Raw genomic sequence first — 50,388 nt, 5'->3', positions numbered from 1 at the left:
AAAAAACAAAGATAGAACGGATAGCCCGACCCAAAGGGACACGCCATAAAAAAAAATATATATTATTGAAATATTCATAGTGAATATTTGTTCAATAATTATTGTATTAAAAAAATATTTATTGCAATTTTGTATATATATCTATGAAATGAAAAAAAAGTATTTATTTTTAACATTGTTTTTTTTATGCTATAATGTTTATTCACAAGGTGAAGCAAATACTTGGTATTTTGGTTATAATGCAGGTTTAGATTTTACAACAGGAAACCCTATAGTATTAAATAATAGCCAGCAACAAACAGTTGAAGGAAGTGCTACAATTTCTGATGCAGGGGGACAATTGTTGTTTTATACTGATGGGAATTTTGTGTGGAATAAAAATCATGAGATTATGTCAAATGGTACTGGATTATTAGGAAATCCATCAAGTACACAATCAGCGGTTATAATTCCAAAGCCTAATTCTATTTCAATTTATTATATTATTACCGTGACTTTATTAGGAGGAGATAATGGAGTGAGGTATACTGAAGTTGATATGAATTTGAATGGAGGTTTAGGAGATGTCACTTCAAATAAAAATATTCTTTTATTAACACCAGCTACAGAAAAGATTTCAGCTGTAAAAAAGAATAATTGTGAGGATTTTTGGGTTGTAGTTCATAAATATGGAAACAATAGCTTTTATGCTTATTCAATAACATCGTTAGGTATTAATTTGACTCCAGTAATAAGTAATGTTGGGACAACTGTTTCTAATATTCCAAATAGAACTATTGGTTATTTAAAATTTTCTCCAGATGGAAAAAAACTTATTAGCTCAAATTATCAGCAAAATGTAGAACTTTTTGATTTTGATAATTCAACTGGAATAATAAGTAGCCCAAAAATAATAAGTACAAAATTCGCAAATTATGGAGTGGAATTTTCGCCATTAGGTAACGTTGCATATATTACAACAGGTGAATTTTTTCCATTAGAGTTATATCAGTATGATTTAACTTCTCCAAATATAATAAGTACTGAAACACTTATTCACTCTTCTACTGATGTAAATCATTTTTTTGGGGCATTACAATTGGCTACAAATGGTAAAATTTATCTTTCAATTGATGATTTGAATACATTGAGTGTTATAAATAATCCTGAGACTTTAGGATTAGGTTGTAATTTAGGATTACATACTGTTTCTATTGGATCGGGTCTTAGTAAATTAGGTTTACCGCAATTTATTCAGTCTTATTTTAGTGTAGGTATTAATATTAATAATATATGCTTAGGAAACACCTCTTCTTTTTCTTATACGAGTAATCAAGCAGTTAACAGCATTACTTGGGATTTTGGTGATGGTACTAATTCAAATATTGACAATCCTTCACATACATACTCTGTTGCAGGAACTTATACTGTTGTAGCAACAATTGTAACTAACTCTGGTACTGTTATAAAGTGCAAACAACTTATTGTTTCTACCATCCCAGTAGCTAATACTATTAATAATCAAAATATTTGCGACAACGTAAACATAAACTATGACTTAACTTTTAATGATGCTGTAATTTTAGGAAGTCAATCTCCAAGCTTATTTGGAGTGTCATATTTTCTGACTTTAAATGATGCAATTAATCATATCAATATCTTACCGGAAACGTATCAATTGCCTTTAGGAACTACAACTTTTTATGCTAAATTATATAGCCAATCAAATAAAAACTGCAATGATATTAAAAACTTTACAGTAAATTTAATTCAAAAACCTATAGCTAATAAGCCATCGGATATTGTTAGCTGTGAAAGTATACCTTATGATGGTATTGAAAATTTTACATTATTTAATCAAAACAGTACAATACTTAATGGATTAAATTCTTCAAATTATACAATTACTTATCATTTAAGTCAAGCTGAAGCGAATAGTAATTTGAATCCATTACCTAATAATTATCAAAATATTACACAATCACAAGAAATATTTGTTAGATTGGAAAGTAATTCTAATACTGCTTGTTATGATACTACTAGTTTTTTTATCAAAGTTTTTAAAAAACCTATAATTAATCCAGTAACTAATATCAGTATATGTGATGATTCTAGTAATGATGGTTTAGGAGTTTTTGATTTTTCAAATCAAGTAATTATGATTTTAGGTTCTCAATCATCATCTGAATTCACAATTACGTTTCATTTATCATTAACAGATGCTCAACAAGGGTTAAATGAAATTCAAATTAATTATACTAATATTTCTAACCCTCAAACAATTTTTATAAGGATTGAAAATAATTTATACCCAGAGTGTAATGAGATTTCTGATTTTAATCTATTTGTTAAAAATAAACCAGAATTAAACTTAAATGACATTTATGCCATTTGTGTTGGTTCAAGTATAACAATTAATGCTCCAGTTGGATATTCAAGTTATTTATGGTCTAATGGTTCAACATCATATACAACAACAATTAATCAAGAAGGAAGTTATTCATTGACAGTTTCTAATGATTATGGAGACATTATATGTCAAAACACAAAAGATTTTGTAGTGAATAATTCAAATATTGCAACTATAACAAATGTAGAAATTGAAGATTTAAATAATAATGGCAATTCTGTTTTTGTTTCGGTAACTGGACAAGGAGATTATGAGTATTCCTTAGATGGTTATAATTATCAAGAATCGCCTAATTTTTTCAATGTGCCTGGTGGAGAATATACGGTTTATGTAAGAGATAAAAAAGGGTGTGGGGTTGCTTATGAAAGTGTTTTTTTAATGATGTATCCAAAATTTTTCACACCAAATAATGATGGTTTTAATGATTATTGGAGAATAAGGTTTTCAAATTTAGAACCAAAAATTAAAACTTCTATTTATGATAGATATGGAAAATTAATAAAATTACTATATGGAAATCAAGATAGTTGGGATGGTACTTTTAATGGAAAAACATTGCCAGCTACTGATTACTGGTTTAAGGTTGAATTAGAAAATGGAAATGAATATAAAGGACACTTTTCTTTAAAAAGATAAATTAAAACTCTAAAATTTTATCATAGTGTTTGTGGTGACTTTTGAATTCATTAACTCCTTCTTTAAAAGTAAGATATTTTGCTCCTTTTTTATTGTTTTCTTTACTTATTAAATACATGTAGTGAAAATGTCTAGTTAGTTCTTTCCAACCATATAATAAGGAATGTTTTGGGTCGTACATGTGTGTTGGTTCACTTATAGCTCCGTTTATTTCTACTATTTGAAAGTTTTTTCCTTGTTCTAAATCGGCATAGTTAGTATACATTATATCCATTCTTCCAAAATGGAAACCTTCTATTTTTGAGCAGATTTCGTTGAAAGATTCAGTCATTTTTGGTGTTATTTCATGACTTGCATCTACGAATTTTGTTCCTCTGCAATGATTTCCATAAGGCACTAAGTTTATCGTTTTATTTTCATCTAGAATAGTATCTATAATTTCTGAAAATTCTTTTTCTAAAACTGGAATTTGTAATTCAAATCGTGGGTCTTTTTTAAGAAGTTCTCTTATTGTGTTTTTACCATTTCCTTTTAAAATTAAAAATTCCTTTGAAACAATTCCGGTTAATAATCCTTTTTCTGAGTTTGGTAATTTAACATAGAATAATCCAATTTCATTTTCATGTTGAATTAAATCTTGAATTAGAAAATTAAAATTGGCTTGATTTATATATTTTTCTAACTCATTTAAATTATCAATTTTTTTGACAGCTGTTCCTCTTAAACCAATGTCAGGTTTAGCAATTAAAGGAAATTTTATTCCTGTTTCTATTAAACGCTTGTTAACTATTTTTATATCTTCTTTGGCTTTAAATAAAAGTGTTTTTGGATAATATTCTTGAGGGATTAAATCATAAATTTCTTTTTTAGATTCCATAAAAAAGCCTCCATTTTTAATAGTAGGATTTGAGGCATTAAAAAAGAAGAATGACCTTGTTCTAACAACATAGTATAAATATTGGAAATAAACAGGTGTATAAAGCACTTGATAAGGCCAATATTCCCAATTTGTTAGTTTATGTAAAAATAATTTAGTGCTTTTCATTAGTCTAATAAATCGATGTAATTAAATGTAATATCATTTTTAGAAATAATACATTGGGTAATGCTAATAGTTTTTAAAATATTGTTTCTATTAATTTGAAGCCCGAAATTTTTATTTTTGCTTTCAGTAAATTGATGAAAGTTTAATAGTTTTTGACTATCAATATTATTTTCTGATTTAATAAATTCTTTGAACCAAATAGCTCTTCTTTCTCTAATTTCTTTTTCATATAAAGTTGATGAAGACCAAATATGGTTTTGATTTGCATCTAATTCAACGCTTTCTTTTTCAATCCCATCCCATTGTAGTTGAAATAATTTTTCTTCAGAAAATAATACAATAGTAAAAGGTTCGATATTGTCTAAGTCGATAGATTCCCATTCTTTAGTTGGATTTATAGAAGAAATTAAGTCTAAAACGATTAGTCCTCTACTTTTTCTGTAATCTGTTTTATGAATATGTTTTTCTTTAGCACCATTAAGTAGAACAATTGAACTTTTATTATTATGAGCAATCCATGTTCCTCCAGCCTTTGGGTCTTTAGGAAAATAAATTTCTTTATTATTGATTAAATATTTTGTTGGAGGAATTGCTTTTTCTCTTAAAATACTTTCATCTCTATTTGATGTTATGCAATAACTATCTTTTAGTGGAACAAAACTTACTGTACACATTGATTTCTATATTCTATTGTAGATTTTGCAACTCCAAAATTTTCACATAATTGAATAGATGGATGTTTTAAAACAGCCACTTTTATTAACGCTTGATGATGAATACTGTGTTCTAAATTGTAAAGTAACTCTCTTTCGTAATTTGTTGAAATACTGTATTTTAATTTTTCAAGACCTTGTTCTAGAATTAATTCTTTATTTGGTTTGTCAATTCCTGACAGTATTTCATTTATGCAATTAATTGCATATTCGATATCGGTTTGAATGCTTAAATTCCTTTCTCGTTTATCATAATTTATATTTCCATTTTCATAGTTTTTTAACAATGATTGATACATTTCAATAATATGTCTAGTGTGCTCACCAATTGTTGCGTTGCTTAATTCTTGATGGCAAACAGTATATTGATGACTTTCTAAATTAGACAAAAGACTAATTATTTCATTGAAATTTTCCTTAATAGAAGCTATGAGCATGTTTTGAATTTTGATTCTTAAAATTAATAAATTTATTTAAAATGAGAAACTATATATTTCTACTCCGCTTCTTTTCCTTCTGGTACAAATTTTACGGAAACTGAATTGGTACAAAAACGTTTTCCAGTGGTTTCTTTTGGACCATCATCAAAAACATGACCTAAATGACCATCACATTTGGCACAAACAACTTCTGTCCTTGCCATTCCAAAACTAAAATCTTCATTATATTTTACAGAACCTTTTACAGCTTTATCGAAAGAAGGCCAACCACAGTCTGATTCAAATTTCATTTCTGATGAAAATAAAACATTGTTACAAGCCGCACAAACATAATTTCCTTTTTCGAAATGATCCCAATATTCTCCAGTAAATGCTCTTTCGGTACCTTTTTCTCTAAGGACTTGATATTGTTCTGGCGTTAATTGTGCTTTCCATTCCGCTTCGGTTTTAACAATTGTTGGTTTCATTTCTTCTTTTTTTTGAGAGTAACAAGATTGTAATGTTACTAATACTATTAATGCAATAATCTTTTTCATAGCTTATTTATTTTAGTCAAAATTACTTTTTTACAAATTAAATGGATGTTAGATTAATTACATCAACTTAATTAAGTGTTTATATTTAAATCTTTAATATAATCTTCATGTTCAAAGAAGAACCGTTCAAAAGCATCCATTTTTTCACTAAAAAAATCAAAAACTTCTGGCCAAGTGTTTCTATTATTACTGCTTACATTTAGTTTCTCTACCCAAATTCGGCTAATTGCTTTTCCATTTTGTAAATATAAATCACGTTCAAAAACGGCATCAGGTAAATATTCGTCTAATAATATAGTTTTTAGCGATTCAATCTTCTCATAATATAGTATACGATTTTTTTCGTCTTTTGGTTCTATTTCGAGTAAAACTTGTGCTTTCTTGTTATCTATATAGAATTTAAACGCAACATCTTTTATTTTGGTGTTGTATAATATCCATTTTCTTGGGTGTTCTTCGGCAAAAGTTACCCAAAACTCTCTTTTTATGCGTTGTGCTTCTTCTTTACTAAACATTTTTATAGGAAATTTGTGTTGAAATTAAAATTTCGATTATCTTTAAACTTGCAATTAAAAATAAAAGTATGCTTTTTATTGATTTTATCAAATATATTCCAAAAATACAGAAAGAAAAACTTCTTTCCTCAGATGCTCATGCAAAAATGGCACCTTTGGAACGAATTTCTTTTTTAAAGGAAACTAATTACCTTGATAAAAAACCAAAAAAAGCAGCAGTTTTAATGTTGTTTTACCCTAAAGATGGCGTAACACATTTGGCTTTAATAGTTAGAAATACCTATCCTGGTGTTCATTCTTCGCAAATAGGTTTTCCAGGTGGGAAAGTTGAATTAGAAGATATAGATTTAGAACAAACAGCTTTACGAGAAACACACGAAGAAGTAGGAATTCATCCTGAAAAAATACAAGTTATAAAACCATTTAGTGAGATTTATATTCCTCCAAGTAACTTTTTGGTTTATCCATATATGGGAATTTCTCACGAAGAATTGCAATTTATTCCAGATTTAGATGAAGTAAAACGTGTTTTAGAATTTCCTTTATCGATGTTTATTGATGATAATACAATTACTCAAGTAAAAATGACAACTTCGTATGCAACTGATATTGAAGTACCTGCATTTATGGTAGAGAAATATATAGTTTGGGGAGCTACGGCTATGATGATGAGCGAATTAAAGGAAAACATTAAAAGTGCATTAATTTAATTGATTTTGCTACATTTGTAACCTTGTTAAAAAAATTAAAATTATGGGATTATTTAAAAGAAATCCTTTTGGTCATATATTGTTTTTGAAAAAATGGTTAATTAGAATCTTTGGAGCTTTAACACACAGAAGATACAGGGGATTTAATGAAATGCATATTGAAGGTTCGGAAATTATTAAAAATTTGCCTGATACAAATGTACTTTTCATTTCTAATCATCAAACTTATTTTGCAGATGTTGTTGCTATGTTTCATGTATTTAATGCTAGTTTAAAAGGAAGAGGTGATAACATTAAAAACGTAACCTATCTTTGGAACCCGAAAATGAATATATACTATGTTGCTGCAAAAGAAACAATGGAGTCTGGAATTTTGCCAAAAATATTATCTTATGTTGGAGCAATAACTGTCGAAAGAACATGGAGAGCTGAAGGAAAAGATGTAAAGAGAGAAGTTAATCCAAATGATACAGAAAACATTAAAATCGCTTTAGATGATGGCTGGGTTATAACTTTTCCACAAGGAACTACTCGTTCATTTAAACCTGTTAGAAAAGGTACAGCTCATATTATATTACAGCACAGACCAATAGTTGTTCCAGTTGTAATTGATGGTTTTAGACGTTCTTTTGATAGAAAAGGACTGAGAATTAAAAAGAAAGGTATTCTGCAATCTATGGTAATCAAAGAGCCTTTGCAAATTGATTATGACAACGATACAGTTGATGATGTTGTTGAAAAAATGGAATATGCAATTGAACAACACGAATCATTCTTAAAAGTAATTCCTGCAGAAGTTTTAGATGAAGAAGCAAAACTTAATAAAGATAGACTTTGGAAATATTAAAAAAAATCCCATCAAATTAATGATGGGATTTTTTTACTTTACGGCTTCAACTTTATAACCGCGTTTGCGTAAAAGTTTAATAACACCTTTTTCTCCAGCTAAATGTCCAGCACCAACGCCATAGAATGTAGGTTTCTCTTTAGAAACTTTTTCTATAATTGGAATCCAATTTGCGTTTCTATCATTTAATAAAATGTCATTAAAATCAGAAGCTATTTTGTTCTCAGATTCATCCATAATTTCTAACATAGCTTCAATATCTTCATCATCATAAATGTCTAACATTTTTTTCATTTCGATTTTATCTTTTACCATGTTGTCTTTTGCTGTTTTGACTAATTCCTCAACTTGAGTTTTATACGGAATTTTATCAAAAACAGTTAATTGGTCTAAAATTGTTTCTAAACCATAAACTTCTTCTTTTTGTTCTTTCGAAATTTTCACCAATTCAGTTTCAATGGTTTGCATTGGACATTCTAAAAGTTTTGGTATAAACATTGCGCTAATCATAAAAGGCTTAAATCTATCAACCATTTTAATAGAAACACTCACGTTTTCTTTTAAGAAAGCATCTACTATTTTCACTTCATCTTCAGTCATTAAAGAAGACATTGTTATGCCATCTTTCATCATCATTCCTTTCATCATGGTTGCTTGTAAAGTTGGATCATCCATGTCAATTTCAAGATACATTTGTGAAGTTTCATCTAATGCTTTTTTAATAGCATCGTCAAAATTTATTTCACAAACAGCATGCATTGTTCCAAAAAGATATGAAGGCTTTTCTAATCCATTTCCAGAAATCTTCCAGAGTAAACTCTTTTCTAGTTGTTGTGCGTTAGCGATATATCCAAATAAAATCGAAGTTAAAACAAAAATAAATCGCGTCATATTTTCTTTTTTTATAATTCTAGTTTTTTTAACTCTTGATAATTATTGTGTAATCGTTTTAATAATATTCCATATAATAATTTATATAAACCCCAGAAAAACAATACAATAAAAAGAACAGTTGCAATACTTCCTAAAATAAATATGGAAGGAAATTTTTCATAAAGTTCATTGATTTCTTTATTATATTTAAAAAATGAATTCAGCACAAAAAATGTAGTAATGCTTATTAAAATAAGATTATACCAAATATAATATTTTACTATTTTTCTTGTTTTTAAAATATCCGACATTAATTTTTTAATAGAAGAAGCGGCACTTATTTTTTTAAAATTTTTATAGAAATAAATAATAAATCCAGAGAAAACTATTAAGTTAAAAATAGTTAATACCAAACTGAAGTTATACAAATGATTCTTTTCCATCATTTTAACACTAGATTTATCAAAAAAGCTTGAAATATCTAGTATTCTCAAAATTAAAAACTCACAAATACTTATAATTAAAATCCACTTCACAATGGAAGAAGATCTTTTATGAAGCATTCCATAAATTTCCTTTTCGGTTATTTGATTAAAAGAATGGTCTTTCTTCTTCCAATCTTTTTTTAGTATATCTAATTCATCCATTTTTACGGATTTAATATTTTTTTTAATTTTCCTTTTACACGATTCATTTTTACTCTTGCATTTACTTCACTAATTCCTAAAGTTTCTGATATTTCAGCATAATCTTTGTCTTCTATATATAAAAAAACTAATGCTTTCTCAATGTCATTTAGCTGATTAACAGCGCTATAAAGTAATTTTAATTGTTCCTCTTCTTCAAAATTATAATCTTCTTGTTTTACTCTATGATATGTGTTATCAAACTCAATAGTATCAATTGTTCGCTTCTTTTTTCTATAAAGTGTAATTGCTGTGTTTAATCCAACACGATAAGCCCAAGTAGTAAATTTAGAATCACCTCTAAATTTTGGAAATGCTTTCCATAACTGAATTGTTATTTCCTGAAACAAGTCCTTGTGCGAGTCATCATCAGAAGTATATAACCTACAAATTTTGTGGATTATATTCTGATTTTCTTGTAATTGCTTTACAAAAAGTTCTTCTGATTCTGGATTCATATCTATAAGTATACCAAAAGTGAATGTTGTTACAAGTATACTGCTTTTTTTAGCACGTTTAATCGATAAATAGTAGTTCGATGAATGATTTAATAAATCTTATAAAAAATTTGACTAACAATTGTATATTTGTTTTTACTATAAAATCATTAAATATAATGAACATATCTCGTTCCAGTTTTCCTAGATTAGTAATAATAGGTGGTGGTTTTGCCGGAATAGCATTAGCCAAAAAACTTCGTAATAAAAATATACAAGTTGTTTTATTAGATAAACATAATTATCACAACTTTCAACCTTTAATGTATCAAGTAGCAACAGGTGGATTAGAGCCAGATTCTATTGCTTATCCTATTAGAAAAGTACTTCAGGAAAAAAATGATTTTTATTTTCGTCTAGCTGATGTTAAAGAAATTGATACCAAAAACAACAAAGTTATTGCTGATATAGGGGAATTAAAATACGATTTCTTAGTTTTAGCAACAGGTTCCAAAACCAATTTTTTTGGTAATCAAGAAATGGAGCGTAATTGTATGGCCATGAAAACCATTCCTCAATCCTTAAATATAAGAAGTCTAATTCTAGAAAATTTTGAACAAGCTTTACTAACCAATGATATTGCAGAACGTTACAGTTTAATGAATTTTGTTTTAGTAGGTGGTGGACCAACTGGAGTTGAGTTAGCTGGAGCTTTGGCCGAAATGAAAAGAGCTATTCTTCCTAAAGATTATCCTGATTTAGATGTTAGAAAAATGGAAATTAATCTAATTCAAAGTGGTGATAGAATTCTGAATACTATGAGCGAACACGCTTCAAAAAAAGCAGAAGAATTTTTAATAAAATTAGGTGTTAGTGTTTGGAAAAACGTACGTGTAACGGGTTATGATGGAAGAATTGTCACTACAAATTCGGACTTAACTTTTGATAGTGCTACAGTTGTTTGGACAGCTGGTGTTCAAGGAGCATTAGTAAATGGTTTATCCGCAGAAAGTTTAGTTGCAAGAGTTGACAGAATTAAAGTCAATGAATTTAATCAAGTGGTTGGTTATGAAAATATTTTTGCTATTGGTGATATTGCTTCCATGATTTCCGAAGATTTTCCTCAAGGACATCCCATGATGGCTCAACCAGCTATGCAACAAGGAGCACAATTATCGGATAATATTGTAAGATTGCTAGAAAAAAAACCAATGAAACCTTTTGAATATAAAGACAAAGGTTCAATGGCAACAATAGGAAGAAACAAAGCTGTTGTAGATTTGCCAAACTATAAGTTTAGTGGTGTTTTTGCTTGGTTTGTTTGGATGTTTGTGCATTTGTTTTCGTTAATTGGTTTCAAAAATAAAGCCGTTGTTTTCCTAAATTGGGTTTATAATTATATTCGTTTTGATAGAGAAGCACGTTTAATTATTCGACCTTATAAAAAGAAGCAAGCCGTTAGTTTTACTAGCGATGAAATATAATATTATTGTTAATTCAAAATTACTAATACTTATGAAGCATTTTTTGATTGTTATTTTATCGATTTTATTTTTTAGCTGTAATTCATTAAAAGATAAAGACATTAAGTCTAATGATTCAGGGAAAATTAGTGTTTTAAATTTTGGTTCAGCACATTTAACACATACTTCAGATGCAAATACCGCTGTTAGAGATTTAAAAGATTTACAAGTAAAAAAAGATATAAATAAAATTGTAAAATCTTTAGTGGCATACAAGCCTACAGTAATTTGTATTGAAATGCAACCCGACAATAACTCTTTTGTAAATGAAGTTTTTCAAAAATATATAATAGATCAATCCAATCGGTTGAATTACTCAGAAGAATTAAATGCTATTGCTTTTGAAACAGCTAGATTAAGTGATGTGAAATACATTTATGGAATAGATGACCAAATGGGTTTTGATTATCCTAGTTTAATTGATTTAGCAAACAGAAACACATCTGATAGTTTATTTGTGATGAATCAAATGAATTCCTATAAAGAGGTAAATAACCTGCCTTTATTGGAACAATTCCATAAAATAAATACGAAAGAATATAAAATGGAAACGTTTAATTTTTATAATTTTTTAGCAACGATGCATACCAATGAAAAATATGAAGGTGCTGATATTATTGCTGATTTTTATAAACGAAACATAAGAATGTATTCTAATTTTTGTGATATTCCATTGACTAAAAACGATAGAGTTTTAATTATTTTGGGAGCTACTCATACAGCTTATTTCGATGTTTTTTTAGAAAATAATCCAAAATATAAAGTAGAAAACACATTGGATCATTTATCTAAGAACTAATTTTCTCATAACCAATCAATAACCCAATAAACTTACTATAACTTTCTAAACCATCTTTTTGTTGGTTCGCTTTTAGGAAATTATCGTAGAAGTATTCAAAAAAAGTGTTGATTGGAGTTTCATATTCTTTCCAAAAGACTTCATTTTCATTGAAATTTTTCAAAACACCTTTGTTTAATTTTTCTAGATATATTTTACTTTTCCCTTCTTCGATTTCTTCTAAGTTTCTAAGGCAATATCTAATTGCAGTTGTGTAAGCAGCATATTGAAAATAATCATCTGAATTATTTATTGCAGCTAAATAGCCAATAAAATTACACTCACTTTCCGAACCAATTCCGGTTTGATGAGCCATTTCGTGACAAGTAGTAAAAGGTGTTGAATATTTTGGTTTCAAATAATTGACTTGAGCTTCATTGGTAAATGGATTCAAATAACCACCAAAACCCATATAACTCAAAGGTATACTAAATAAGGATTGTTTAATACTTTTAGTATGATAATCAAATTCTTTTAAATCTTTTGGTAACTTGTGATAACCATTTTGAGCCATTTCAAAAATTTCTTTTTCAGTGTAGGGATTTATTACAGCAACTGAATCATTTGAAGTAATTCTTAATTGTAATTGATTTGATTTTTCAATCATTTTTTCAGTCAAAGCTTCTAAATCGTTTAATTCATATTCTTTGTTAATGCTTAATTTTTCATGTAACGGAATTCTATAATAATTCATTCCCCATAATAAATGAAAGAAAAAGTAAAATATAGAAAGAATACTTAGAACCTTCAAACCATTTGCTTTCCAATTTCTAAAAAAACCTTTTCTGTTTTTTAAAATCCATTTGATTAATAAGAAAATTAAAACACCATAAATAACATCTCCAAACGAAAAAGAAAGCGAACCAAAAGTAAGTCTCAATCCTTTTGAAAGAATAGGATAGAAGCCTTTACTATAAAACACTTCAATAGTTTCAGGAAAAAAAGCTATTGTCTTTACAATAATGATTTGGACAACTAATACTAAGGGTAAAATGTATTTTTTATTCACAGTTTTAATTTAAAAACGTAAATATAACGACAAATCAATTCCTAAAGAAATTAAACTTTGTAACTTTGCACTTTGAAACTTACAAAAACATAAATATAATGAGTCAAGAAGTAAGAAACCTAGAACCTAAAGAACTTTGGAACAAATTTGCAGATTTAAACGCAGTGCCTAGACCTTCTAAAAAAGAAGAAAGAGTCATTGCTTTTATGATGGATTTTGGTAAGAAACTAGGATTTGATACAATAAAAGATGAAGTTGGAAACGTAATTATCAAAAAACCAGCTTCAGCAGGAATGGAAAATAGAAAAACCATCGTAATGCAATCGCATTTAGATATGGTGCATCAAAAAAATAATGATACTAATTTTGATTTTGATACACAAGGAATTGAAATGTATGTTGATGGGGATTGGGTTCGTGCAAACGGAACAACTCTTGGAGCAGACAATGGGTTAGGAGTTGCTACAATTATGGCAGTTTTAGAAAGTAAAACTATTAAACATCCAGCTATTGAAGCTTTGTTTACAATTGATGAAGAAACAGGTATGACGGGTGCAATGGGTTTACAAGGTGGAATGTTAGAAGGAGAAATTCTTTTAAACTTAGATACTGAAGAAGATGACGAAATTGACATTGGTTGTGCTGGTGGAGTAGATGTTACTGCAACAGCTGAATATGACGAAGAAGAAACTCCAGAAAACGCTGTAGGTTATACTATTACTGTAAAAGGTTTAAGTGGTGGACATTCAGGAATGGATATTCATAAAGGATTAGGAAATGCGAACAAGATTATGAACCGTCTTTTATTTGATGGTTTTGATGATTTTGGATTACAAATTGCTTCTATAAAAGGAGGAAGTTTACGTAATGCAATTCCAAGAGAAAGTGTTGCGCAAGTTATAATTGCAAACGTTTATGATGAAGCTTTTGTGTTTGATATGCAAGATATCATCAACGAAATTAAAACTGAATTAAAAACAACAGAACCTAATTTAGAGGTTGTAATTGAAAAATCAGAAACTACACCAGCTAAAGTAATGCCACCAATGGCTCAATACTTTTTAGTTCGTGCTTTATATACTGCTCACAATGGTGTGTATAGAATGAGTGCTGATTTTGCTGACTTAGTAGAAACTTCAAACAATATTGCAAAAGTAATTGTTGGTGAAGGAAAATTATCTGTACAATGTTTAACACGTTCTTCTGTAGAAACTGCAAAATTTGATTTAGCTAATTCATTACGTTCAGCCTTTGAATTAATGGGTTGTGAAGTTGAATTTTCTGGAAGTTATCCAGGTTGGACACCAAACGCTAATTCTGAAATATTAGATGTTTTGAGTTCAATTTATGAAAAACAAAACGGTAAGAAAGCTGATGTTGTAGCTTGTCACGCTGGATTAGAGTGTGGAATTTTAGGAACTAATTATCCTGATATGGATATGATTTCTTTTGGACCAACAATCAAAGGTGCTCACAGTCCTGATGAAAGAGCTAGTATTTCTTCTGCTCAAAAGTATTGGAAATTTGTATTGGAAGTTTTAGAGAATATTCCGGTTAAGAAATAAAAATTTATTGATTTATAATAAAAAACCTCGTTTGTAATGAACGAGGTTTTTTTGTTACTATTAACTATTAAAAATTCGGCACAAAATTTGTAATTGTTTTTGTATTAACCTTAAACCATTATATCATGAAAAAATTATTACTTCTATTCGTGTTCGCTATTTCATCTTTTTTAAGTTCGAGTAATTTGGCTTTTAGTCAAGAAAATAAATTGGTAGAAGACGGTTTATATAAAGCTGTGTTGCAAAAAGAAACTGTCCCAGATAATACTCAACAAAGACCATATTTAAATTATGGGGAAATTGAAATTACCATTAAAGATAATAGGATTTCTGAAATTATTACAAGTGGAAATTCTGATAGGGATGTAGTTTTAAGTAGATTAATTGGAACAAAACTTAATTTTAATGATAAAGGAAAAGCAACTACAATAAAAGTCGGTGAATATATTAAAGATATTTTAGCGGAAATCGTTACTGGTAAGTGGGTGTATTATTACATAGAAGTAAAAACTTCAGACATCATAAAATAATATTGATATAAAATAAAAAACCTCGTTTGTAATGAACGAGGTTTTTTTATTTTTACAAAAAGTTAATTGAATATTCTATTTTATTTTTGAATTGAATAAGATATATAAATATCATTTGTGGTCACCAAACCTCATTAACCTAACAAAAACAAATGAAAAGAAGATAAAAAAGAGCCAATCATTCACTCCATAAATAGCGTAAAAGATTCCAGCCATTGAATCCTTTTCAAAAACAGCTGATATATTGTTATTAAGCAGCCAATTTATCCAAATATAACCATAAATAAACTTTTCAACTGCAAAAATTCCTATAAGCCATTTAACATTTTTAAAATTTTTAGCAACTGATAGGTAAGCTAAACCCCAAATAAAAATCATTAATAATCCGAAATTTGACATAACAGTAGGGTCAAATTTAGGAATTGTAGCATTTGTAAATAATCTTGAAAAAAGAAGGACTGAACTATTCATTATTCCTGCAATAATGAATCCTTTTGAAATTGTTTTGTCTTTTAAAGTCATATTACAGATTTTTAAATTAAGATTTACTTTTCATAAATTCTAGAATTTCTTTATAACGTTTGCTCCACGGAATTATATATTGAATTACCATTGGAGCATGTTTTTTATTTAGAATAATTGGTTCAACATTAGGTTGATATTTGTTTAATTCGTTTAGGAATCTTGCATTTCCAACTTTTATAGAATTATAAGTTTTACTGCCTAAATAAATCATCATTTTTGGAGTTTTTTCATCTACAAAATAAATAGGAGAAGCATCTTTCCATTCTTCAGGATTATTACTCCAAGTTGCTAAATATTCATTTTTGTTTGTAGGAGGATTTTCTTCTAAATAATGTTTCATATCTAATCCAGCAGCATCGTTTAGAATTATTCCTTTAATGATGCTTTTATCTTCCAAATACTTTGGATTAGTTCCGATTAAAGCTATTAAATGCCCACCAGCAGAATGTCCTGTCAAAAATATCTCATTTGGATCTCCTTTATACTCACTGATATGTTCTTTTGTCCAAGTTACTGCTTTTGTAATCTCTTTTGCCATATCATCATAATTAGCTTCTGGACTCAAAGTATAGCCTGCAATAACCGTTGTAATTCCTTTTTTAGCGAAATTTCTACCAATAAAATTGTATGTTTTTTTATCACCAGAATTCCAATTTCCACCATGAACAAAAATGATAACTTGATTATTAGTGTGCTTTGAGCTTTTTGGTGTAAAGATGTTTAAAGTAGGTTGTTCCGTCTTTTCATCCGTTTCATTTAGATAAGTAACATTTTTATACTTTTTAGAGGCACAACTTGTAAATAAAAGTAACGTAATGATTAACAGTATACTTGATTTTTTCATTTAATTTCTAATTTTTTATAAAATTAAAGTATTATTAATCAATATGTTTACATATTATTCAGAGAAATTTATAAAATTTAAAAGACTTGTAAATAAACTGCTAACTTATTTTTAATAACTACTTAAAATGGCTGCTACTTTTCTTAAATCAGATTCTATAATTTCTGTTTTTGGGGCTAATGGAAAAATTTGTTGTCCTGGTCTGCTTATAAAAGCAGCTCTCCAACCTGCCCAAAGTGCTCCGGCAACATCCCAGCCATGAGCAGCAATTAACATACATTCTTCTGGTTTTACTCCCATTTTTCGGGCTGCCCAATCATAAGTGTCTCTAAATGGTTTGAATTTTCCAACATCTTCAACGCTTAATCTTTCATCAAAATATTCGGTTAAACCTGCGCTTTCAAATTGTTTCTTTACACCTTCGTTTGAAGAATTAGTAAATGATACAAGTTTATAACCGTCTTTTTTTAATTGGGCTAAAGCATTTTTAACTTCAGGATGTGCTGGTAAACCTCTTAATGATTCAACTATGGTTTTTCGAGCTTCAGTTTCAGAAATTAGAATATTATTATTGGCTGCTACCATTTGTAATGCAGCTGCACCTATGTTTCCAAAATGTTCATATTGTCCACTTGCTGATGTGACTAAAGAATATTGTAACATTGTTGTAAACCATAATGACAATAAATCTTCTCTGCCATTTAATGCTTTACCAACTTGTTTCTTCATTTGAGTAAGATCTAAAAGTGTTTCGTTTACGTCAAAAAAATAATACTTTTGGTCTAACTTTATTTATGCTTTTAATCTCATTGTCTTGAGTGTTACCTAAAGCTATATTTGGCATTATTAATCCTGTTGTTCCCATGATTCCAATATTTTTAATGAAATTTCTTCTGTTGTTTTTCATTACTATTATTTTAGTTTTTCGACAGCTTTAATAACTTCATTTGGTTCAGCTCTTTTTCTATAATCTTCATCTAAAAATGCATATTGAATTATACCGTTTTTGTCAATTACATAAGTTGCTGCTAAAGGTAATTCGTTATCTTTATTTCCGTTATAATCACTTAATCCAAAAGCTTCTTCATATATAGATGCTACACCTTTTGTAAGTGTAAAAACAACCCCATATTCTTTTCCAATTTTATTATCTAAATCACTTAAAACAGTAAATTCTAAATTATTTTTTTCTGTTGTGCTTAAAGATTTGTCTGTTTTTTCTGGTGTTAATGCAATTAAAGTAGCTCCAGCTTTTTTGAATTCAGGTAATTTTTCTTGTAAAAAGTTTAAAGTAATGTTACAATATGGACACCAACCACCTCTATACCAAGTTAGAATTACTGGACCATTTTTAAGTTCATCATACAAAGAAACGGATTTGTTTAAAGCATTTTTTAAGGTGAAATTTGGAGCTTTATCTCCTACATTTAATGCTTTGCTAAGTATTCCAGAATTTTTTACATCAGCTAAACCATCTGCATAAATTTGTTTTTTTTCTTCTGATGCTTTCTTTCCAAATTCTTCTTTTTTAATATTTAGTAAAGAGTCTAAAGGTGAATTACTAGCTGTTTCCATTTTACTTTCGTTTTGAATTACTTCTTTAGATTCAGTATTTTCCTTTTTTTTATCGTTGCAACTTGTCAACGCTAAAACTAAAGAAGTTGTTATTAATATATTTTTTTTGAGAATCATATCTATTTTTTTATTTGAAATGAGAACTAGTGTAACTTATTTTTGTTCTAGAATTTCAGTTAAAACTTGCTTATAAACTTCAACAGGTTGTGCTCCATTTAAAGCACTAGTTCTGTTAAACACTATTGTTGGAACAGAAGAAACACCTAAACTTTGCCAGTAATTTTCAATGTTTTGAATTTCATCAAGAGCATTTTTATCATTTAGTCTATTTAATGCTTCATTTTTATCTAATCCAATTTTTTCAACTTCTTGAAGAAGGATTTCTCTTTTAGAAACATCTTTTCTTTCACTAAAAAAAGCTTCCATAAAACGAATATTTAATTCAGTTTGTTTGCCTTGTTCCTTTGCATATTGAAGTAAAACATGCGCTTCTCTAGAATTTACAATGTGCATTCCATCAAAATAATCAAAGGTAAATCCAACTTCTGCTCCTAATGATGTTAGTAATTCTTGTGATTTTTTACTTTGTTCTAAAGTTGAACCATATTTTCTAGTGATGTGTTCTTGAATTTCTTCTCCTTCTGAAGGCATATTTGGATTTAATTCAAAAGGTTGCCATTCAATTTCTACTTGATCTTGAATTCCCATTTCTTCTATCGCTTTTTCTAAACGTCTGAAACCAATGATACACCAAGGACACATTACATCTGAAATTATATCTAATTTTATCATGTTTTTTTTATTAAAATAAGTCACAAACTTACAATTTTGTTAATTTGTGACTTATTATTATTAATTATTTTGACCAAGTAAATTTTTGGAAAGGTGCATCTACAGGTGTATTTGCAATATGATTGGTGTAATTACTAATTACTTTTTGAGATAATCCTAAAATGATTTCTAAAACTTGTCTCTCTTCATAACCAGCTGCATAAAATGCTTGTAATTCTTCTGAAGATACATGTCCGCGATTACGAGTTATGGCTAATGTGAATGTACGTAAAGCTTCTAGTTTAGAATTTTCAAGAGGAGTTTCATTACGTAAAGATTCAGTAATATTTTCATCTACTTTCATCATTCCTGCAATAGCAGTGTGAGCTGGAACACAATAATGACAAGCGTGTTCAACGTTTATAGTTTGCCAAACAACAGTTAATTCGTCTTTATCAAAAGAAGATTCTGTAAATAATTTATGTAACGTTTGGTAACCTTCTAAAATACCAGGAGCACCAGCTAAAACACCATGTAAACCAGGAATCATTCCGTTGGCTTTAAGTGATTGTTCTAATAATGCTTTACTTCCTTCTGGTGCAGATTCAATGTTGTGAATTTTTAATTTAGTCATAGTTTTAATTTTTAATTTATTTTATTAATTTATAGCTAAGCATTTGCTTAGTTTTGGATAAAAAAAAAGTTATATGTTTTTAAATGTAAACTCAATATAATCTTCAATTTCTTTTTTATTGTTAACTCTTGATGCTGCTGCTAATCCGTGTTTTGCTAATAATAAATAGTTAGCTTGTTTTATAATTGTTTCTTCATCTTTTGAAGTATCAGTTTTTAATTTATCTATGAAAATAGATTTTAAATTATCCATGAATTCATTCATTTGATCTTTTATCATTTGATCTTCAATGTCAGCAAATTCATTATATGTGTTGGTTAATAAACATCCTTTTTGATTTCCAAATTCATCTGGTTTATTTATAGAATCATAAAAAAAAGTTTTAATGTCATCAATTCCATTAGTTCCGTTTTTTAGTTTTTCAAACATGTTGTTGTTTTTAGCCTTGTAGCATTTAAGACTTTCAAGAAAAACACCGTGTTTATTCCCAAAACTAGCATAGATAGAAAATTGGTTGATGCCCATTTCTTTTTCTAACATACGAACAGAAGTATTTTCATAACCATTTTTCCAGAAAAGAACCATTGCTTTTTCTATTACTTCTTGCTCGTTATATTTTTTTGTTCTTGCCATTTGTGTTTTAATACATTACAAAACTAAGCACTTGCTTTGAAATAATAAAATTATTTAGGATATTTTAACAAAATCAAAAAAAAACTCCGAAATGAATCGGAGTTTAATAAACTAACTTAAAAATAACAAAAATAGAATTGGAAAGAGTAGGCCAGCTACTGCGAGTTTCCAACCTCTTTTTTTAAAGGTGTGTTTTCCGTGTTTAACCATTAATGTTCCGGTAATTGCAATAATGATTAATGAAATTCCGAATATATCTGAAAAGTAAATCCACCAATTTGAAGTGTTTTTATGCAACAACATAGATTGACTAATGAATGGTGTTTTAATAAATTGTACTATTTCACCTTTACCCGTTTTTACATCAACTTCAACTTCTGTATTTTCAAATTGCATTTTAAATTTACCTTTTCTGACCATATGACGTTTTACTTTGTCATCAATTTTTAATTCTTTGGCTAAATTTTCTGCAAAAGCATCATTAATCTGAGATTCTTCTGGTAATGAGATTTGAATTGTTTTTGCTTCAATTGTATATTTATCAGAATGCCAATCGTTTCTGTGGTTCATCAAAATTCCAGAAAAAGCAAATGTTATGATTAATCCTAAAAAGAAATATCCTAAATCTCTGTGTAATTCTCTTGCGTTAATTTTTTTCATGTGTGATTAAAATTTATAATTTAAAGCAATTGAATAATTTCTTGGTGCTATTGGGTTAACACTGTTATCATCATGAACATTATAATTCAATTCATTAAAAACGTTACTTAATTTTGTACTAATTCTAAATTGATTGAATGTATATCCTAAAGTAGCATCAACCTGAATGAAATCTTGTAAATAAATTAATTGTCTGTTGTCATTTGCAACTTGAGTTCTTGTAGAACGACCAGCGTATCTTTCTCCAAAATATGTAGAGATTAATCCTAAATTTATTCCTTTTAATTTTCCTTCACTAAATAAATAATTTGCACTTAGATTAGCTGTGTTTTTTGGATTATACCTTAATAAACTTCCAGCAATATAATAGCCTTCATCTAAGAATTTAGTTTCATTAAAACTATATCCAGCAATCATGGTTAACCCTTTTGTTGGGTTCGCTGTAATGTCTACTTCAACACCTTGACTTCTTACTTCACCAGTTAATACTTTTACATAAGAATATGAGTTACCATTAGCTAAAGATTGTTGATAGAATTTATCGTTTGAAATTTGATAAGCCGTTACATTTAGATATAATTTATCTGTAAATAATTTGTTTTTTATTCCAATTTCGTATTGATCAACTATTGATGGTTCTAAAGCCTTTCCTGTGTCATCTTGTCCAATATTTATATCAAAAGAATTTGAGTAGGTTGCGAAAATAGAATGATTTTTCGTTGGTTGATAGATAAGACCTATTCTTGGAGAAAATGCGCCATCATAATTTTTAGTACTAGTAATGCTGTTGTCTGAGTATTTAATAATATCACTTCTTGTGTCTTGATAACTATAACGAATTCCTGTTAAAACTTTAATTTTTTCAGTAAAACTTATTAAATCTTGAGCATAAATTCCAAATCTACTTATAGGTGCATCTGTTAGAGTGTTTTTTAAAAGACTTGGAATTGCAGGTTCTAATGAAGTGTTATAATTTTCAAAAATATTTATAGTATCATAATTAGTAAATTGATTATAAGCAGTTGTAGAGGTTTTGAAATTTTCAATATCAGCACCGATTAAAACATTATGTTTAACACTTCCTGTTGTGAAAAGTCCATTTAAGTCTAGTTGTTGCATAAAATAATTATCTTTTGCTTCAGTTCTTTGGATACTTCTGTTCCAATCACCATTTGTTTGTACCCCTCCATTTGTACCTGTATTTGGTCTAGTGTTTGAGAATAATTCTGTATCATAATAACGAATACCATTTACGAAGTTTAAATTCCAGTTAGGATTAAATCTATGGTTAATTGTAATTGTGTTCGCAAATTGTTGGCTATCATATTTACCCCATGAAACTCCTAAGAATCTGTCACGTGGCAAGTCAACTACTTTGTAATCTATGATTCCTGCACCAAAATCTGGAGTTCTAGAATCTTTAGTGAAGTCTGTTTCAATTAATATATCTGTGTTTTTTGAAAGTTCAAACTTAAAAGATGGATTGATATAAAAACGTTCAGATTCTACGTTATTTCTATAACTATCTGCTTTCTCATACGAACTATTTATTCTGAAAGCTGCTGTTTTGTTTTTATTTAAAGCGCCATAAACATCCAAAGTTGGTTTAATTGTATTAAAGCTTCCATAATTTAAACCTACTTCACCTCCAAATTCATATTTGGGTTTTTTAGTTACTAAGTTTAAGATTCCACCTGGAGAAACATTTCCGAAAAGCATTGCAGCGCTTCCTTTTAGAAACTCTACTCTTTCTAAGCCAGAAGTTTCTATACTCATACCATTAAAATATCTAATTCCGTTTTTGAATGTATTAGAACTAGAAAGAGAAAATCCTCTAGACGCAATTTCTTCTTGATAGCCACCAGTTGTTCCCATGATGTAAACACCATTAGCATTTTTTAAAATATCAGTGATTGAATTTACTTGTTGGTTTTGTAAAGTTGCACTACTAATTACTGAAGAAGCTTGGGGTAAATCCATAGGTTTTATTGAAGTTTTTCCTATCGAAATTGTATTGTCCATGTTTTTTCCTGTCACAACCACTTCTTGAAGATTGTATTTTTTGATTTTTACAGTATCATTTTCAAGAGTAATATCACCCTCATATTTATAACTGTCTTGAGCATATAAACATAGACTTAAAAGTGAAATACCAACTGTTAAACATATTTTTTTCATTCTTTATTTAGATTTAATTAAAATAACGATGCAAAAATAGTACGTGTTTTTTAATTAACAAAACTTATTTAGACTTATTTTAAATAAAGATTTTAAGACATTGATTTTCAATTTAAAAAAAGAGAAATTTTAACATTACCAACACAACATTTTTTTCATTATCTTTGCACTCCAATAAAAGAATACAAGATGTTAGAAAGACTTCAATATGTAAAACAACGTTTCGATGAAATATCAGATTTGATTATTCAACCTGATGTTATTGCCGACCAAAAGCGTTATGTGCAATTAAACCAAGAATATAAAGGTTTAAGAGATTTAATGGAAAAGCGTGAAGAGTTAATTAATTTAACTGCTAATATAGATGAAGCTAATGAAATAATTGCAGATGGTTCTGATGCCGAAATGGTTGAAATGGCTAAAATGCAATTAGACGAAGCTAAAGAACGTATGCCTGAATTAGATGATGAAATTAAATTTTTACTGATTCCAAAAGATGAAGAAGATTCTAAAAACGTGATGGTAGAAATACGTGCGGGTACTGGTGGAGATGAAGCGTCTATTTTTGCAGGAGATTTATTTCGTATGTATACCAAATATTGCGAAAGTAGAAATTGGAGAACTTCTGTAGTTGATATTAGTGAAGGAACATCAGGTGGTTTCAAAGAGGTTATTTTCGAAGTTACTGGAGAGGATGTATATGGAACTTTAAAATTTGAAGCTGGTGTGCATCGTGTACAACGTGTGCCACAGACAGAAACACAAGGTCGTGTGCATACATCTGCAGCAACGGTTATGGTTTTGCCAGAAGCTGAAGAATTTGATGTTCAAATAGACATGAATGATGTTCGTGTTGATTTCTTCTGTTCGTCTGGTCCTGGTGGTCAATCGGTAAATACAACTAAATCTGCTGTTCGTTTAACGCATATACCAACTGGATTAGTGGCTCAATGTCAAGATCAAAAATCACAACATAAAAATAAAGATAAAGCTTTTACAGTATTACGTTCTCGTTTATATGAAAAGGAATTAGCTATTAAACAAGCCGAAGATGCTGTTAAACGTACTTCTCAAGTAAGTAGTGGTGACCGTTCTGCTAAAATTAGAACTTATAATTACTCACAAGGTCGTGTAACTGATCACAGAATTGGTTTAGATGTTTTTGATATGGATGGCGTTATGAATGGAAAAATTCAAAAATTTATTGATGAACTTCAATTGGTAAATAATACAGAGAAATTAAAAGAATCTGAGGTTTTTTAATTTTAGACTTTATATAAATAAAAAACAGCGAGATATTTCTCGCTGTTTTTTTTTGTTAAGCACTTGCTAAACTTAATAATTGTAAATTAACAATTATTTTTTTGCATCTGCGTTTTCTTCTGATTTTGATCCCATTCTGTTAACAGTATACATTGGAGCAAATTTAATTTTAATTCCAGCGATTTTTCTGTTATCTGAAGATGATAAACCTTCATTTTCTACTGTGTTTTTTCTAGTATCTAAAGCTTCATAAGTCAATTTAATTTCATCCCAATCTTCTCTTGAATACGAATCTTTGTTTTTTTCAACTGTAGTATAAAAGTTTTCATAAACACTTAAGATATTATCTTTGTTTACCCAATTAAACTTCATGTCATCATTAACATAACTATCTCCAAAGAATGTTTTGTACATAGTCATTTTAGCATTGTCTGCATTCATTTTTTCATTTTCAGCTACAACTTTTACCTTGTATTCTTCATATTTTGTTGAAGAGTTTTCAACTTTTGTTTGAAGTGCTTCTTTGTCTTTTGCTTCAGCAAGAGATGTTTCTGCATCCATTTTCATTTTTTCATAATCCGTCTGAATAGTTTCCCAGTTTGCTGCAGCCTCTGCTTGAGCAACATTACTAATTGAATCCACATACTTTTCATATGAGTCCACAGATTTTTGAGCCATTTCTTGTTTCTCGTCTTTACAAGAAGTAAAAACTGTTGCTAATGCAACTAATCCTAATGTTAATTTTAAGTTTTTCATATTTATTATTTTTAAATTATTTTATAAAATTATTTATTTATACTAGTTAAGTTGTTACAAGATTATTTCTATATCTTATATAATTAATAGTTTAATTCACAATAAAATATGTTTATGTATGTGAATTTGAATCTACATTCTTTGATATGAAATTAGTTATTCCATATTGTAAAATATAACCTGCTATTTTTTTAAATGTTGATTTAGACTTTCCAATTAAAAGTTTTTTTGAAAGATATCCCCCAGCAATGCTAACAACCGATTGTAACAGGTTTGATTTTATTTCGGAAGATTCTTTAAAATCTACTAATGCTTGATTTAACAAGTTAACTGGTTTAACACTTTCATAGGTTAAAGCTAATTGTTGTTTTAGCTCATCAAATTTTAAATTTCTTTGACGTACTAACTCATCAATTGCTAAATCTAATTCTTCATTTTGGTTTCTATATGATTTCATTCTTTGATGTGTTTGAATTAGTTCTTTTAACTTTTGTTTTTAATAATTTTGAAATTATTAAATTGGTTAAAGGAATTTTTAAAATTTTATTACTGTAATAAAAAATTACAATTGAAAATACTAAATAGATTCCAGAAACAATTAAAAATCCTAGATACACTTCGTCTAATAATTTTCCAATATAAAGACTTAAGGCTATGTTTAAAAATAAAGAGAACATTGCAAAAACCAGGATCAAAACTAACCTTGCGAATAATGATGAAAGTACATCTGCAGTTTTATCAATAGCATTTAGTCTAAAAAGCGCTATACTCGTTTCTGTATATTCTGTTGCTTTTTGATATAATAATTCCATGTTTTTGGCAATATTGTCCATTATAATTTATTATTTAGTAATTTGTTTTTTTACATTTTTTAATTCTTTTTTTCCTTCTTCTAGCAAATCTTCCCCAGTGCTAACCATTGTGTTGTATTTTTCAGAAACTGTGTCTAAAAATTCATCAAAACTGTCTTTCAAGCTATCTTTAGCTTCATTGGTTTTTTTGGCAATTTTTTTTCTAGTTTTAGATCCTTTGTCTGGGGCAAATAAGATTCCTAAAGCTGCACCTACTGCAACACCACTTAATACTCCGATTATTGTTTTACTTGTTTTCATAATATTTATTTTATAATTAATTTTTAATACTCTATTTTAAATTCCTTTTCCTTTTATCAATCTTAATAAGATTGCAATTACTGCAATTACTAATAATATGTGAATTAAACCACTTGCGCTGTATAAAAAGAAGCCCAAAGCCCATAAAATCACTAAAATAACTGCTACTATATATAATAAGTTTTGCATGATTTCTATTTATTTAATGTTAATTATTAATTTAATTTTAATGCTAAATACACACTAATATTACTGTTTTTTCCATCAGGAAATGTGTAAGTTGTTCCTCCAGCAGTTCTTTCTTTACCTACTGTAGATAGTCCATAGTTATAACGTGCTCCAATACCTATTGATTCAAAGTCGAAACCTAATCCAGCAGATAATCCTACATCAAATTTATTGAAGTCATCATTGTCGAAGTTGTCTTCAAAATCAAATGTTCCACCATCAGTTTCATTTGTTACTTGACCGTCAATTAAATAAGCAAAATAAGGTCCAGCATGTACATTGAAATTTTTAGTTAGATTAATTTTTACTAACACAGGAACTTCAATATAATTTAATTTGAATTTTGCTTTACCAGTTGCAAAAGCATTGTCATAAACTAGTTCTGATCCTTTTCTACTAAATAAAAATTCTGGTTGAATAGCAATAAAGCTTGTTACAGGTATTGATGCGTAAAAACCCGCATTAAAACTTGTTAAAACATTGTTGTCATCAACATCTTCTGTGTACATGTTTGAAAAATTTACACCACCTTTTACACCAATTTGTGCGTTTGCTGAGTCATTTGTTTGTGCTTGTACATTTGTAAATGCCGCTCCAAAACAAAAGATAAGAGCCGAAAATAATTGAATTCTGTTTTTCATAGTAATTAGTTTTTTTTTGTTGATTTTTTTAATAATTTTTTCTCGATTTCTTCATTACAAAGATGCAACTTGTTCGTACCTATTTTGTTATAAGATAATTTGTATGTTTTATAGAATTTCCATTTACTATTTTTAATTCAGTTTATAAATAAAAAACTCCTCTTTAATAAAGAGGAGTTTGTGCATATGAGTTAGAATTATTTGTATTATCTAGTTAGATAGTTTTTTTTTAATTTGCTGATGTTCATTTTCTGCTTTTTGTACAGTTTTTTGTTCTGAAGTTACTTCAACAGTATATATCAACTCTGCAAATTTTGAAGGAGAAATGGGTTTTGAAAATTTTATAGCATAACTTTTAGCAAATTCAGCTCCAAAATATAAAATAACAGAAGAGTAATAAACCCATACCATTAATATAACAAAAGAACCAGCTGTTCCATAAACATCTTGTAAGTTTGAATTTGCTATGTAAAATGAGATTAAAAATTTACCGATCATAAACAGAATAGCTGTTGTAAATGAGGCTAATTTAACTTGTCTCCATTTTATCTCTGCATCGGGTAATATTGTAAAAATAGCTCCAAATAATAAAGAGATTATTATAAAAGTAATTAAGTTATTGGTTATGTAGACAAGGTAAAAAGCAACATCTGAAAATTGGGAAAAAAACCGATTACTTAACGTATCCATTATTGTTGTTATGCCTAATGAAACTAAAAGGATAAATCCAAAACTACCGATTACACCAAAGGACAATAAACGAGCTTTTATGTATAACCAAAAACCAGATTTCTTTTTAGGTTTAATTCCCCAAATCGTATTTATTGAATCCTGAATTTCAGCAAATACAGAAGTTGCTCCAATTAATAAAGTTATAACTCCAATTATTCCGGCTAAAGTTCCTTCGTTTGATAATGCTAGATTTTCAATTATATTTTGAATTTGATTAGCACTTGCTGGACCAACAAAATTTTTTATTTGATTGTATATGGTTCCTTCTACAGCTTCTCGACCTAAAAAAATATCAGATAAAAATAAAATAACAAGAAGTAATGGTCCTAATGAAAACATGGTAGTGTAGGCTAATGCAGCACTCATTTTTAAAACTTTGTGTTCTAAAAAACCTTCAAATGCATTTTTAATTACTTGAAAAAGTGCAGCCATATTTTTTTTAAAGGAATTCATTTTTAAATTTCTAGTAATTCTTCTAAAGAATCATTATTATCAATTAGGATATCTTTTGACTTATCTGCAAAATTTCTGAATTGTTTATCTTTTGAAACTTTTTCAATAGAATCTAATAATGTTATTTGATATTTTATTTCCTTTTCAAGCAAAGAAATTAAGTAGTAGCTTGAATTTATTCCCTTTAGGAAATTTTGATTTAAATTTAATTCAAAGATTGGTTCTGGAATTATTATTAAATTCTCTTCTGTTATTCTTTTTAAATCATATTCTAATTTTTGATGGTCTTTTTTAATTTTTAAAATTATTTGCGATTCTTTTAATTCTTTAGAATTATTAAATGCGATGGAAGCAATATCGAGAACTTTTCTATTTGTTTCGTTTAATATTGCGACAGTTCTAAAATTAATTTTTGACTCTAACTCACTATCCTTTTCAGTATATATACCATTGCTATTTGTTTTCTCCCTTTTCTCATTACAAGATGAAAATAGAATTATTAGCAATGCTAAAATGTAAGTATGAAATTTTAAATGTGGGGACTTTAACATGATGTAATTTTATTACAAATTTCAGAAAAAGTTCTCCAATTAATTTATAAAATTTAAATTGAAAGTTATATAATTTTCATGTTTGTTGTTGATGTTCTAAAATTAGAATTATTAAACAGGAAAATAAACCGTAAAAGTAGCACCTTCTCCTAACTTACTTGACGCAAAAATTTGTCCGTCATGAGTTTCTACAATTTTTTTACAAATAGCCAATCCTACACCAGTACCTTGATATTCTGTTTTGCCATGAAGACGGTTAAACAATAAAAATATTTTTTCTGCATTTTCTTGATCAAAACCAATTCCGTTGTCTGAAAATTCAATCTTATAATATTTACTAGTACTCTTGTCTTTTAATTTAGGTTCATCTTTGGCAATGATTTCACTAAAACTAATGTCAATTACTGGAGCAACATTATTTTTTGCATATTTTAATGAGTTGCTCAATAAATTTGTAAAAAGCTGTTGTATTTGAAAACTGACTCCTTTTATTTCAGGTAAATTGCCGTAATTGATTATTGCTTTTTTATCTTCAATGTTTTGAGATAATTCTAAGAGACTATTGTTTAACTGTTCGTTTAAATCTGTTCGTTCAAATACTTTTTCTGTTCTGTTGGTTCTAGAATATTGTAATAAATCATTAATTAGAACTCGCATTCTATTTGATGCTTTTTCGATTCTGTTTAAATATTCTTTACCAAAATCGGATAGGTTTTCTTTTTCCTTATCATTTATTCTTGAAATAAACGTCTGTATTTTTCTTAAAGGTTCTTGTAAATCATGACTGGCAACATGGTTAAATTCATTTAACTCTTTGATGTTTTGTTCCAGTTCTTTGTTTCGTTCTCTTAATTGTTGACTTTTATTATAGTCTTCGGTAACATCTTGTGTAGTTCCAATCATACTAGCTGTTCCACTTAAATCTTTGAACGATTTTGCTATGGTTTTAAAATGTCGAACTTCTCCATCAGTTCTAATGATTCTATAGTCCATTGTTGGAATTTGCTTTGTCTTTAAAGCACTTTTATTAGCTTCAATTACAACTTGTCTATCTTCTGGATGAACAAATTCTAATAATTTTTCTATAGATGGAATAAAAGATTGAGGATCGCAACCAAGTAGTCTAAATTTATTATCTGAGTAGGCAAATTGTAATGTGTCATAATTTAAAACCCAGCTTCCATAACTACCTAATATTTCTGCTTGTCTGCTAGATTCGTCAAATATTTTTAATTCTTTATTTACTTTTACTAAATCTTCGTTACTGATTTTTAATAATTCGTTTTTTTGATGCTCTTCAGTTACATCTTCAGTTACACCTAATATGGTTTTGTTTTTTAATTTATCTATAAAAAGTTTTCCTGTAGCTCTTAATAATCTTACTTCACCATCAGCTCTATTGATTTTGAAGTAAGAATAAGGTAATTCTTCATCGTCTAATATTTTTTGGATAATTTCATTAACTGATCCAATATCATCGTTAACAACAAATTTTAAAAAATTATCATTACTTGCTTCAAATGATTGAGGTTCTACACCTAAAATTCTATATAAATTGTCGGAATAAATTAATTTATTGTTGTTTAAATTCCATTCCCAAGTTCCAAAGTGAGAAAGAATCTCGGCTTGATAACTTAAAAACTGAGATTTGTTTAATAATATGTTGGCAGCTTGTAATTTTTCAACATCTTTTGTAGTTTGGTAATAGGCAAATATTATGAGAAGTAAGGTTATAAATAAAACACCAATTGTTAAGATTGGAGTAAGATATATTTGACTGTTATATTCTGAATTTCTTTTTTTGAGATGAGTTTCTTCTAAATCAACCATTTCGTTTAATTTATCTCTAATATCAACTAATAGTTTACTGCTTTCTCTAAAGTTTTTTTTGAAATTATTATTACTTACAATATTAACTCTTCTGCTTTGTTCAGAATACGTTTTCATGTATTCATATCTTTTATTAACTATTTTAAAAAGATCAAGAAGGTTTTCTTGTTGTTTTGGACTGTCTGAAGTTAATTTTTTTAAAATTAAAAAAGTATTGTTTACATTTTTGGTTGCTGTTCTATAAGGTTCTAAGTAAACGGTGTCTTTTGAAATTAAGTAACCTCTAATACTATTTTCTGAATCTTTTATGTAAGAAAACAAATGTTCTAATTCTAATTTAACTTCATAAGTATGCATTACTAATTTTGAAGATTCTGATATACTATTGACATGCTTAAATGTAATGGCTCCAATAAATAGAATTACAAATAAACTTATTGTGAAAATAATTTTATGAAATATAGAGGATTTATGTTTAAAATCTTTTAGTGGCATTATAGTCTAAGTAAAAAATTATCTTTATTTAATCCGCTGGTGTGATATTGCCAATTTATTGTAACTACATCTGACAATATTTTTTTTAAATCATTAAAGTTGCTCGGCTTTTTAATGTAAATATTAGCACCTAAAACAAAAGTATTTTCTACATCTGCTTCTGATGATGAAGTAGAGTAGATCGCTATAGCAATATCTTTAAACCTATCATTTAGTTTGATTTCTTTTAAACATTCAATTCCGTTTAAAATAGGCATGTTTAAATCTAAAAAAATAATATTAGGCAAAACAGTTTCTGGATGATCTAAAAAGTTAATTAATTCGCGACCATTTTTAACTGTATTTACGACTGTATTAATTTTCAGTTCATCAAAAGCATCAGTGAAAAATAATCTATCATCTTCATCATCATCAGCCAAAGTAATTAGGATATAATCTTCTTGCATTTTTTTTAGTTTATGTTTTTTGTTGCGTTTTCTCTTCGTTTTTTTATAATTCTTTGAAATGCAGATGGTGTTATTCCAGTAGTGTTTTTGAACTGTGAACTCAAATGAGCAACACTCGAATAATTTAATTTAAAAGCAATTTCGGTTAAAGATAATTGATTACTAATTATTAATTGTTTAGTATATTCAATCTTTTGCATTATGATAAAGTTCTCAATAGAAGTATATGTAACCTCGGAAAATAAATTCGATAAATATCCGTAACTGTGACCAAGCTTTTCGGCTAAATAAACAGAGCTTTTTACGTTAATAATTTCATCAACATAGACCATATCAACAATTGTGTCTTTAATTTTTTGAATTAAAATTGACTTTTGATTTTCAACTATTTCTATTCCATAAGGACTTAGTGAATTACTAAATTCTTCTAATTTATCATTAGATATTTTTCCTAAAAACTCAACTTCTCCAAACCCTAAGATTTTATGTTTTATTTGATGTTCTTCTAACTTTTCTTCAAGAACTTTTTTGCAAATTGAATTAAAGTCAAATTTTATAAATACTTTCATAGTTAATTCTTTATTTCGTAAATTTATTAAAATTAAAATTAATATTTTTAATTCTCTTCGATTCTTTCGTAGGAAACAATTGTTGTTGGTAAATTAAATCCATTTGATTTTAAATTTTTATAAATAAGTAATTGCAAATCAGATTTTAATTTTCCACCTGGTGCTTTAACTTCATCTGTTCTGTACCAATAAAAGACTGCAATATTGACAATGTCATTTTCAATTTTATCTACAAGTACCGTGTGCATTGGAATATTTAAGACAAATTCGTTTTCTTTTAAAATGGAATTGATTAATTCAAAAGCATCTTCAATTTTATCATCATGAGCTACACTAACTATAAAGTCACTTCGCATTAATTCATCTATAGTAAAGTTTTCTAGATTGTTTTTTAAGATAGAAGCATTTGGAATATATGCGTCAATTCCGTCCAAAGTTTTAATTGTAGTCGAACGTAAACTCATTTCAATAACTCTTCCTTTTACATTGTCTATTTGGATTAAGTCTCCAATTCTAAAAGGCCTTTGAAAAGCCATTAAAATTCCTGCTAAGAAATTTTCTCCTATATCTTTCAGAGCAAAACCAATTATAAATGTAGATAATCCAGCTGCGGCTAAAATTTTATTTGTTACATCATCAAAGCCTAAAATTCCTAAACAAATTACGAATAAAATTATAGTTAAGACTAACGAAATTATACTCAAAATAAAATCAGCTATTAACGGATCATTTGCTTTAGAAACGATAATTTTATTAGCATATTTATTGATTAATTTAATAATAAGTAAACCAGCAATAAGTATAAATAGTGAAAATAAAACGGTTGGCAAATGACTAATCAAACTTGACCAAGATTGAGTTATAGATTGTTTGAATGTGTCTATTTCTGAATACATATATTAGAATTTATTTTTTGTTTTTCTCTGCTTCTTTTTCAGCCTCTTTTTTAGCTCTTTCTTTTTCTCTTTCCTTCTTTTTGAAATAGCCTCTTAATAGAAAATTATGTTTGGCAGCTTCCATGTTTTCTTCTAAACCTTTGGAACTTTTTCTCAAATTCTCCATTGTTTTATCTAGGTCTTTTGCCATTCCTTCATCATTCATTAATTTGCCAATTGTTCCTTCACCATTATTAATATCTGTTAGTAAAAAAGCTAATTCGTCTGTAATTATTTCTGCATTTTCAGCCGTAACTTTTATAGATGAAAGTATATCGTCAAACTCCACTGGTTCAAACGATTTAATTTTTGCTCCATCTTTTATTTCTGGTGACTTTGCGCTACCTTGAGAAATACTTAAAATTTTATCACCAATAACACCTTCAGAAGCAATGGAAGCTTTACTATCTTGTTTAATGAATTTTTTGACATCATTATCAATCGTAGCAATTACGTTTACAGTCGAATCATTTATAATTTCGATATTCTCAATAGTTCCAACAGAAATACCTGAAAAACGAACTTGACCGCCAACTTGTAAACCACTAACGTTACTAAAATTGGTGGAAATTTTGAATTTAGAACTAAACAAATTTTGGTTAGAACCTATAAAAAATATTATTGCGAATAATATCAATAAGCCTAAAGATACAAAAATGCCGAGTTTGATTTTATATGTGTTTTTGGTTGTTGTCATGTTTTCTTATTTAAAAAATGATTTAATATAGGGATCACTATCTTTTGAGAATTCTTCTAATGTTCCTTCTTTATATACTTTTCCGTCTTTTATCATAATAATTCTATCGGCTACAGTTTGTACACATTTGATGTCGTGTGTAATTATTATTGAAGAGTTGTTGAATTTGTTTTTAGTATCATTTATTAAATTACTTATTTCGTCTGAAGTAATTGGATCTAAACCTGTAGTTGGTTCATCATAAAGAATGATTTTTGGATTAACGACTAAAGTTCTTGCTAAACCAATTCTTTTTTTCATTCCTCCAGAAAGTTCAGAGGGCATTTTGTCAATAGATTCAGGCATGCTTACATTGGCTAAGGCTTCTTCAATTTTAGTTGTGACTTCTTCTTTTGAAAAATCTTCATTCAGTCTTGAAAGTGCGAAAGTTAAATTTTCTCTAACTGTCATTGAATCATAAAGAGCAGCACCTTGAAAAAGAAAGCCGATTTTTTTTCGTACTTCAATTAAGTCTTCTTCCTTAATATTGGTTAATTCATTATCTCCAACTTGAATGCTTCCTTCATCATGTTTTAAAAGACTAACAATACATTTTATCAAAACCGATTTTCCTGAACCTGATTTTCCTAATACTACTAAATTTTCTTTTTCGTGTAATTGAAGCGTAACTCCATCAAGTACTTTTTGATCTCCAAAGCTTTTTTTGAGATTCTTAATGTCTATGATTATATTTTTTTCCATTATAGTAAATCGGTTATTTGTACAGCAATTAAGTCTACAATGATTAATAATAATGAAGCGGTTACTACAGCAGAATTAGCAGCAATTCCAACACTTTCTGTTCCTCTTCCTGCATTAAACCCTTTGTAGCAACCTACCAAACCTATAACAGCTCCAAAAAAGAATGATTTTATAATAGCAGGAATGATGTCAATAAATTCTACACTTTTAAAAGCTTGTGTTATGAATAGTTGTAGACTTACATCATCTTTAATATTTACGCCTAACCAACTTCCAAAAATCCCTATAGCATCAGCATATAAAGTTAGAATTGGAATCATAACTGTTGCGGCTAAAACTCTAGGAATAATCAGAAAATTTACTGGATTCGTATTGGAAACTTCCATAGCATCAATTTGTTCTGTAACTCGCATTGAACCTAATTCTGCTCCCATACTCGAGCCTATTTTTCCGGCACAAATTAAAGCTGTAATGACTGGTCCCATTTCTCTAATTAAAGAAACAGCAACCATTCCTGGCAACATGGCAACAGCACCAAATTCAACTAAAGGTGGTCTTGATTGTATGGTTAAAACCAATCCTATTATGATTCCAGTTATAGAAATTAAACCAACAGATTTATTTCCAATTTGATAGCATTGTTTTAAAAATTCTTGAAATTCTAATTTATTAGTAAATAGATTTCGTGTTATGTTTTTTAAATAATCTACAACATTGGCAACATTGATAAAAAAAGTAACAAAAAACTCTTTCATCTCAATGATAAAAGAATTATAATCGGTTAATTTTTTATTTAATTTTGTTGGCATTATGTGCAGTTTGATTATTATAACAAACTTACAATATAGACAATCTGAAAAATTACATAATTTAAGGAATTCTTTATATAATTAATCTGCAACTAAAAAGGATAACCAATGGCCAAGTTGAATATTAAATTTTCTTTTCTCCAAGTTCCATCAGCAAAATCTATATCACCCATGACCCAACGATTACCTTCAGGTAAATAAGGTTTTCTTAAAGGAAAAGCCAAATCGGTTCTTAAAATTAAAAAACTAAAATCAAAACGCAAACCAACTCCAGCTCCAACAGCTAATTGATTTAGAAATCGACTTGTAAATTCTGCTCCAGGTTTTTCGTCAGTTTCATTTAAAAACCAAATATTTCCTGCATCTACAAAAACAGCTCCTTTGACAAAATCATAAATTTGTGCTCTAAATTCTGCATTCATTTCTAATTTTAAATCTCCTGATTGATCTGGTAAAAATGAATTTGTGGTTTCATTACCGTTAAAAGTTCCTGGTCCAATTGATCTTGCTCTAAAAGCTCTAATGCTACTTGTTCCACCAATAAAAAATTGTTTGATAAAAGGTAATTCTTTAGAATTTCCATAAGGAATTCCTGCACCAATAATAATTCGACTGGCAAGTTTTGTTTCTTTAGTAAAATTATAATAATGACGAAATTCGAGCTCTGCTTTAGTATATTGACTAAAAGGAACACCTAAAATAGTTTTTGGATCGTTATAATCATTTGCACCTAAAATTAGACCTAAAGAGTTTCCAGATAAATCAATTCCACCTCTAAAATAAATGTTGTTTTTTTTGTTGGGCAACATTGTGTTAGTGTAAGTATAATCATAAGTTGTTCCTAAGATTAGTTGTTTGTCAATCACTTTTTGTAACGAAGGATTTGCATCAATTTGTTCTTTGTATAAATCAGAAACATTATTGGATGAAGTGAAAGCAATATTAAGCACTTTTAAATTGTGTTCTTTTCGTTCATTTTCTTTCCAAATATAACCAAATGAACTGTTCAAAGTTTTCAATGAATAAAGTTGTGTTCTTAATTGGTATTCATAACCAATCAACGCTTTTGTACGAGGCACAAAGGCACTTCCAGAAGTCCTTTTTACTGGAGAAATGAATCTTGGCCAAGTTAAGCTGGCTTCTCCACCAAAACGATATACGTTAAAACCATTATTTTGACCGGAAACTTGGACTTCTAAACCTGCAAATGCTGAAATTTTTAATAATTCGGCTCCTTTAAATGTATTTCGATTGCTCCAATTGATGTTTAATTCTGTTCCAGAATAATTGGCCGAGTTGGTTTTGGCAATTGCTTCAACCTGAATGGATTTTTTGGGTAAAGGTGTTAGATAATAATATGTGTCTAATTGATTTTCAGTTGTGTTGGATTCTATAAAATCATTTTTGACAAATTTAAAAGTTCCTAATGTAATCAATCTATTTAATGATAAATTGTGTGTTGTTCTATTATACAAATCATCTTTTTTAAACAATAAAGTTTTTTCAAAAATTATAGGTTTAAAAACTACACGATTGTCAATTATGGTTAAATCTTTATGTTTTATCGTATCCATTTTTCGTGTAGAAATAGTATCTCTTTTTAAATTGAAACTTGGATAAACATAAATATTATTGATTTTATATTGATTTTTTGCTTTTTCAGGAATGTCGCTTTTAATTTTTAAAATTAAATCAACTTCATGATTAGCAACAGTACTATCCACTTGAACTAATAAATAATTCTCGTTAAAATAATAAAAACCTTGCTCTTTTAAATTAGCATCTATTCTAGTTCTTTCTGTTTTGATGAGATCTAAATTATATGGGTTTCCAACTTTTAATAAACTTTTTTCTTTTAGTTTATTGATTTCCTGACTTAAAAGAATAGAATCTTTTGGAAAAGTAACACTTTTAATTTTATATTGATTGTATAGTTTTATTTCATAATTGGCTTTTGCTTTTTTGTCATTTCTTGTTGAATCAGCTTTTGATTCTGCATTAAAAAAACCTTTGTTCTCTACAAAATTCTGAATTACTTTTTTATTGTATTCCAAATCAACTTCACTCATTAATACTGGCTCTTGTCCTAATTTATACTTTACCCAATGTTTAAAACCTTTTTCTTTTTTAACCGTATCATAAATGTTATAAAAAAAGATACTTGGTCGTATTCCAAAAATAGATTTATTAGGTTTTGGACGAATTAAACCTTCTAATTCTGATTCAATAGCTTTTCTAGTTTTTTTAGATTCTTCGCCTTTTTCTATTTTAATAGTATGACCAATATACAATAAATCTCCTTCTGGAATTTTACTTGTTCCGCTACAGCTCAAGAGTATTGAAACTGCAAAAATTAGTAAGATGTAACTATTTAATCTCATCCTTTTTATTTTCTTTTTTCTTGTTTTTACGTTTTTTACCAAATAATTCCCTGAATTTATTATAATTCATTGTAATAATAAATGCTACTCCGGTTTCAATAACTTGACCTTGCAAAGCTACCTGATAATTATTTTTTCTATAAGCTCTTACTTTATAACGACCATCTTTTGTAATTAAATAATCAACAGTAACATCACCAGCGATTGTAGTTGCTTGTTCATTTTCTTGTTGAGCACCATCAATGCCAAAACTACTTCCAACAGTAACTTTTAAACGGTCATTTAATAATTGTTTTGAAAGACCAATATTTAAATCAGTTCTTTCTTCTTTTTGCCCTGATGTATAATCTTCAGAAGATTCTAAATCAAAATTCAATTCAAACCCTTTTATTAAATCACCAGCTAAATTATTTAACTGTTGTGATAAAATTTTACTAGCACTTTGTTTAGCAATAAATGAACCGCTCAAGCCACCAGTTTCACTTTGAAAAGGATTTTCACCAATAAAACGATTCAGTAATAATAGTGCAAAAACTTGTTTGTTAAGAGCATCTTCATCTCTTCTTATTTGTTCTAATTTGGTTTGAGTAGTATTGATAATTTCTGTAGAAACAGAGTTATTTCCTTCAGGTAAAACAATGTCAAATGAAATTTCGGGTTGCAATAATTCACCTTTCATTTTTAATTCTGTTTCAAAAGTAATTCTTTGTTTATAGGTATTTCGGGTTTCATCTGTAATTCCAGATAATTGATCATCCACTAAATCTAAAGGAGAAGCATCAACTTTATAAATGGCAGTTATGTCAACATTTGCTGTTGTTGGTTCACCCGTCCAAAGAATATAACTTCCAGGTTTGATATCAAATCTTCTTTTAATTAAATTGAAATTCATCTCATAAGCACCACCAGTGAATTCATATTTTCCTGTCAAAGTTGTTTTTCCTGAAGGATCAATTCCACCAGTTAATTCTGCTTCACCTTGTAACTTTAAATAATCACCGTTAGCCTCATCAATGATAATTGAAATTTCAGCTTTTTTATCAATGGCAATATTTACCGAAGCATCAATTCCTTTTACTTCTGTTTGCGAAATTTGTTTTGTTGGATCTTTAATAGTGATTAAAACGGGTTGGTCTTGGTCTATGAATTCGACAATTCCTTCTCTATCTGCAATGGATGGATCACTTTGTGGTAAAACAATGGTAAACTTTGTGTCTGGATTAATAGTAATAGTTCCATCTATAATTGGACTATCAAGTGTCCCTTTGATTCCTAAATTATTGTCTAAATACAATTCACCATAAAATAAATCATTGTCTTTTGCTTTTGAATTTACAGCTCTAAAGTTTTTGGCAACTACATTTAAGTTAAACCCTAAATTAGTATAATCTTGACTATTAATATGTCCGTCAATAGTCAAAGGATTGCCATTTTCATCTTTTAATTTGAAATTATCAAAAACAATTTTATTGGAATTAAACGCAATATTATCGTTGATTAAATTAAATTTTGAATTTAATGGAACAACTAAAAAGCCAACATTATTAAACTTGATGTTTCCTAATACATTTGGATTTGATATATTACCATTTATATCTAGTTTACCCATTAAATAACCTTCGCTTTCTCTTAAATTATCTAAAGTAAAAGGTTGTAATGATTTCATTTGTAACTTCTGAATGTCAACTAAAAAGGCTATACTTTCATTGCTAATATTGTAATTTCCTTTTAAGTTTAATTGATTTTCGAAGCCTGATAACGTTAAATTGGCACTATATAAGTTAGCTGTTTTATTATCAACTTTTAGATTTACATTTCCTACAGTATCATTCTTGATTTTTAAATTTTCAACATCTAAATCGGCAACAAATAATAGGTTAGTGGTTACATTTTTAATCGTCGCTTCCCCGTTTATAGAACCACCAATTTCAAAATTTGACTTGGCAATACTAGTTAATGATTCTAATTCAAAATCTTCAAATTTTGCCACAATTGGAGAAGTAGCTACATTACTTTCTGATTGAAGTGAAAACAATTGTTGGTTGTTTTGAATTTTAAAATCCGAAACTAAAATTCCGTTTTTCTCAATTTTTATGATGTTTCCATCATCAATTTTCCAATCTTCATAATTCAGTAATAATTTTTCAGGATTTAAACTGATAATTGAACTTCCCAAACTGTCTTTGTAAATTCCAGAAATGATGTACTTATCTTTGCTTTCTGCATCTTTTATATTTAGTGCATAATCTACAGTACTGTCTTCTATTTTTCCAATTAATGTTGTTTTTGGAATTTCAAAATCAGCTATTTTTATTAGACCTAAAGAAGCATCATATAACAAAGTTTTTTCTTGAGTATTAACTTTTAATACACCATTTGAAACTTCATTGTTTGCATAATTTAATCTTGGTATGGAAGCATTTATTACAATTGAATCATTAATAGAATTATAACTTCCATTTAATGTGATTTCTGATAATTCTGTAAGTTCAGGAATTATTTTTTTAGTGATTTGATTGTCTTTGATAACGAATTCAAAATCTAAATTCTGATTTTCTTTATTTGGAACATATTTTTTATCCAATTTATAATATTTTGAAATTGAATTGGTCAATTGATCAGCAATTGTAGATAGTTTGTAATTTCCAGAAATTAATCCATTGGCAAACTGAGATTTTAAGATAATTGAATCTTTTTCTAAATTTGAAATTGCTCTAATACTAATTGTGTCTAAAGGAAATTGCTCTTTTTCTAAAGCAACTATAAAATTATTGGCATTTATAATTCCATTTAAATTATCAGGATTTAAATCATCAAAATTTGCTGTAATATTTCCTCTCATTTTTAAAGGACCAGCATGAAGATTCAATTTATTTAAATCCACAAGTTCGATGTTCAACTTCAAATCTACTGTTGGTTTTTCTGAATTGGAAGAACCTTTTGCATCTAAAACAAAATTTAAATTGGGATCAGTAGAACTAGCATTCGCAACAAATAAACCATTGTCAATAGTTCCATTGATGTTTATGTTGTTGTAATTATATTCATTAAATCTGGCTTTTACAATTTTTGAAGTCAGTTTAGCTGTTGCTGTTGAAGGATCAAAACTTCTTCCATTTATGGTTGCATTTGCAGTTACTTTTCCGAATTGTTTGTTTTTTATGAATTTACCTAAATCGAAATTTTTTACACTTGCATCAGCAATATATTTCTCGTCATTTTTTCTCGATTGATCGAAAGTAGCTTCTACAATAGCATTTCCAAGAGAACTTTTTAAATCTAGATTGGTTTCAAATACATTGATACTTCCTTTGAAATTTCCTTTGAAATTAAACTTTTCTGGTAATTGAATGTTATTTGGAATTGTGTTTTTTGGTGTAAACGAATAAATGTCTTTTGATGTACTTTCAAAATTTAAAATTGTCAAATCAAAAAAGCTAGTATCAATATTTGGCAAACCTTTAATGGTTCCATTTATGTCGACTTTTGTTTTTCCAATTCCAGAAGCATTAAATCTATCAATAATTAAATTGTCTAATTTTCCTTTAATATTAGCATTAAAACTTACAATTGCATTAGGATTATTTCTGAAAATGTCATTCGAATTCAACTCTGGAACAAGCAACAAAACATCTTTGAAACCTAATTTGCTGTCTTTTAAATCAGCATCTAAAGTTAAGTTTTCTAAATTATTGGTAAGTGATTCAATAGAAGGATAAGTCACTAAAATATTATTTTGTAAAGTAGTTTGAGGTGTTTTAAGCGATAAGTTTTTCAATGAAGCACCTTTTGAATTGTAATCGAATTCAGTGGCTAATTCGTCTAATTGAAAACCACTTTTTTCGTTAAAAGTAAAGGAATTTATTGTTCCACTGTAAGCATCATTATCAACTGAAAATGATTTTCCTTTAAAGTTTAAATCGTTTAATTTTAAATGATTAAAGTCAATTCCTTTTTGGGTTTTTAATTCATTATTGTTATCAAATTCGAAATTTAAATCGGTAATTGAAACATCTTCAACATCAATTTTCCATGCTAAATTTGAAGAATTTTCAACAGCTTCTTTAGCAGTTTTAACTGATTTAGTTAAGGTAAGTTGGCCATTTGTTTTGTTTAACTCAATTGACTTTAAAGCAATAATTTGTTTTTCTAAATCAATCGTTTTGACTTTTGTGTTAAGATTTTCAACTTGGATTTTAGTGTCCAAATTTGTGATAGCATCTTTGTAGGTAACATCAATTTTTTCAAGATTAATGTCTTTTAGATTTAGTTTTAAAATGGTTGTTTCGGCTTCTTCTTCAATTTTTTTGCCGACTTTTTTGGTAGCTTCTACTAAATCTTGATTTAATTTAAGCTTTAAACCTTTCATGTTGATTTCTGGAACATCAAAGGTTAATTTTTGTAAATCAAACTTTTTAATATCAGTGTCAAAATGGTTGATGTATAAATCCACATTGTTTTTTGCCACAGCATCTTTATATGAAAATTTGATCTTATTAAGATTGATTTTTTTAATCGAAATTTCCATTCCTTTTTCATCCGTTTTAGGTTGATTAGGTGTTTCAAATGCTTTGATAATGTAATCAAAATTATAAATGGAATCCTTGTTTACTCTAATATTAGCTGTAATTTTTTCTAAGTAAATAGAATTTATTTCAACTTTATTATTCAATAATTGAAATAAGTTAATGTCAATTTTTAAAGTCTTTCCTGCTAATAGAGTGTCATTAAATTGGTCTTCAAAATAGACATCATTTAAAATTATTTTTTTAGGCAAACCTATTTCGATTGTACCAATTTCAACTTTAGTTTTTATTTTGTTTTCAATATAGTTTACAGCTTTATCTTTTACAAAATTCTGAACAAACGGAATTTGTAATGCTATAACTATTAATAGAAATAATGCTATTAAAAGTAGAATAAAACGAAGAGAGAATTTTGCGACTTTTTTCAAGTATACTGATAAGTTATATTAAGATGTCTTTTTGTTTTTTCTGATTTTCTTCCATTTTTTTAACCTATTTTTTGCTTTGCTATTAAAATATTTTTCTTCAGCTTGACCTAATAAAAAACCAATAGGTTTAAATTTTTCCGAGTGATCAAAAACTACTTTTAATGAAGCAGTTATCGGTAAAGCTAATATCATTCCTGGAATTCCCCAAAGCATTGAAAACAATATAATGACTAAAATAGAAACTAGTGCATTTAAAGACACTTTTGAACCTGTAATTTTTGGAGTAATAAAGTTACCTTCAATAAATTGAATAAAACCAAATATAGCAACAACACCAATAGCATACCAATATGAATCTTTTGTAGCTAGTGCTATTAAAGCCGGTATAAGTGAACCAATCATTATTCCAATGTAAGGAATTAATAAAAGTAATGCACATAAAAAGCCAAAGAAAAAAGGATAGTCAATACCTAAAAGCAATAACCCAATACTGTTTAATAATCCAACAATTACCATAACACTCACTAATCCTAACATATAATTTTGTTGAACATTGTATAATTCATTTAAAATTATACGTGTATTCTTTTTTGTACTAATTTTTGAAGTAGCTCTGTATAAGAAGCTAATTAAAAAATTACGATATAATAAAAACAAAAACATATAAAGTGGAGAAAGTATAAAGTCACTTAAAATACTACCAGAAGTTGTAATGAAATTTAGAATATTAGCTGAATTTTCTTTTACAATTTCTTTTACCTTAATATCTTTACTTCCTACAATATCTTCAGTCTCAATTCCAGTAGAGTTTTCAGTTTGTTGAATTAATGCTGTTAATTTACTTCCAATTTTTGAAAAGTACATATCACTTTTATTCATTATTTCTTCAAATTGAATGCCTATTAAAACAAAAATTGAAAAAATAATTACAGTAAATATTATAATTGCAATTGTAATGGAAACGATTCTATTAAAACACAAACTCTTTTCAAAATATCTTACAATTGGATATATTAAAACACTAAGAATCATAGCAAATACAATCGGAATTAAAAAATCTTGTAAAATATAAGCCATAAATACGATTAGTATAAAGGCAAATAAATCTTTAACAATATGTGTTTTGCTAGTGGTAGTTTCCATGATTTTTTTATAAAAAACTGTCTATAAATATATTAATAACTTATTAGGATACCAATAAATATATAGACAGTTTGATTAATTTTAGAAATTGCTTATAATTCTGCAATCATTTTTTTAACTTCGTCTTTAGTCTTTCCGACTTTTTGTTGAATTCTTCCGTACAATTCGTCTTCTTTTCCTTCTTCAAAAAGTAAATCATCTTCAGTTAAATCTGCAAACTTTTGTTTTAATTTTCCTTTTAATTCATTCCAATTTCCTTTAATTCCTGTTGTGTTCATAATGTTTTAAATTTAAATTAATACTTATTTTTATTGTTGAATTTTAGTTGTTGTATCTTCTTAAAACCCAAGCTTGTTCTTCATGTTTTTGAATTATAGCTGTTAAGAAATCTGCCGTTCCAAAATCATCTGTTTCTTCAGTTTCCTTAATGAAATCTCTAATTTTGCTTATTAACGTTCTGTAGTCTCCTAATAATTCCTCAACCATTGCTTCTTTCTTTTCATATTTAGTAGACTCTTTTAGAATTGAGTGTTCATTAAATTCGTTCATAGTTCCAATGGCTTTATCTCCTAATTTTCCAATTCGCTCAGCTACTTCATCTATAATTAATTCTAATTCATTGTATTGCGCTTCAAAAAGTTTGTGCATTTCCATAAAACTGTTTCCAGACACATTCCAATGAAACTTTCTTGTTTTTACATATAAAACCATTTCGCTTGCTAAAACTACGGTTAGGTTCTTAATATTAGATTTCATGTCTTTTTGAGGTATTCCTAATTTAGTATCCATTTATAATAATTTTTAGTTGTTTAAAATGTTCTCTACAAAGATATTACGACAGGACACCAAACGTCTTATAGAATTTTTAAGGAATCTTATAAAATTTTAAGTTTATTGAATTCAAGTTTGTAAATTTGCGTCACAACAGAACTAAAAATGACTACAAAACAACTATTTCAACAGATTCAAACTAAAAAATCATTTCTATGCATTGGCTTAGATGTTGATTTAAATAAAATTCCAAAACACTTATTAAAATTAGAAGATCCAATTTTCGAATTTAATAAAGCAATTATTGATGCTACTCACGATTTGTGTGTTTCTTATAAACCAAACACAGCATTTTATGAAGCTTATGGAATAAAAGGTTGGCAATCACTTCAAAAAACTATTGAATATATTAATTCAAATTATCCTGAAATTTTTACTATTGCTGATGCAAAACGTGGAGATATTGGAAATACTTCATCCATGTATGCCAAAGCATTTTTTGAAGATTTGAATTTTGATTCGGTAACAGTCGCTCCTTATATGGGAAAAGATTCGGTTGAGCCTTTTTTAGCTTTTGAAAATAAGCATACTATCATGTTGGCTCTGACTTCAAATGAAGGTGCTTTTGATTTTCAAACGAAAAATGTTGATGGGAAAGAGTTGTATAAAATGGTTTTAGAAACGTCTAAAGGTTGGAAAAATTCAGAAAACCTTATGTATGTAGTTGGTGCAACTAAAGCCGAATATTTTGCTGAAATTAGAAAAATTGTTCCAAATAGTTTTTTATTAGTTCCTGGAGTTGGAGCACAAGGTGGAAATCTTCAAGATGTTTGTAAATTTGGAATGAATGATGAGATTGGACTTTTAATAAATTCTTCTCGCGGAATTATTTATGCTTCAAACCAAGAAAATTTTGCTCAAAAGGCTAGGGAAGAGGCTTTGAAATTGCAACAAGAGATGGAAGTGATTTTAAAATGATAGAATTCAAAGACCAAATAGGAAATCAACATACTTTTGAGACAACTCCTAAACGAATTGTTTCCCTTGTTCCATCACAAACCGAATTATTATATGATTTAGGTTTAGAAGATTCTATTGTCGGAATTACAAAATTTTGTGTGCATCCTATTCATTTTAAATCAACAAAGAAGATAGTTGGTGGGACAAAAAACATCAATTTTGAAAAAGTAAAAGCTTTGCAACCAGATGTAATTATTGCCAATAAAGAAGAAAATACTAAAGAAATTGTTGATGAATTGAGTGAAATTTGTCCTGTAATTGTAACTGATATTTATTCTATTGAAGATAATTTGCAAATGATTTTAGATTTTGGAAAGTTATTTAGTAAAAGAACTGAAGCTCAAAAATGGCACGATAAAATCAATTTTGCATATCAAGATTTTCAGAGTTTTGTCGAAGATAAACCGTCAAAAAAAGCAGCTTATTTTATTTGGAAAAATCCACACATGGTTGCTGGAAAAGAAACGTTTATCAATACATTATTAGAACTAAATCATTTCGAAAATATTTACAAAGAAAAAGGAAGATATCCGGAAGTGGAATTAAAAAAGATTCGTTTAGAAGGTGATCCAGACTTGGTTTTTTTATCGTCTGAACCTTATCCTTTTAAAGATGAAGATGCTTTTGAAATAGGACGCTTTACACACCATGCCAAAACAATTTTTGTAGATGGAGAAATGTTTTCTTGGTATGGAAGTAGAATTCTAAAATCGTTTGAATACTTCAAGCAACTTCACAACAAAATTTAGGATTAAATTAAATATTGTTTTAGGCATTAAAAGACTATTTTTGGGCTTTAAATAAAATAATTTGCTTTCCTATACAATTTATAAAAACGAAACTAGTCAAGATTGGATAACCTTTGTGCATGGTGCCGGAGGAAGCTCTTCTATTTGGTTCAAGCAAATAAGAGAATTTCAAAAACATTACAATATTTTACTTTTAGATTTACGTGGACACGGAGATTCAAAAAATATGTTGAAAGTTTCTTCTTCAAAATACACTTTCAATGCCATTGCAGATGATATTTTAGAAGTAATTAATCATTTAAAAATACAAACTTCACATTTTGTTGGAATTTCTTTAGGAACAATTTTAATTCGTCAATTAGCAGAAAATCATCCTACACGAGTAAAAAGTATGATTTTAGGTGGTGCAATTTTAAAAATGAATTTCCGTTCTCAAATATTAATGAAAGTTGGAAATATTTTTAAATATGTTTTGCCTTATTTAGTTTTGTATAGATTGTTTGCTTTTATAATTATGCCAAAAGCGAATCACAAACAGTCAAGATTGTTTTTTATTAATGAAGCTAAAAAATTATACCAAAAAGAATTTATAAAATGGTTTAAACTTACAGCAGAAATTAATCCTTTACTCAAATATTTTAGGCAAATTGAATTAAGTATTCCAACTTTATACGTCATGGGAAGTGAAGATTATATGTTTTTACCGTCCATTAAGGAAGTTGTAAAAAGTCACTATAATTCTTCAAAATTAAATGTTATTGAAAATTGTGGTCATGTAGTTAATATTGAACAAGCTCAAAAATTCAATGAAGTTTCTATTCAATTTCTTAAAAATTTGACAAAAAAAAATCGATAGCTTCTGACTAACGATTTCTTTTTACTAACTAACTCAACCAAACTTTATTGTTTTTCAACAGTGCAAATGTCGTGAATATTTTTTTGACTAATGTTAATTGTATGTTATATATATGTTATTGATTCTTAAAATTTTAGAATTATTTTTTGTCTTGTAAAGCAAATACTTTTTTCAATAAATCAGAACTTCTTGAACCAATATTAGATCTAATGCTTTGCTCTTCAACAGCAATCATTTTAAAAACACCTTCCATAGCTTTGTTTGTAGTATAATCAGTTAAATCTGGATTTACTTTAGTAATAAATGGTAAACTGTTGTATTTAGTAATAATATTTGTCCAAACTTTATCAGCTCCAACTTTTGAAAATGAATTTTTAATTACAGGATTAAATTTTGTGTATAATGCACTAGAAGTTGAACTTTGTAAATAAGTTGTTGCAGCAACATTGTCACCCATTAAAATATTCTTAGCATCATTAAAAGACATGTTTTTAACAGCATCAACAAATATTGGAGTTGCTTCTTTTACAGCATCTTCAGCTGCTCTGTTTAAAACTTTTAATCCTTCATCAGCTAAGCTAGAAAGACCTATTTGTCTTAATTTAGTATCAACAGTTTGTAATTCTTGAGGTAATAAAATTTTAACCGCTTCATTTTTTAAAAATCCGTCTGTTGCAGTTAATTTTGAAACTTGTTTTTCAATACCGTTATCTAAAGCTTCTTTTAGCCCATTAGCTATATCTAACTGACTTAATCCAACTGTTCCTTGAGGTAATTGGTTAACAACTTGTTGTAATTCTGCACATCCAGAAAAAATTGTTGTGGCAAATACTAGTAAAATTATTTTTTTCATCTTATTTATTTTTAATTAAGTATTGAATATACAAATATAATGCCTCAATCGAGAATTCAAATTTTAAATTAATTAAATCGTATAAAATTTAATTAATTCGTAAATTGCACTCTTTAAAATGATAATTATATAAAATGGAACCACAAATACCTTATACTCCTGTAAATAAAGTAAGAATTGTAACTGCTGCCTCACTTTTTGATGGTCACGATGCAGCAATCAATATCATGAGAAGAATTATCCAATCAACAGGTTGTGAAGTAATTCACCTTGGACATGATAGAAGCGTTGATGAAGTTGTAAATACAGCTATTCAAGAAGACGCTAATGCGATTGCAATGACTTCTTATCAAGGAGGTCATACAGAATATTTAAAATACATGCACGACTTACTTAAGGAAAAAGGTGCTGGTCATATTAAAATATTTGCTGGTGGTGGTGGAGTTATTCTTCCAACAGAAATAGAAGAATTACATGCCTATGGAATAGAAAAAATATATTCTCCAGATGATGGTCGTGCCATGGGATTGCAAGGAATGATTAACGATTTAGTAAAACGTTCTGATTATCCAATCGGCGATAAATTAAATGGTGAAATCAATCATTTAGAAGAAAAATTGCCAACAGCTATTGCTAGAATCATTTCCTCTGCTGAAAATTTTCCTGAAATTGCAAAGGAAACTATGGATGCCATTCATAAAAAGAATGAAACTTCAAAAACTCCGGTTTTAGGAATTACAGGAACAGGTGGAGCAGGAAAATCTTCATTAGTTGATGAATTAGTGCGACGTTTTTTAATCGACTTTCCAACTAAAACAATAGGATTAATTTCTGTTGATCCATCAAAAAGAAAAACTGGTGGTGCATTATTAGGTGATAGAATTCGTATGAACGCTATTAATAATCCTAGAGTTTATATGCGTTCCTTAGCAACTCGTCAATCTAATTTAGCTTTATCAAAATACGTAAATGAAGCAATTCAAGTATTAAAAGCGGCAAAATATGATTTAATAATCCTTGAAACTTCTGGAATTGGACAATCGGATACAGAAATTATGGATCACTCTGATGTGTCTTTATATGTAATGACACCAGAATTTGGAGCTGCAACGCAATTAGAAAAAATCGACATGTTGGATTTTGCGGATTTAGTAGCTTTAAATAAATTTGACAAACGTGGAGCTTTAGATGCTATTCGCGATGTTAAAAAACAATTCCAACGCAATCATAATCTTTGGGATGTAAATCCAGATGAGATGCCTGTTTATGGAACAATTGCTTCTCAATTCAATGATCCTGGAATGAATACTTTATATAAATCTATCATGGATAAAATGGTAGAAAAAACAGGTGTTGATTTGAATTCGACTTTCGAAATCACACGTGAGATGAGTGAGAAAATTTATGTAATTCCACCACACAGAACACGTTATTTATCTGAAATTGCTGAAAGTAATAGAAAATATGATGAAACGGCTTTAACGCAAGTTGAGGTAGCTCAAAAATTATATGGAATTTTCAAAACGATTGAATCAGTGAACGGAAATCTTCCAGAAATTGATAAAGTAGGAATCGTAGCTGAATCCTTAAATAGAACAGAAGAAAATAAAGTATTTTTAGAATTGTTAACGCAACAATTTGACAAAATAAAAATGGACTTAGACGCTTACAATTGGGAAGTAATTCTGACTTGGGACGAAAAAGTTCAGAAATATAAAAATCCATTTTACACGTTTAAAGTTCGTGATAAAGAAATCAAAATTGCAACGCATACTGAATCGTTATCACATTCTCAAATTCCAAAAATATCATTACCAAAATACCAAGCTTGGGGCGATATCTTAAAATGGAATTTACAAGAAAATGTTCCCGGAGAATTTCCATTTGCATCAGGATTATATCCTTTCAAACGTGAAGGAGAAGATCCAAGTAGAATGTTTGCAGGTGAAGGTGGACCAGAAAGAACAAATAAACGTTTTCATTATGTAAGTGCTGGAATGCCTGCAAAACGTTTGTCAACAGCTTTTGATAGTGTAACTTTATACGGAAACGATCCAGATTTGCGTCCAGATATTTATGGAAAAATCGGAAATGCTGGAGTTTCAATTTGTTGTTTAGATGATGCTAAAAAATTGTATTCAGGTTTCGATTTGAGTCATGCATTAACATCAGTATCAATGACCATTAATGGACCAGCACCAATGTTGTTAGGTTTCTTTATGAATGCTGCCATCGATCAAAACTGTGAAAAATACATTGTTGAAAATGGTTTAGAAAAAGAAACGGAAGCT

General features: G+C 28.2%; 52 protein-coding genes (1 of these 52 cut by a window edge). 12 read left to right on the top strand and 40 right to left on the bottom strand.

Going from position 1 to position 50,388, the window contains the following annotated elements:
* The first annotated feature begins 148 nt into the window (after positions 1 to 148).
* On the top strand, positions 149 to 3,025 hold the full coding sequence (locus AAC008_RS10590; RefSeq protein WP_339889268.1) for a T9SS type B sorting domain-containing protein: 2,877 nt from the start codon (positions 149 to 151) through the stop codon (positions 3,023 to 3,025).
* A gap of 1 nt (position 3,026) precedes the next feature.
* Here AAC008_RS10590 and AAC008_RS10585 read toward each other — a convergent pair whose 3' ends face one another.
* The 5 genes from AAC008_RS10585 to AAC008_RS10565 all read right to left on the bottom strand — a co-directional run bounded on the left by AAC008_RS10585 (position 3,027) and on the right by AAC008_RS10565 (position 6,274).
* Complete coding sequence (locus AAC008_RS10585; protein WP_339889267.1) at positions 3,027 to 4,070, bottom strand: D-alanine--D-alanine ligase; 1,044 nt, start codon at positions 4,068 to 4,070, stop codon at positions 3,027 to 3,029.
* Positions 4,070 to 4,744: an NRDE family protein gene (locus AAC008_RS10580; RefSeq protein WP_339889266.1), complete on the bottom strand. Its 675-nt coding sequence runs from the start codon at positions 4,742 to 4,744 to the stop codon at positions 4,070 to 4,072. Before AAC008_RS10580 ends, AAC008_RS10585 begins: the two co-directional genes overlap by 1 nt.
* On the bottom strand, positions 4,732 to 5,220 hold the full coding sequence (locus AAC008_RS10575; RefSeq protein WP_339889265.1) for a DinB family protein: 489 nt from the start codon (positions 5,218 to 5,220) through the stop codon (positions 4,732 to 4,734). The genes AAC008_RS10580 and AAC008_RS10575 overlap by 13 nt, the downstream gene beginning before the upstream one ends.
* Before the next feature lie 59 nt (positions 5,221 to 5,279).
* Positions 5,280 to 5,759: a peptide-methionine (R)-S-oxide reductase MsrB gene (gene msrB, locus AAC008_RS10570; protein ID WP_339889264.1), complete on the bottom strand. Its 480-nt coding sequence runs from the start codon at positions 5,757 to 5,759 to the stop codon at positions 5,280 to 5,282.
* A gap of 71 nt (positions 5,760 to 5,830) precedes the next feature.
* Positions 5,831 to 6,274 carry a DUF4268 domain-containing protein gene (locus AAC008_RS10565; protein ID WP_339889263.1) on the bottom strand — a complete coding sequence of 148 codons (444 nt, stop codon included), beginning with the start codon at positions 6,272 to 6,274 and terminating at the stop codon, positions 5,831 to 5,833.
* 68 nt (positions 6,275 to 6,342) lie between these two features.
* On the opposite strand from AAC008_RS10565, the gene AAC008_RS10560 reads away from it, so the two are divergent.
* A complete protein-coding gene (locus tag AAC008_RS10560) occupies positions 6,343 to 6,984 on the top strand; it encodes a CoA pyrophosphatase (RefSeq protein WP_339889262.1) in 642 nt (213 codons plus the stop codon).
* A 43-nt stretch (positions 6,985 to 7,027) separates the two neighbouring features.
* Positions 7,028 to 7,831 carry a lysophospholipid acyltransferase family protein gene (locus AAC008_RS10555; protein ID WP_339889261.1) on the top strand — a complete coding sequence of 268 codons (804 nt, stop codon included), beginning with the start codon at positions 7,028 to 7,030 and terminating at the stop codon, positions 7,829 to 7,831.
* Positions 7,832 to 7,864: 33 nt separating this feature from the next.
* Here AAC008_RS10555 and AAC008_RS10550 read toward each other — a convergent pair whose 3' ends face one another.
* From AAC008_RS10550 to AAC008_RS10540, 3 genes are read right to left on the bottom strand one after another with little or no spacing between them, the layout of a single operon-like run.
* Complete coding sequence (locus AAC008_RS10550) at positions 7,865 to 8,722, bottom strand: TraB/GumN family protein (RefSeq protein WP_339889260.1); 858 nt, start codon at positions 8,720 to 8,722, stop codon at positions 7,865 to 7,867.
* An 11-nt stretch (positions 8,723 to 8,733) separates the two neighbouring features.
* Positions 8,734 to 9,351 carry a hypothetical protein gene (locus tag AAC008_RS10545; RefSeq protein ID WP_339889259.1) on the bottom strand — a complete coding sequence of 206 codons (618 nt, stop codon included), beginning with the start codon at positions 9,349 to 9,351 and terminating at the stop codon, positions 8,734 to 8,736.
* 2 nt (positions 9,352 to 9,353) lie between these two features.
* Positions 9,354 to 9,848 carry a sigma-70 family RNA polymerase sigma factor gene (locus AAC008_RS10540; protein ID WP_339889258.1) on the bottom strand — a complete coding sequence of 165 codons (495 nt, stop codon included), beginning with the start codon at positions 9,846 to 9,848 and terminating at the stop codon, positions 9,354 to 9,356.
* A gap of 158 nt (positions 9,849 to 10,006) precedes the next feature.
* Here AAC008_RS10540 and AAC008_RS10535 point away from each other — a divergent pair, with 158 nt between their 5' ends.
* Positions 10,007 to 11,311, top strand: coding sequence for an NAD(P)/FAD-dependent oxidoreductase (locus tag AAC008_RS10535; RefSeq protein WP_339889257.1), 1,305 nt, complete (start codon positions 10,007 to 10,009; stop codon positions 11,309 to 11,311).
* A 31-nt stretch (positions 11,312 to 11,342) separates the two neighbouring features.
* Complete coding sequence (locus AAC008_RS10530) at positions 11,343 to 12,149, top strand: DUF5694 domain-containing protein (RefSeq protein WP_339889256.1); 807 nt, start codon at positions 11,343 to 11,345, stop codon at positions 12,147 to 12,149.
* On the opposite strand, the gene AAC008_RS10525 is transcribed toward AAC008_RS10530, so the two are convergent.
* Positions 12,139 to 13,197, bottom strand: a complete 1,059-nt coding sequence (locus tag AAC008_RS10525; protein ID WP_339889255.1) for a DUF3810 domain-containing protein — start codon at positions 13,195 to 13,197, stop codon at positions 12,139 to 12,141. The genes AAC008_RS10530 and AAC008_RS10525 overlap by 11 nt on opposite strands.
* Positions 13,198 to 13,295: 98 nt before the next feature.
* On the opposite strand from AAC008_RS10525, the gene AAC008_RS10520 reads away from it, so the two are divergent.
* Complete coding sequence (locus AAC008_RS10520; RefSeq protein ID WP_339889254.1) at positions 13,296 to 14,762, top strand: aminoacyl-histidine dipeptidase; 1,467 nt, start codon at positions 13,296 to 13,298, stop codon at positions 14,760 to 14,762.
* Between the two features lie 125 nt (positions 14,763 to 14,887).
* Entirely contained in the window at positions 14,888 to 15,292 is a 405-nt protein-coding gene (locus AAC008_RS10515) for a hypothetical protein (RefSeq protein WP_339889253.1), read from the top strand.
* Positions 15,293 to 15,403: 111 nt separating this feature from the next.
* On the opposite strand, the gene AAC008_RS10510 is transcribed toward AAC008_RS10515, so the two are convergent.
* The 10 genes from AAC008_RS10510 to AAC008_RS10465 all read right to left on the bottom strand — a co-directional run bounded on the left by AAC008_RS10510 (position 15,404) and on the right by AAC008_RS10465 (position 23,112).
* The gene (locus AAC008_RS10510) at positions 15,404 to 15,814 is read right to left on the bottom strand and encodes a hypothetical protein (RefSeq protein WP_339889252.1); all 411 of its coding nucleotides are present in this window, start codon (positions 15,812 to 15,814) and stop codon (positions 15,404 to 15,406) included.
* 16 nt (positions 15,815 to 15,830) lie between these two features.
* Positions 15,831 to 16,661: an alpha/beta hydrolase gene (locus AAC008_RS10505; protein WP_339889251.1), complete on the bottom strand. Its 831-nt coding sequence runs from the start codon at positions 16,659 to 16,661 to the stop codon at positions 15,831 to 15,833.
* 111 nt (positions 16,662 to 16,772) lie between these two features.
* The gene (locus AAC008_RS10500; protein ID WP_339889250.1) at positions 16,773 to 17,390 is read right to left on the bottom strand and encodes a haloacid dehalogenase type II; all 618 of its coding nucleotides are present in this window, start codon (positions 17,388 to 17,390) and stop codon (positions 16,773 to 16,775) included.
* A 31-nt stretch (positions 17,391 to 17,421) separates the two neighbouring features.
* Positions 17,422 to 17,568, bottom strand: coding sequence for a twin-arginine translocation signal domain-containing protein (locus AAC008_RS10495; protein ID WP_339889249.1), 147 nt, complete (start codon positions 17,566 to 17,568; stop codon positions 17,422 to 17,424).
* A 5-nt stretch (positions 17,569 to 17,573) separates the two neighbouring features.
* Complete coding sequence (locus AAC008_RS10490) at positions 17,574 to 18,353, bottom strand: peroxiredoxin-like family protein (protein WP_339889248.1); 780 nt, start codon at positions 18,351 to 18,353, stop codon at positions 17,574 to 17,576.
* 36 nt (positions 18,354 to 18,389) lie between these two features.
* Positions 18,390 to 19,028, bottom strand: coding sequence for a DsbA family oxidoreductase (locus tag AAC008_RS10485; protein ID WP_339889247.1), 639 nt, complete (start codon positions 19,026 to 19,028; stop codon positions 18,390 to 18,392).
* Positions 19,029 to 19,092: 64 nt separating this feature from the next.
* The gene (locus tag AAC008_RS10480) at positions 19,093 to 19,641 is read right to left on the bottom strand and encodes a carboxymuconolactone decarboxylase family protein (RefSeq protein ID WP_339889246.1); all 549 of its coding nucleotides are present in this window, start codon (positions 19,639 to 19,641) and stop codon (positions 19,093 to 19,095) included.
* 69 nt (positions 19,642 to 19,710) lie between these two features.
* Positions 19,711 to 20,274, bottom strand: coding sequence for a TetR/AcrR family transcriptional regulator (locus AAC008_RS10475; RefSeq protein WP_339889245.1), 564 nt, complete (start codon positions 20,272 to 20,274; stop codon positions 19,711 to 19,713).
* A gap of 111 nt (positions 20,275 to 20,385) precedes the next feature.
* On the bottom strand, positions 20,386 to 20,934 hold the full coding sequence (locus tag AAC008_RS10470; protein WP_339889244.1) for a PepSY-associated TM helix domain-containing protein: 549 nt from the start codon (positions 20,932 to 20,934) through the stop codon (positions 20,386 to 20,388).
* A gap of 6 nt (positions 20,935 to 20,940) precedes the next feature.
* Entirely contained in the window at positions 20,941 to 23,112 is a 2,172-nt protein-coding gene (locus tag AAC008_RS10465; RefSeq protein ID WP_339889243.1) for a TonB-dependent receptor, read from the bottom strand.
* Positions 23,113 to 23,301: 189 nt separating this feature from the next.
* Between AAC008_RS10465 and prfA the strand changes: the two genes are divergently transcribed.
* On the top strand, positions 23,302 to 24,375 hold the full coding sequence (gene prfA / locus AAC008_RS10460; protein ID WP_339889242.1) for a peptide chain release factor 1: 1,074 nt from the start codon (positions 23,302 to 23,304) through the stop codon (positions 24,373 to 24,375).
* A gap of 93 nt (positions 24,376 to 24,468) precedes the next feature.
* On the opposite strand, the gene AAC008_RS10455 is transcribed toward prfA, so the two are convergent.
* The 20 genes from AAC008_RS10455 to AAC008_RS10360 form a co-directional block, all read right to left on the bottom strand.
* Positions 24,469 to 25,131 carry a DUF6565 domain-containing protein gene (locus AAC008_RS10455; RefSeq protein WP_339889241.1) on the bottom strand — a complete coding sequence of 221 codons (663 nt, stop codon included), beginning with the start codon at positions 25,129 to 25,131 and terminating at the stop codon, positions 24,469 to 24,471.
* 112 nt (positions 25,132 to 25,243) lie between these two features.
* Entirely contained in the window at positions 25,244 to 25,588 is a 345-nt protein-coding gene (locus AAC008_RS10450) for a hypothetical protein (RefSeq protein WP_339889240.1), read from the bottom strand.
* Positions 25,575 to 25,964, bottom strand: coding sequence for a hypothetical protein (locus tag AAC008_RS10445; protein ID WP_339889239.1), 390 nt, complete (start codon positions 25,962 to 25,964; stop codon positions 25,575 to 25,577). The genes AAC008_RS10450 and AAC008_RS10445 overlap by 14 nt, the downstream gene beginning before the upstream one ends.
* Positions 25,965 to 25,973: 9 nt before the next feature.
* On the bottom strand, positions 25,974 to 26,243 hold the full coding sequence (locus tag AAC008_RS10440) for a YtxH domain-containing protein (RefSeq protein WP_339889238.1): 270 nt from the start codon (positions 26,241 to 26,243) through the stop codon (positions 25,974 to 25,976).
* Positions 26,244 to 26,279: 36 nt separating this feature from the next.
* A complete protein-coding gene (locus AAC008_RS10435; RefSeq protein WP_339889237.1) occupies positions 26,280 to 26,432 on the bottom strand; it encodes a lmo0937 family membrane protein in 153 nt (50 codons plus the stop codon).
* Between the two features lie 26 nt (positions 26,433 to 26,458).
* Positions 26,459 to 27,112: a porin family protein gene (locus AAC008_RS10430; RefSeq protein ID WP_339889236.1), complete on the bottom strand. Its 654-nt coding sequence runs from the start codon at positions 27,110 to 27,112 to the stop codon at positions 26,459 to 26,461.
* Positions 27,113 to 27,322: 210 nt separating this feature from the next.
* Positions 27,323 to 28,297, bottom strand: a complete 975-nt coding sequence (locus AAC008_RS10425) for a YihY/virulence factor BrkB family protein (RefSeq protein ID WP_339889235.1) — start codon at positions 28,295 to 28,297, stop codon at positions 27,323 to 27,325.
* Between the two features lie 2 nt (positions 28,298 to 28,299).
* Complete coding sequence (locus AAC008_RS10420) at positions 28,300 to 28,848, bottom strand: hypothetical protein (protein WP_339889234.1); 549 nt, start codon at positions 28,846 to 28,848, stop codon at positions 28,300 to 28,302.
* 111 nt (positions 28,849 to 28,959) lie between these two features.
* Positions 28,960 to 31,173 carry a PAS domain-containing protein gene (locus tag AAC008_RS10415; protein WP_339889233.1) on the bottom strand — a complete coding sequence of 738 codons (2,214 nt, stop codon included), beginning with the start codon at positions 31,171 to 31,173 and terminating at the stop codon, positions 28,960 to 28,962.
* Positions 31,173 to 31,619, bottom strand: coding sequence for a response regulator (locus tag AAC008_RS10410; protein ID WP_339889232.1), 447 nt, complete (start codon positions 31,617 to 31,619; stop codon positions 31,173 to 31,175). Before AAC008_RS10410 ends, AAC008_RS10415 begins: the two co-directional genes overlap by 1 nt.
* A 5-nt stretch (positions 31,620 to 31,624) precedes the next feature.
* A complete protein-coding gene (locus tag AAC008_RS10405; RefSeq protein WP_339889231.1) occupies positions 31,625 to 32,188 on the bottom strand; it encodes an AraC family transcriptional regulator in 564 nt (187 codons plus the stop codon).
* 47 nt (positions 32,189 to 32,235) lie between these two features.
* Positions 32,236 to 33,084 carry a mechanosensitive ion channel family protein gene (locus tag AAC008_RS10400; RefSeq protein ID WP_339889230.1) on the bottom strand — a complete coding sequence of 283 codons (849 nt, stop codon included), beginning with the start codon at positions 33,082 to 33,084 and terminating at the stop codon, positions 32,236 to 32,238.
* Between the two features lie 10 nt (positions 33,085 to 33,094).
* A complete protein-coding gene (locus tag AAC008_RS10395; RefSeq protein ID WP_339889229.1) occupies positions 33,095 to 33,820 on the bottom strand; it encodes an MlaD family protein in 726 nt (241 codons plus the stop codon).
* Positions 33,821 to 33,826: 6 nt separating this feature from the next.
* Positions 33,827 to 34,561, bottom strand: coding sequence for an ATP-binding cassette domain-containing protein (locus tag AAC008_RS10390; RefSeq protein WP_339889228.1), 735 nt, complete (start codon positions 34,559 to 34,561; stop codon positions 33,827 to 33,829).
* On the bottom strand, positions 34,561 to 35,370 hold the full coding sequence (locus tag AAC008_RS10385; protein ID WP_339889227.1) for an ABC transporter permease: 810 nt from the start codon (positions 35,368 to 35,370) through the stop codon (positions 34,561 to 34,563). Before AAC008_RS10385 ends, AAC008_RS10390 begins: the two co-directional genes overlap by 1 nt.
* Before the next feature lie 92 nt (positions 35,371 to 35,462).
* Positions 35,463 to 37,751, bottom strand: coding sequence for a BamA/TamA family outer membrane protein (locus tag AAC008_RS10380; RefSeq protein ID WP_339889226.1), 2,289 nt, complete (start codon positions 37,749 to 37,751; stop codon positions 35,463 to 35,465).
* On the bottom strand, positions 37,738 to 42,705 hold the full coding sequence (locus tag AAC008_RS10375; RefSeq protein WP_339889225.1) for a translocation/assembly module TamB domain-containing protein: 4,968 nt from the start codon (positions 42,703 to 42,705) through the stop codon (positions 37,738 to 37,740). The genes AAC008_RS10380 and AAC008_RS10375 overlap by 14 nt, the downstream gene beginning before the upstream one ends.
* A gap of 18 nt (positions 42,706 to 42,723) precedes the next feature.
* The gene (locus AAC008_RS10370) at positions 42,724 to 43,848 is read right to left on the bottom strand and encodes an AI-2E family transporter (RefSeq protein WP_339889224.1); all 1,125 of its coding nucleotides are present in this window, start codon (positions 43,846 to 43,848) and stop codon (positions 42,724 to 42,726) included.
* Positions 43,849 to 43,940: 92 nt separating this feature from the next.
* Positions 43,941 to 44,126 (bottom strand): CsbD family protein, encoded by a 186-nt coding sequence (locus AAC008_RS10365; protein WP_339889223.1) that lies wholly within the window; start codon positions 44,124 to 44,126, stop codon positions 43,941 to 43,943.
* A 43-nt stretch (positions 44,127 to 44,169) separates the two neighbouring features.
* Positions 44,170 to 44,637 carry a DNA starvation/stationary phase protection protein gene (locus AAC008_RS10360; protein WP_339889222.1) on the bottom strand — a complete coding sequence of 156 codons (468 nt, stop codon included), beginning with the start codon at positions 44,635 to 44,637 and terminating at the stop codon, positions 44,170 to 44,172.
* Between the two features lie 147 nt (positions 44,638 to 44,784).
* On the opposite strand from AAC008_RS10360, the gene pyrF reads away from it, so the two are divergent.
* The 3 genes from pyrF (at position 44,785) to AAC008_RS10345 (ending at position 47,244) form a co-directional block, all read left to right on the top strand.
* Positions 44,785 to 45,597 carry an orotidine-5'-phosphate decarboxylase gene (pyrF, locus tag AAC008_RS10355; RefSeq protein ID WP_339889221.1) on the top strand — a complete coding sequence of 271 codons (813 nt, stop codon included), beginning with the start codon at positions 44,785 to 44,787 and terminating at the stop codon, positions 45,595 to 45,597.
* Positions 45,594 to 46,388, top strand: coding sequence for a helical backbone metal receptor (locus tag AAC008_RS10350; RefSeq protein ID WP_339889220.1), 795 nt, complete (start codon positions 45,594 to 45,596; stop codon positions 46,386 to 46,388). Before pyrF ends, AAC008_RS10350 begins: the two co-directional genes overlap by 4 nt.
* 61 nt (positions 46,389 to 46,449) lie before the next feature.
* Positions 46,450 to 47,244 (top strand): alpha/beta hydrolase, encoded by a 795-nt coding sequence (locus tag AAC008_RS10345; RefSeq protein WP_339889219.1) that lies wholly within the window; start codon positions 46,450 to 46,452, stop codon positions 47,242 to 47,244.
* Positions 47,245 to 47,383: 139 nt separating this feature from the next.
* On the opposite strand, the gene AAC008_RS10340 is transcribed toward AAC008_RS10345, so the two are convergent.
* Positions 47,384 to 48,097, bottom strand: a complete 714-nt coding sequence (locus AAC008_RS10340) for a DUF4197 domain-containing protein (protein ID WP_339889218.1) — start codon at positions 48,095 to 48,097, stop codon at positions 47,384 to 47,386.
* Between the two features lie 134 nt (positions 48,098 to 48,231).
* Here AAC008_RS10340 and AAC008_RS10335 point away from each other — a divergent pair, with 134 nt between their 5' ends.
* Positions 48,232 to 50,388: the 5' portion of a methylmalonyl-CoA mutase family protein gene (locus AAC008_RS10335; protein ID WP_339889217.1), read on the top strand. It continues 1,269 nt past the right edge of the window; 2,157 of the gene's 3,426 nt are visible here — the first part of the coding sequence; it begins with the start codon at positions 48,232 to 48,234; its stop codon lies off the right edge, out of view.

Source organism: uncultured Flavobacterium sp. (genome assembly GCF_963975515.1).
Lineage (GTDB): Bacteria > Bacteroidota > Bacteroidia > Flavobacteriales > Flavobacteriaceae > Flavobacterium.
Note: the sequence above shows the minus strand (reverse complement) of the source record. Positions and strands in the feature narration are given on the sequence as shown.

Excerpts from the sequence above, each read along its gene's own strand:
- AAC008_RS10590 (WP_339889268.1), top strand. The coding sequence starts at position 149 with ATGAAAAAAAAGTATTTATTTTTAACATTGTTTTTTTTATGCTATAAT.
- AAC008_RS10585 (WP_339889267.1), bottom strand. The coding sequence starts at position 4,070 with ATGAAAAGCACTAAATTATTTTTACATAAACTAACAAATTGGGAATAT.
- AAC008_RS10580 (WP_339889266.1), bottom strand. The coding sequence starts at position 4,744 with ATGTGTACAGTAAGTTTTGTTCCACTAAAAGATAGTTATTGCATAACA.
- AAC008_RS10575 (WP_339889265.1), bottom strand. The coding sequence starts at position 5,220 with ATGCTCATAGCTTCTATTAAGGAAAATTTCAATGAAATAATTAGTCTT.
- msrB (WP_339889264.1), bottom strand. The coding sequence starts at position 5,759 with ATGAAAAAGATTATTGCATTAATAGTATTAGTAACATTACAATCTTGT.
- AAC008_RS10565 (WP_339889263.1), bottom strand. The coding sequence starts at position 6,274 with ATGTTTAGTAAAGAAGAAGCACAACGCATAAAAAGAGAGTTTTGGGTA.
- AAC008_RS10560 (WP_339889262.1), top strand. The coding sequence starts at position 6,343 with ATGCTTTTTATTGATTTTATCAAATATATTCCAAAAATACAGAAAGAA.
- AAC008_RS10555 (WP_339889261.1), top strand. The coding sequence starts at position 7,028 with ATGGGATTATTTAAAAGAAATCCTTTTGGTCATATATTGTTTTTGAAA.
- AAC008_RS10550 (WP_339889260.1), bottom strand. The coding sequence starts at position 8,722 with ATGACGCGATTTATTTTTGTTTTAACTTCGATTTTATTTGGATATATC.
- AAC008_RS10545 (WP_339889259.1), bottom strand. The coding sequence starts at position 9,351 with ATGGATGAATTAGATATACTAAAAAAAGATTGGAAGAAGAAAGACCAT.
- AAC008_RS10540 (WP_339889258.1), bottom strand. The coding sequence starts at position 9,848 with ATGAATCCAGAATCAGAAGAACTTTTTGTAAAGCAATTACAAGAAAAT.
- AAC008_RS10535 (WP_339889257.1), top strand. The coding sequence starts at position 10,007 with ATGAACATATCTCGTTCCAGTTTTCCTAGATTAGTAATAATAGGTGGT.
- AAC008_RS10530 (WP_339889256.1), top strand. The coding sequence starts at position 11,343 with ATGAAGCATTTTTTGATTGTTATTTTATCGATTTTATTTTTTAGCTGT.
- AAC008_RS10520 (WP_339889254.1), top strand. The coding sequence starts at position 13,296 with ATGAGTCAAGAAGTAAGAAACCTAGAACCTAAAGAACTTTGGAACAAA.
- AAC008_RS10515 (WP_339889253.1), top strand. The coding sequence starts at position 14,888 with ATGAAAAAATTATTACTTCTATTCGTGTTCGCTATTTCATCTTTTTTA.
- AAC008_RS10510 (WP_339889252.1), bottom strand. The coding sequence starts at position 15,814 with ATGACTTTAAAAGACAAAACAATTTCAAAAGGATTCATTATTGCAGGA.
- AAC008_RS10505 (WP_339889251.1), bottom strand. The coding sequence starts at position 16,661 with ATGAAAAAATCAAGTATACTGTTAATCATTACGTTACTTTTATTTACA.
- AAC008_RS10500 (WP_339889250.1), bottom strand. The coding sequence starts at position 17,390 with ATGAAGAAACAAGTTGGTAAAGCATTAAATGGCAGAGAAGATTTATTG.
- AAC008_RS10495 (WP_339889249.1), bottom strand. The coding sequence starts at position 17,568 with ATGAAAAACAACAGAAGAAATTTCATTAAAAATATTGGAATCATGGGA.
- AAC008_RS10490 (WP_339889248.1), bottom strand. The coding sequence starts at position 18,353 with ATGATTCTCAAAAAAAATATATTAATAACAACTTCTTTAGTTTTAGCG.
- AAC008_RS10485 (WP_339889247.1), bottom strand. The coding sequence starts at position 19,028 with ATGATAAAATTAGATATAATTTCAGATGTAATGTGTCCTTGGTGTATC.
- AAC008_RS10480 (WP_339889246.1), bottom strand. The coding sequence starts at position 19,641 with ATGACTAAATTAAAAATTCACAACATTGAATCTGCACCAGAAGGAAGT.
- AAC008_RS10475 (WP_339889245.1), bottom strand. The coding sequence starts at position 20,274 with ATGGCAAGAACAAAAAAATATAACGAGCAAGAAGTAATAGAAAAAGCA.
- AAC008_RS10470 (WP_339889244.1), bottom strand. The coding sequence starts at position 20,934 with ATGAAAAAAATTAACGCAAGAGAATTACACAGAGATTTAGGATATTTC.
- AAC008_RS10465 (WP_339889243.1), bottom strand. The coding sequence starts at position 23,112 with ATGAAAAAAATATGTTTAACAGTTGGTATTTCACTTTTAAGTCTATGT.
- prfA (WP_339889242.1), top strand. The coding sequence starts at position 23,302 with ATGTTAGAAAGACTTCAATATGTAAAACAACGTTTCGATGAAATATCA.
- AAC008_RS10455 (WP_339889241.1), bottom strand. The coding sequence starts at position 25,131 with ATGAAAAACTTAAAATTAACATTAGGATTAGTTGCATTAGCAACAGTT.
- AAC008_RS10450 (WP_339889240.1), bottom strand. The coding sequence starts at position 25,588 with ATGAAATCATATAGAAACCAAAATGAAGAATTAGATTTAGCAATTGAT.
- AAC008_RS10445 (WP_339889239.1), bottom strand. The coding sequence starts at position 25,964 with ATGGACAATATTGCCAAAAACATGGAATTATTATATCAAAAAGCAACA.
- AAC008_RS10440 (WP_339889238.1), bottom strand. The coding sequence starts at position 26,243 with ATGAAAACAAGTAAAACAATAATCGGAGTATTAAGTGGTGTTGCAGTA.
- AAC008_RS10435 (WP_339889237.1), bottom strand. The coding sequence starts at position 26,432 with ATGCAAAACTTATTATATATAGTAGCAGTTATTTTAGTGATTTTATGG.
- AAC008_RS10430 (WP_339889236.1), bottom strand. The coding sequence starts at position 27,112 with ATGAAAAACAGAATTCAATTATTTTCGGCTCTTATCTTTTGTTTTGGA.
- AAC008_RS10425 (WP_339889235.1), bottom strand. The coding sequence starts at position 28,297 with ATGAATTCCTTTAAAAAAAATATGGCTGCACTTTTTCAAGTAATTAAA.
- AAC008_RS10420 (WP_339889234.1), bottom strand. The coding sequence starts at position 28,848 with ATGTTAAAGTCCCCACATTTAAAATTTCATACTTACATTTTAGCATTG.
- AAC008_RS10415 (WP_339889233.1), bottom strand. The coding sequence starts at position 31,173 with ATGCCACTAAAAGATTTTAAACATAAATCCTCTATATTTCATAAAATT.
- AAC008_RS10410 (WP_339889232.1), bottom strand. The coding sequence starts at position 31,619 with ATGCAAGAAGATTATATCCTAATTACTTTGGCTGATGATGATGAAGAT.
- AAC008_RS10405 (WP_339889231.1), bottom strand. The coding sequence starts at position 32,188 with ATGAAAGTATTTATAAAATTTGACTTTAATTCAATTTGCAAAAAAGTT.
- AAC008_RS10400 (WP_339889230.1), bottom strand. The coding sequence starts at position 33,084 with ATGTATTCAGAAATAGACACATTCAAACAATCTATAACTCAATCTTGG.
- AAC008_RS10395 (WP_339889229.1), bottom strand. The coding sequence starts at position 33,820 with ATGACAACAACCAAAAACACATATAAAATCAAACTCGGCATTTTTGTA.
- AAC008_RS10390 (WP_339889228.1), bottom strand. The coding sequence starts at position 34,561 with ATGGAAAAAAATATAATCATAGACATTAAGAATCTCAAAAAAAGCTTT.
- AAC008_RS10385 (WP_339889227.1), bottom strand. The coding sequence starts at position 35,370 with ATGCCAACAAAATTAAATAAAAAATTAACCGATTATAATTCTTTTATC.
- AAC008_RS10380 (WP_339889226.1), bottom strand. The coding sequence starts at position 37,751 with ATGAGATTAAATAGTTACATCTTACTAATTTTTGCAGTTTCAATACTC.
- AAC008_RS10370 (WP_339889224.1), bottom strand. The coding sequence starts at position 43,848 with ATGGAAACTACCACTAGCAAAACACATATTGTTAAAGATTTATTTGCC.
- AAC008_RS10365 (WP_339889223.1), bottom strand. The coding sequence starts at position 44,126 with ATGAACACAACAGGAATTAAAGGAAATTGGAATGAATTAAAAGGAAAA.
- AAC008_RS10360 (WP_339889222.1), bottom strand. The coding sequence starts at position 44,637 with ATGGATACTAAATTAGGAATACCTCAAAAAGACATGAAATCTAATATT.
- pyrF (WP_339889221.1), top strand. The coding sequence starts at position 44,785 with ATGACTACAAAACAACTATTTCAACAGATTCAAACTAAAAAATCATTT.
- AAC008_RS10350 (WP_339889220.1), top strand. The coding sequence starts at position 45,594 with ATGATAGAATTCAAAGACCAAATAGGAAATCAACATACTTTTGAGACA.
- AAC008_RS10340 (WP_339889218.1), bottom strand. The coding sequence starts at position 48,097 with ATGAAAAAAATAATTTTACTAGTATTTGCCACAACAATTTTTTCTGGA.